This window comes from Coleofasciculus sp. C1-SOL-03 (genome assembly GCF_040220555.1).
GTDB lineage: Bacteria > Cyanobacteriota > Cyanobacteriia > Cyanobacteriales > Coleofasciculaceae > Coleofasciculus.
The window spans coordinates 1-46,633 of the sequence record NZ_JAVJUO010000254.1 but is presented as its reverse complement, the minus strand read 5'-3'; the positions used below and the strand labels follow the sequence as shown (position 1 = coordinate 46,633).

At 46.7% G+C, this 46,633-nt stretch carries 40 protein-coding genes and 2 pseudogenes; 19 read left to right on the top strand and 23 right to left on the bottom strand.

The features are described from left to right. From RIE73_RS37985 to RIE73_RS37970, 4 genes are all read left to right on the top strand, one after another. A partial coding sequence (locus tag RIE73_RS37985) for a hybrid sensor histidine kinase/response regulator (RefSeq protein ID WP_446406098.1) occupies positions 1–2,555 on the top strand: 2,555 nt, incomplete at its 5' end. Beyond that, positions 2,539–2,679 (top strand): hypothetical protein, encoded by a 141-nt coding sequence (locus RIE73_RS37980; RefSeq protein ID WP_446406097.1) that lies wholly within the window; start codon positions 2,539–2,541, stop codon positions 2,677–2,679. The genes RIE73_RS37985 and RIE73_RS37980, both read left to right, overlap by 17 nt. A 139-nt stretch (positions 2,680–2,818) precedes the next feature. Then, a complete protein-coding gene (locus tag RIE73_RS37975; protein WP_446406096.1) occupies positions 2,819–4,465 on the top strand; it encodes a SpoIID/LytB domain-containing protein in 1,647 nt (548 codons plus the stop codon). 74 nt (positions 4,466–4,539) lie between these two features. Then, a complete protein-coding gene (locus RIE73_RS37970) occupies positions 4,540–5,103 on the top strand; it encodes a Uma2 family endonuclease (RefSeq protein ID WP_446406095.1) in 564 nt (187 codons plus the stop codon). 66 nt (positions 5,104–5,169) lie between these two features. Here the strand turns inward: RIE73_RS37970 and RIE73_RS37965 are convergent, their stop codons facing one another. The 11 genes from RIE73_RS37965 to RIE73_RS37915 all read right to left on the bottom strand — a co-directional run bounded on the left by RIE73_RS37965 (position 5,170) and on the right by RIE73_RS37915 (position 13,274). Then, positions 5,170–5,391 carry a hypothetical protein gene (locus RIE73_RS37965; RefSeq protein WP_446406094.1) on the bottom strand — a complete coding sequence of 74 codons (222 nt, stop codon included), beginning with the start codon at positions 5,389–5,391 and terminating at the stop codon, positions 5,170–5,172. A gap of 72 nt (positions 5,392–5,463) precedes the next feature. Beyond that, positions 5,464–6,807, bottom strand: coding sequence for a DUF4255 domain-containing protein (locus tag RIE73_RS37960; RefSeq protein ID WP_446406093.1), 1,344 nt, complete (start codon positions 6,805–6,807; stop codon positions 5,464–5,466). Continuing rightward, positions 6,804–7,835, bottom strand: a complete 1,032-nt coding sequence (locus RIE73_RS37955) for a fused MFS/spermidine synthase (RefSeq protein ID WP_446406092.1) — start codon at positions 7,833–7,835, stop codon at positions 6,804–6,806. The genes RIE73_RS37960 and RIE73_RS37955 overlap by 4 nt, the downstream gene beginning before the upstream one ends. 180 nt (positions 7,836–8,015) lie before the next feature. Beyond that, complete coding sequence (locus RIE73_RS37950) at positions 8,016–8,150, bottom strand: DUF6760 family protein (protein WP_446398688.1); 135 nt, start codon at positions 8,148–8,150, stop codon at positions 8,016–8,018. Positions 8,151–8,158: 8 nt separating this feature from the next. After that, complete coding sequence (locus RIE73_RS37945) at positions 8,159–8,482, bottom strand: hypothetical protein (protein ID WP_446406091.1); 324 nt, start codon at positions 8,480–8,482, stop codon at positions 8,159–8,161. A 187-nt stretch (positions 8,483–8,669) separates the two neighbouring features. Further along, positions 8,670–9,023, bottom strand: a complete 354-nt coding sequence (locus tag RIE73_RS37940; protein WP_446406090.1) for a hypothetical protein — start codon at positions 9,021–9,023, stop codon at positions 8,670–8,672. Then, positions 9,020–9,514, bottom strand: a complete 495-nt coding sequence (locus RIE73_RS37935; protein WP_446406089.1) for a phage tail protein — start codon at positions 9,512–9,514, stop codon at positions 9,020–9,022. Before RIE73_RS37935 ends, RIE73_RS37940 begins: the two co-directional genes overlap by 4 nt. 122 nt (positions 9,515–9,636) lie before the next feature. Next, positions 9,637–10,125, bottom strand: coding sequence for a phage tail protein (locus tag RIE73_RS37930; RefSeq protein WP_446406088.1), 489 nt, complete (start codon positions 10,123–10,125; stop codon positions 9,637–9,639). A gap of 68 nt (positions 10,126–10,193) precedes the next feature. Further along, positions 10,194–10,682 carry a phage tail protein gene (locus RIE73_RS37925; RefSeq protein WP_446406087.1) on the bottom strand — a complete coding sequence of 163 codons (489 nt, stop codon included), beginning with the start codon at positions 10,680–10,682 and terminating at the stop codon, positions 10,194–10,196. 450 nt (positions 10,683–11,132) lie between these two features. Next, on the bottom strand, positions 11,133–12,854 hold the full coding sequence (locus tag RIE73_RS37920; protein ID WP_446406086.1) for a phage tail sheath family protein: 1,722 nt from the start codon (positions 12,852–12,854) through the stop codon (positions 11,133–11,135). A 219-nt stretch (positions 12,855–13,073) separates the two neighbouring features. Further along, positions 13,074–13,274 carry a hypothetical protein gene (locus RIE73_RS37915; RefSeq protein WP_446406085.1) on the bottom strand — a complete coding sequence of 67 codons (201 nt, stop codon included), beginning with the start codon at positions 13,272–13,274 and terminating at the stop codon, positions 13,074–13,076. Between the two features lie 472 nt (positions 13,275–13,746). Here RIE73_RS37915 and RIE73_RS37910 point away from each other — a divergent pair. Then, a pseudogene (locus RIE73_RS37910) lies at positions 13,747–14,262 on the top strand (CIS tube protein); the annotation flags it as partial. Positions 14,263–15,705: 1,443 nt separating this feature from the next. Here the strand turns inward: RIE73_RS37910 and RIE73_RS37905 are convergent. The 3 genes from RIE73_RS37905 to rimI all read right to left on the bottom strand — a co-directional run bounded on the left by RIE73_RS37905 (position 15,706) and on the right by rimI (position 19,604). Next, a complete protein-coding gene (locus tag RIE73_RS37905; RefSeq protein WP_446406084.1) occupies positions 15,706–16,104 on the bottom strand; it encodes an ExbD/TolR family protein in 399 nt (132 codons plus the stop codon). 106 nt (positions 16,105–16,210) lie between these two features. After that, a complete protein-coding gene (locus RIE73_RS37900; protein ID WP_446406083.1) occupies positions 16,211–18,685 on the bottom strand; it encodes an ATP-dependent Clp protease ATP-binding subunit in 2,475 nt (824 codons plus the stop codon). Between the two features lie 283 nt (positions 18,686–18,968). After that, on the bottom strand, positions 18,969–19,604 hold the full coding sequence (gene rimI, locus RIE73_RS37895; RefSeq protein WP_446406100.1) for a ribosomal protein S18-alanine N-acetyltransferase: 636 nt from the start codon (positions 19,602–19,604) through the stop codon (positions 18,969–18,971). Positions 19,605–19,682: 78 nt separating this feature from the next. On the opposite strand from rimI, the gene lysA reads away from it, so the two are divergent. The 3 genes from lysA (at position 19,683) to RIE73_RS37880 (ending at position 22,937) form a co-directional block, all read left to right on the top strand. Then, entirely contained in the window at positions 19,683–21,092 is a 1,410-nt protein-coding gene (lysA, locus tag RIE73_RS37890) for a diaminopimelate decarboxylase (RefSeq protein WP_446406099.1), read from the top strand. Positions 21,093–21,253: 161 nt separating this feature from the next. Continuing rightward, positions 21,254–22,177 (top strand): diadenylate cyclase CdaA, encoded by a 924-nt coding sequence (gene cdaA, locus RIE73_RS37885; protein WP_446406082.1) that lies wholly within the window; start codon positions 21,254–21,256, stop codon positions 22,175–22,177. 19 nt (positions 22,178–22,196) lie between these two features. Then, a complete protein-coding gene (locus tag RIE73_RS37880; RefSeq protein ID WP_446406081.1) occupies positions 22,197–22,937 on the top strand; it encodes an isoprenyl transferase in 741 nt (246 codons plus the stop codon). Positions 22,938–23,037: 100 nt separating this feature from the next. Here RIE73_RS37880 and RIE73_RS37875 read toward each other — a convergent pair whose 3' ends face one another. Then, positions 23,038–23,310: a DUF3143 domain-containing protein gene (locus RIE73_RS37875; RefSeq protein ID WP_446406080.1), complete on the bottom strand. Its 273-nt coding sequence runs from the start codon at positions 23,308–23,310 to the stop codon at positions 23,038–23,040. A 51-nt stretch (positions 23,311–23,361) separates the two neighbouring features. Continuing rightward, on the bottom strand, positions 23,362–23,943 hold the full coding sequence (locus tag RIE73_RS37870) for a J domain-containing protein (RefSeq protein WP_446406079.1): 582 nt from the start codon (positions 23,941–23,943) through the stop codon (positions 23,362–23,364). Positions 23,944–24,315: 372 nt separating this feature from the next. Here RIE73_RS37870 and RIE73_RS37865 point away from each other — a divergent pair, with 372 nt between their 5' ends. The 3 genes from RIE73_RS37865 (at position 24,316) to RIE73_RS37855 (ending at position 27,728) form a co-directional block, all read left to right on the top strand. Then, positions 24,316–24,597: an HU family DNA-binding protein gene (locus tag RIE73_RS37865; protein WP_044207165.1), complete on the top strand. Its 282-nt coding sequence runs from the start codon at positions 24,316–24,318 to the stop codon at positions 24,595–24,597. 100 nt (positions 24,598–24,697) lie between these two features. Beyond that, positions 24,698–25,900: a threonine-phosphate decarboxylase CobD gene (gene cobD, locus RIE73_RS37860; protein WP_446406078.1), complete on the top strand. Its 1,203-nt coding sequence runs from the start codon at positions 24,698–24,700 to the stop codon at positions 25,898–25,900. Between the two features lie 145 nt (positions 25,901–26,045). After that, the gene (locus RIE73_RS37855) at positions 26,046–27,728 is read left to right on the top strand and encodes a dihydrolipoyl dehydrogenase family protein (protein ID WP_446406077.1); all 1,683 of its coding nucleotides are present in this window, start codon (positions 26,046–26,048) and stop codon (positions 27,726–27,728) included. Between the two features lie 315 nt (positions 27,729–28,043). Here the strand turns inward: RIE73_RS37855 and RIE73_RS37850 are convergent, their stop codons facing one another. Then, on the bottom strand, positions 28,044–30,461 hold the full coding sequence (locus tag RIE73_RS37850) for a tetratricopeptide repeat protein (protein WP_446406076.1): 2,418 nt from the start codon (positions 30,459–30,461) through the stop codon (positions 28,044–28,046). Positions 30,462–30,681: 220 nt separating this feature from the next. On the opposite strand from RIE73_RS37850, the gene RIE73_RS37845 reads away from it, so the two are divergent. From RIE73_RS37845 to RIE73_RS37835, 3 genes are all read left to right on the top strand, one after another. After that, positions 30,682–30,999, top strand: a complete 318-nt coding sequence (locus RIE73_RS37845; RefSeq protein ID WP_446406075.1) for a hypothetical protein — start codon at positions 30,682–30,684, stop codon at positions 30,997–30,999. 66 nt (positions 31,000–31,065) lie between these two features. Continuing rightward, the gene (locus tag RIE73_RS37840) at positions 31,066–31,737 is read left to right on the top strand and encodes a response regulator transcription factor (RefSeq protein ID WP_446406074.1); all 672 of its coding nucleotides are present in this window, start codon (positions 31,066–31,068) and stop codon (positions 31,735–31,737) included. Positions 31,738–31,956: 219 nt separating this feature from the next. Continuing rightward, positions 31,957–33,228: a sensor histidine kinase gene (locus RIE73_RS37835; RefSeq protein ID WP_446406073.1), complete on the top strand. Its 1,272-nt coding sequence runs from the start codon at positions 31,957–31,959 to the stop codon at positions 33,226–33,228. Positions 33,229–33,596: 368 nt separating this feature from the next. On the opposite strand, the gene thyX is transcribed toward RIE73_RS37835, so the two are convergent. The 4 genes and pseudogenes from thyX to RIE73_RS37815 form a co-directional block, all read right to left on the bottom strand. Continuing rightward, positions 33,597–34,952, bottom strand: coding sequence for an FAD-dependent thymidylate synthase (thyX, locus tag RIE73_RS37830; protein WP_446406072.1), 1,356 nt, complete (start codon positions 34,950–34,952; stop codon positions 33,597–33,599). Between the two features lie 230 nt (positions 34,953–35,182). Continuing rightward, positions 35,183–35,764, bottom strand: coding sequence for a dCTP deaminase (dcd, locus tag RIE73_RS37825; RefSeq protein WP_446406071.1), 582 nt, complete (start codon positions 35,762–35,764; stop codon positions 35,183–35,185). Between the two features lie 58 nt (positions 35,765–35,822). After that, positions 35,823–36,719 carry a hypothetical protein gene (locus tag RIE73_RS37820; protein ID WP_446406070.1) on the bottom strand — a complete coding sequence of 299 codons (897 nt, stop codon included), beginning with the start codon at positions 36,717–36,719 and terminating at the stop codon, positions 35,823–35,825. A gap of 100 nt (positions 36,720–36,819) precedes the next feature. Next, positions 36,820–37,047 (bottom strand): annotated as a pseudogene (locus RIE73_RS37815) (P-loop NTPase family protein); the annotation flags it as partial. Between the two features lie 287 nt (positions 37,048–37,334). Here RIE73_RS37815 and RIE73_RS37810 point away from each other — a divergent pair. Both RIE73_RS37810 and rbsK read left to right on the top strand, forming a co-directional pair. Next, positions 37,335–37,562: a hypothetical protein gene (locus RIE73_RS37810; RefSeq protein WP_446406069.1), complete on the top strand. Its 228-nt coding sequence runs from the start codon at positions 37,335–37,337 to the stop codon at positions 37,560–37,562. 131 nt (positions 37,563–37,693) lie between these two features. Next, on the top strand, positions 37,694–38,659 hold the full coding sequence (gene rbsK, locus RIE73_RS37805) for a ribokinase (protein WP_446406068.1): 966 nt from the start codon (positions 37,694–37,696) through the stop codon (positions 38,657–38,659). A gap of 6 nt (positions 38,660–38,665) precedes the next feature. On the opposite strand, the gene RIE73_RS37800 is transcribed toward rbsK, so the two are convergent. Further along, positions 38,666–38,941 carry a MoaD/ThiS family protein gene (locus RIE73_RS37800; protein ID WP_044207393.1) on the bottom strand — a complete coding sequence of 92 codons (276 nt, stop codon included), beginning with the start codon at positions 38,939–38,941 and terminating at the stop codon, positions 38,666–38,668. A 230-nt stretch (positions 38,942–39,171) separates the two neighbouring features. Further along, positions 39,172–40,476 (bottom strand): threonine synthase, encoded by a 1,305-nt coding sequence (thrC, locus tag RIE73_RS37795; protein WP_446406067.1) that lies wholly within the window; start codon positions 40,474–40,476, stop codon positions 39,172–39,174. A 275-nt stretch (positions 40,477–40,751) separates the two neighbouring features. On the opposite strand from thrC, the gene RIE73_RS37790 reads away from it, so the two are divergent. The 3 genes from RIE73_RS37790 (at position 40,752) to RIE73_RS37780 (ending at position 46,457) form a co-directional block, all read left to right on the top strand. After that, a complete protein-coding gene (locus RIE73_RS37790) occupies positions 40,752–44,528 on the top strand; it encodes a WD40 domain-containing protein (protein ID WP_446406066.1) in 3,777 nt (1,258 codons plus the stop codon). A gap of 226 nt (positions 44,529–44,754) precedes the next feature. After that, complete coding sequence (locus RIE73_RS37785) at positions 44,755–45,264, top strand: diguanylate cyclase (RefSeq protein ID WP_446406065.1); 510 nt, start codon at positions 44,755–44,757, stop codon at positions 45,262–45,264. 170 nt (positions 45,265–45,434) lie between these two features. After that, a complete protein-coding gene (locus RIE73_RS37780; protein ID WP_446406064.1) occupies positions 45,435–46,457 on the top strand; it encodes an ATP-binding cassette domain-containing protein in 1,023 nt (340 codons plus the stop codon). Positions 46,458–46,633: the final 176 nt, after the last annotated feature.

Below are 46,633 nucleotides of genomic sequence, written 5' to 3'. Positions count from 1 at the left end.
CATCGGACAGCGCCGCCGATCTGTTTGGGGATTGGGACATCCCAGAAACCCCATCGGACGAAGACCTAAACGAACTTTTTAGTCTAGAAGAAGCGACGGTTGACGATGATTTTTCATCAGCAACTCTGGCAGAAACCGAATGGGATTTGGATGCACCCCGACAAAGCGGGGATGAGTTTGCTGATTTAGAAGCCATGCTGGATGGGGAAACCTCAGCCGCATTACCCAGTGCAAGCAGCGATGAGTTTGCTGATTTAGAAGCCATGCTGGATGGGGAAACCTCAGCCGCATTACCCAGTGAAAGCAGCGATGAGTTTGCTGATTTAGACGCAATGCTGGCTGATACTCCCTCACAAACCGAGTCGTTGGAGGATTTAGAATCCCTCTTAGGCGACCAGGAAGCAACTCAAGAGGTAGCTCAAACTCCCCAATCTCACACTAAAGATGACCTAGATCAAGAGTTGGAAGCCCTCCTCCAGGACGCTGATAAATCCATAGGAGGTCCAACCACAACCAATACAGGTTCACGACAAACCGCCCCTTTACCCAGTCGGCGACCGCCTCGGATATTTGAGCAGACGATGCGAGTTCCGGTTAAGCACCTGGATAGTCTCAATAACTTGGTGGGAGAACTGGTCGTCAGCCGTAATAGCTTAGAACAAGATCAAGAGCGTCTGCGGCAATTCTTGGATAATTTACAGCATCAAGTCTCAGCGTTGAGCGATGTCGGGGCGCGGATGCGGGATTTGTATGAGCGATCGCTGCTGGAAAGTTCTCTGTTAGCCAGTAGTCAAAGTCAACAGCGCTCTCGTTCTTTATTTGGGTCAGAGAATACTGCACCTGCACCAACAAATTCGGATTCGGATTCGGATTCTGAATCGCCTGAAGACTATCATCCCTTGGAAATGGATCGCTTTACTGGCTTCCATTTACTCTCCCAAGAGATGATTGAGTTAATCGTGCAAGTACGGGAGTCGGCGTCTGATGTGGAATTCTTGGTCGATGAAACCGATCAGGTGGCTCGCAACTTGCGACAAGTGACCACGCAACTCCAAGAAGGACTGACGCGATCGCGCATGGTACCGTTTGCGAATGCGGCTGACCGTTTAACTCGTCCGGTGCGGGAAATTTCGATCAAGTTAAACAAGGAAGCCCAACTGCAAGTGGACGGTCGAGAAACCTTGCTCGACAAAATGATCCTGGAACACCTGTATGATCCCTTAACTCACTTGGTCAATAATGCCATGACCCATGGCATTGAATCCCCAGACGAACGGCAAGCGATCGGTAAACCGGCTGTGGGTCAAATTAGCCTGCGAGCGTTCCACCAAGGAAACCAAACGGTGATTGCCATTACTGACGACGGCGCGGGTATTGACCCAGAACGGATTAAACGTAAGGCAATTGAGAAGAAACTACTCACCCCAGCCGAGGCGAAAAACCTAACCAATACAGAGTTATATGACTTTCTCTTCCACCCCGGTTTTAGTACCAAAGACGAAGCCAGTGAATTCGCCGGACGGGGTGTGGGGATGGATGTGGTTCGCACCAGTTTGAGCGAAATTCGGGGTGCCATCTACATTGATTCGCAGTTAGGAAAAGGCACAACCTTTACCATTCGTCTCCCCTTAACCCTGAGTATTTGTAAAGCCCTATGTTGTCTGAGCGATCGCGCTCGCATTGCCTTCCCCATGGATGGGGTAGAAGATATGTTTGATGTGCCTCAGGATCGCTTACAAAAAGATGCTAACGGTCAAGTCGGGGTCTCCTGGCGGGACACGTTACTCTCGGTGCAACCCCTGAGTGAGTTGCTCTCCTACAACCGTTCAATTAGTCGGGGTAATGTTTATGGGGGTAAGCGAGAAGACGACCTCGTCTCAATTGTAGTGCTACGCAGTTCTGGGACATTCATTGCCATCGAAGTGGATCAGGTCTTAGGTGAACAGGAAATCGTGATTAAACAACTCGAAGGTCCTCCGCCTAAACCCATTGGCATTGCTGGGGCGACTGTCTTAGGAGATGGTCGGATCATGCCCATTGCTGATGTGTTAGAACTGATTGACCTCGCCAGTGGACGCCTGCGGAAAGACAGCGTGACGATTTGGTCGAGAGGGGACAGCGAAGGTGCAGGAATTGAGGAAGCCCCAGAAACGCCCCATGAGCCACTGGTTCTGATTGTGGATGACTCGATTACCGTTCGGGAACTCCTGTCAATGACCTTCTCCAAAGCGGGTTATCGGGTGGAACAATCCCGCGATGGTCAAGAAGCCTGGGATAAACTGCGGTCAGGTTTACCCTGTGATATCATATTCTGCGATATCGAAATGCCGAGAATGGATGGATTGGAACTCCTCTCTCGACTCCAGAAAGACGAGAATCTCAGCCAGTTACCCATTGCCATGCTCACCTCGCGTGGGGCAAAACGACATCGGCAAATGGCGGCACAACTTGGCGCGAGTGGTTACTTTACCAAACCCTATCTGGAAGATGTGCTACTCGATGCCGCCCAACGGATGATTCAGGGTGAAGTTTTGTTTAGTGGTAGTGAGGCGTGAGTGTGTAGGGGCGGGTTTTATAGCAGAAGGCAGAAGGCAGAAGGCAGAAGGCAGAAGGCAGAAGGCAGAAGGCAGAAGGTTGATTATTGATACTTCGCCGTTTCAGCCGTTCACTATGTCCTAACCTTAATCGCAACCGCTATACTACTATCGTTCACGAAAGTATCCGGATGTAACTAAACCCGCCCTGACTGCTGTATCCAGACTGAAACAATCAGTTGGGTTCTGTTCCTCAACCCAACCAACCCAAGTAAATTGGTATCATGCAGACCAGAAATTCTTCCTCCATCACCCATCTCCAATCATCAATCCCCACTGTCCTGAAAGCCTGGGCGATCGCCTTCTGTTTTTGGGGATTCTCTGGAAGTATGCCAGCTCAAGCTGAGGATATCGATCTGAAAGTGGGTGTAGTGCAGCGGTTTGGCTCAGAACCCACTGACGAACTCACCCTGAAAGCCACACCTGGGGATAGCCTAAGTTTGCGGTTTTTGGCAGGAGATATGCAACCCCAAACCTTGGAAACCGATCAGGTGACGCTGGAAGTGGCGACGCAACCCTTATCCCAACCCCTTTTAGCTGAACATTTAGTTCTCAGCGATCACGCCACCTTTGAAACCGCCGAAGATGCGGCAAATCAATGGCGTTCACGGGGGATTCAGGTGGAAGTGGCACAGCCGGAACGATGGCAAGTTTGGGCGAAACGGGATGTCTATCAGACGCCCCTGCTGCGACGCCTGTTACTACAAAGTTTGCAAGCTCAAGGATTTAACACGGTTCGACTGGAAAGTCAAGTCCTACCCCAAGTGCCGCGAGTCTCGTTTGTGGTCGATGGCTATCGCTATAATCGCCAATGGATCGAAATTGACTCGGAGAATGATTTAATCCAGGTCACTCGTGGTGAAAATAGGCGCAACCCGCGTCTGTATGGGGGGAGTCTGAAAATCCAACCCAATGCTTACGGGACGTATACCCTGGTCAATGACGTTCCCTTGGAAACCTATTTGCGCGGTGTTGTCCCCCATGAAATTGGACCTGGCGCCCCCTATGCTGCTGTAGAAGCCCAAACCATTATTGCTCGCACCTACGCCCTTCGCAATCTGCGTCGATTTACCGCTGATGATTACCAACTCTGTGCCAATACCCATTGTCAAGTCTATCGGGGACTCACAGGAACCGTTCCTACGGCTGACCGTGCGATCGCCAAAACTCAGGGGTTAGTCTTAACCTATAAGAATGAGCTAGTAGACGCCTTATATTCCTCCACCTCTGGCGGTGTCACCGCACCCTTTAGTGATTCCTGGAATGGGTCAGAACGTCCGTATTTAAAAGCCGTGATTGACTCACCCCAGCCGATTTGGGATTTATCGGAGAAGCCTTTAGGGAATGAACAACACTTTCGCGAATTCATTACCTTGAAAAAAGGGTTCAATGAAAGTGGTCGATCCCCGTTCCGGTGGCGGGTAGAAAACTCCCTGGAACAGATTCAGAGCGATTTGCGGCGCTACCTGGAACGAATCAAACATCCCCTAGCCGAGTTTACCACCATCCAACAGATGCAAGTCGTCAAGCGATCGCCCGCCGGACGCATTCTCCAGCTAAATGTGCAAACGGATAAGGGTGTGGTTGAACTCCAGAAAAATGAAATCCGTAGTGCCTTTTATCCACCACGCAGTACGCTGTTTTACCTAGAACCCCTTTACAGTGGTGATCAAGAGGATAAAATTCTTAAGGGCTATGCTTATGTCGGTGGCGGCTTTGGACATGGCGTGGGTTTGAGCCAATATGGTTCCTATAATTTAGCGAATCTCGGTTGGTCAGGGGAGGATATTCTCAAGTTTTATTATCCAGGAACTCAAGTTCAACCCTTAAGTGATTCCATTGTTTTTTGGCAAGAACCGGGGAATAAGTAGGTGGGGGAAATTAAAGTTAACGGTGGGGATCGTCTAAGACTATCAACTTACAATGTAACTCTAGGTCACTGAAAATGTTACAGACACCCAATAAACCCTTGACTCTGGCAGAGTTTCTCAAGCTACCCGAAACCAAGCCAGCCAGGGAGTACATTGACGGTCAAATCATCCAAAAACCGATGCCACAGGGAGAACATAGTACCATTCAAGGCGAACTGATTATTTCAATTAATGCTACCGTTAAGCCTAAAAAAATTGCCCGCGCTTTCCCCGAACTGCGATGTACATTTGGCGGGAAGTCAATTGTGCCAGATGTAGCCGTATTTACCTGGGAAAGAATTCCTCGCCAGGAAAATGGTCGTATCGCCAATGTATTTGAAATCGCACCAGATTGGCTCATTGAAATCCTATCACCTGATCAAAGCGCCACGAAAGTCATTAAAAAGATTCTGCGGAGTCTTCAGTATGAAACCCAAATGGGTTGGCTGATTGATCCAGATGAACAGACGGTATTTGTCTATTTGCCACAGCAACAACCCCAAGTGTTTGATCAACCCCACGAGTTGCTTCCGGTTCCGGCTTTTGCCCGTGAATTTCAACTCACGTTAGGCGATCTATTTGCCTGGTTATTAGAATAGGAATATAGGAGAGTTTGTCGTCAAAATGTGCCTCGCTTATGGCACTAAAGTGCCTACTACAAACCTTCATGTCACGTCCTGAATTAACTTTTCCAAATAACCTTGAGCTTCATCAGGCGACATCAGTAACGCCTCACCCTGACGCAGAATTTCATATTTACCCCTATGATAACCATGACCTGCAATTAGCCCCAACTGAACCGCTTGATTCCCCAATTGGGTCAACTTGTTAATACTAATTGAATCCAACTCTTGATTAAGTTTTTGTCTGATAAAATCTTCGTTCATCGTCTTCTCCGCGATAAAGGATAACCAACTCGCACAAATTTAGAATGTCTAAACCAATCAACAATCACCCCTTTAAATCGATATTCTCGGACCCACATACTGATTAAACGTCGGACTATCGGGTTCAGTATCCACAATCAGCGGACTTTCTGCACCATCAACCAACAAGCGAACTAAATAGCGTCCTGCTTTCATCCGTTCCACCGGGAAAGACACCCAAATTACATCCGTTTGGCGAGGAGACGCTTCAAACAAATAAGCCGCCGGTTGATTCGTGTCAATCTCATTCAGGGCTAACAGGACACGCTGCTTTTTGCCTACGGTTAAATTGGAACGTACCCGTACTTCCGCATACCGTAGATCTTCATCATCGACCTCTTTTTTAGACACCGTGGTTTTGGTAATCGTGGGACGAATCACTAACGGGGATACATTCGACTGAATACTAGAAACAAAGCTTTGCGGCTGACTAACCGTTTGCATCTGACCCCCATTCCCACTTGTCTGACTCGCCCCATTACCATTACTCGAGGTGGGTGGCATCACTTTTGCCAGACGATGCACCACTTGCAGACTATGCATTCCCGCCTGTAACGAATCAGTAGGGATAGAGGACAGGGGTAATACAATTTGGGTATCGGTAATTTCACTGGGGGTGACTTCCATTTCCCCAATCCAAACTTGGGTGATATCGCTTTTTAAATGGTTTCCTTGAATTAACACCGTACTGTCAGCTAATATGGGTTCCAATCGTCCAGCTTGAGAAATGATCCGATCTATTTTAGGCTGATTGGTAAAGGGAACAATCCCATCTAAGGAACGAGCGCGTACTGGCAAAGGTCTCTTGCCAGCTTCTTGCCCTTCCAGCATAATTACCCTAGCCCGATACGCCACCGATAACAAGTAAGTGGTTTGGAAAAAAGCTGACCAGGCTTTGGATAAATCTTCTAGGGACAAATCGAGGGGCCACAGGGAGATTTCTTGGATCTGATCCGGTAAGTCAGACTCTAATAAATAGTGATAGGTAGAATCATGGAGAGTCCGCTCAATCCTCTCTTTTTTCAGAGTACGCCAGTCGTTAAGACCACCCATCACACTACCCATCAACCGTTGCGGTTGTAAGTCGTTGTCATTGCCGTAGAAACTGATCATGTAATGTAAGTCTAGGGCAGTTTGCGATCGCTTAGCACCTGGGTTTCTCCGACTGCGGGCTTGTACTTCAGCCTGTTGACGCCACGCATGGTTAATCTGAACCTGGTAGAGAAAGACATTCACACCCACTTGGGGAGTCGCTGTTCCCACTTCATTCGGTCGTAGTGTGGTCACCGTCGCCCCACTAAGATCATCCTGAATCGACGTCTGTACGATTCGTTGTAGAGTGGCGGTTACGGTAGCAATGGCTAGAGAATTACTCATGATGATGACTCAGAGGTTTCCACGGTTGACGATTGACAGTTAGAATTTAATCTGCCATGACACGCTTGAAATAACTGACCTGATCCACAGGGACAGGGGCGAGTGCTAACACCTTGAGCAAATAAGGGATTAAAGGAAGGCAGATCATCAAAATAACCAACTGGTGGCTCAGTATCCACAAGCACTTGAGCTTGGTCTAACTCAGGGATAGACTCAATCAACTGTGACCCTATTTTTACCTGAACAGCGGTTTCTGACAAGAGGAAGGCAAATTGATGGTCATTTTGCAACACTTGGATTCGTTCCAGGATTTCCGGCAACTGAAGCGGCGGACTATTTGTCGCCAGTACAACGGTATTCCCCACCTCTAAGGGACAAAGATAAACCTGGGCAAATACGGCTTGAATGGTTTTTACTTTGTCAGCATAAAACCGTTCTCGTTGAAACAGATTAACCGCCAAAATCCCATTCTCGGACAAGTGATTTTGGCAGAGTTGATAAAATTCTTGAGTGGCTAACCGATAAGGCGTGTAACCGTTGCCGATAATGGTATCGGTGAAAATAATATCGTAACGAACATCAGGGTTTTGGTTGGCGAGATAGTCTCGTCCATCTTGGAGGATAACCTTGAGGCGTTGATCAAAAGGGACACCAAAAAAGTCTTTGGCAATCTCAATTAAAAGGGGTTCAATTTCGGTACATTCAATCTGAACCTGGGGAAAGTAGTGATGCAAAACTACCGGAATTCGACCCCCAGCAAATCCAGCGCAATAGACTCGTTTAGGTTGAGGTTGCCAAACTAAGCTGAGTAGCATGGCTTGGCTGTAAGGGGAGATTAAGTTCAGCGGATTCTTAAAATCAAGCTGAGATTGGACAAAATCTGAGGTTAAATAATCCCGGTCAATCAAGGCAACTCGGATGATAGATTGGCTTTTTTCCACCATGACAAAGTGAACCCCGGATGGCTTAAACAGTAGACATCCGTCGGGTTGCGCCTGTAGCCAATCTAGTCGTTTGTCATTAGTCATTAGTCATTAGTCATTCGTCATTCGTCGTTCGTCATACCAAATCCGGGTTAGCTACCCCCTTTATAACCCAGTCCGCGCAGGCGGACTTGGTTTGTGTAGCAGCGATTTCAATCGCCGTGGCAAAAGGGGGTAATAAAGGCTTTCCCATGAACAATCAACGATGAACCGTGAACAAATCTGCTATCCTTTTTTGGTGAATCTGTGGATTTCTGTAACCCAGCGCAGTCGTTCTTCATGTTCTAAGTTTAAGATATCGTCTAATGACCAGTGAAAGTGAAAAGCAATTAAGGCTACCTCTTGATATAAACGATCCAAGGGGTAGCCTAATATTCCCCCGATCGCGCTAATCCTCCCTGATGCTGATTGATATGATTGAAAAAGTTCTGTAAGTAAATCAAGTCTACTAAAAAAAGTTGTTCTAATAGCTTTGGTGTAACCGGAGAAAGGTTGCCGAGACGGGTGATAGCTCTAGACAAAATAACCAAAATGCGGTAGTAAGATTCTTGCTGCACCCGGCTATCTTTGTGAACTACAATCTCATCTTTTCCGGTGACTAGACGCATTATCCCATAGCGATGAATACCGCCGTTGGTATCAACAAAACCTTTGGGTAGAGTAAATTCAAAATAGGTATAGTTATTTGTCATTTGTCATTTGTCATTTGTCATTTGCCCTTCGTTCTTCGTCTTTTTAGTTTTCCTGTAGGGGCGACCCGCTGCATCAATCAACAACTTTATCCATTTAATTGGATCGGGTCGCCCTTTACTTAACCACCTGTATCAAAACCTGCTTTTTTAAATTTATCTTTGAAAAAAAATAAATTTTATCTCACTTCTAGTCAGATGATATTGATTCAGATTGTGCCGACAAACTAGAACTTTGTTCGACTTGATTATCAGATTCTAATTCGTTAATTTGACGATAAAATTGTTGCAAATAATTGAGATCACAGGCAAATAAATTTTCAATTACCGTGGGAGTGACTTCATCCAACGCCCCCAAACGCAAAATAACTCGCGATAAAATAATCACGGTGGCATAAGCCGGATTAGACTTCACACGCGGATCACGCATGGGAACGATTTCATCAATTGCCCGCGCTAACCGCATTACCCCTTTGCGGTGTAAGTTTCCCTCCCCATCCAGATACCCTTTGGGAAGATCAAATTCAAACTCGGTTTGAATCATGTCCCTGGCTTAATCCGTCTTAACTGTTCAACAGCAACCTCGACTTCTTCAACCTGATACTCATCTCCTCTGACATTTAAATCAGAAATTTGGTAGCTAATGGGCCACGCGCCTTTAAATTCAAATCGAAACTGCTCTGTGGATGAGGTATCATAGATGACTAATGCACCATTACGCCGTTGATCTTCCCAATCCGCTCCTTCCTGCACGGAATTTAGCCAATTCCACAAGGTCATGGAAATATTTAAGCCTCGTTTCAAGGTGAGATTGGTGTAGGTCATATTACCCGGAACCTTAGTGCGAACCACTCGCCCTCTAGCGTTCCCACTTTTTCCCCACTTCTGCGGCGTTACCTCGCAGACTTCAACAACGTCCTGGGTGGCTTTAAAGCCCTTACATTCCTCAAACAGACCATCTACAGAGTCATTACTCCCATCTAAGATTAACTCTAAATAAAAGCGCGATCGCGTCAGAATTTCAACTTCTGCCACTGTTCACCTCCTTTGCCACTCCTATTTTCTTGAAATGGACAAAACACTGCCCGGTGTTTTCCAAAGAAACACCCAGGCAGTTGATCAAAGAAACTGGATTACGAATTGAGGCAATCCTCACATTACACGTCTGCCCGTACCATTTTCGTGAATCGAACCTCCATCGTATCTTTAGCCATTTCTCCAGCCTTACTCACATCTAATTGACTGGTTTGGTTAAGGTTGCTGGGGAAGCAATCAATGAAATCGTACTGCGCCCCAATATTGCCATTCATATCGTAAATGAATAACGAAGCCGTTTTGCGGTTTTTCCTCGACTCCGATGCTCCACCTGAGAATGAGGTGGGATGGCATTTCTTATACCAATCGGTTACTTTTTGTTGATCCGCTTCATTACCGGCTACGTATTCGATTTTAAGACCAGACCCATACTCGACTGTACCCGGAGTAGCTTGGGTTTGGGTTTTCCCATCTCTGCCGCAACCAATGGCGCCGCTTCCTGCTGCCACTTTCATTTCAATCGGAGGAATTGTACATTTTTCGACGACTAACTCCATGCCATCGCAATCCCAGAAAAAAGAAGCGTTAGTGTTATATTCAATATCCGGCATGATTCAACTCCCTTCTTAATTCGTTACAGTAGATTTTTGCTGTTGGTTGTTCAAATAACCCGGACAGTTTATACCACACGAGTGCAATTTTCGCACACGAGCGTCCAGGTTTCTTTCAGATAATCTTTGCCATTGACATCCAATTCAGCAATGCTCATTTTCTGGGGCCACGCTTCTTTGAAGTCCCACTGGGCGACCATATTGTCATCATTATCGTAGGCAAAAATACTGCCGGTTTTTTTACTATCAGCCCATTTCCCATTACCGCCATCAGAGGGAGGTAGACAATCTTTGAACCATTTCCACATGACCACACTAGCACTGGTGGGGCTAGGGCTAGAGATGCAGACTGCCTCAAAGGTAACGACTTCCTCAAAACCAGCCGAGTTAACTTGCCGCTCTGATTTTCCGTCTTTTCCGGAACCGATTACAGAGGCTTCACCCGCTACTTTCGGCTTGTATTCAGGAACTTTAACGCTGTTGAACGCCAGTTCACCCAAGCCATCAACATCTAAGAAAAAACTACTCGGGGCAAGGGGTTTTAATAGCTCAGCCATATCTTTATCTCCTTATTGCCATGTCAAGAGTTAACCGTGACTTGTTTGAATGTGTTGCCGATACAGAACTTAACACATTGACAAAACTATCCAGATCTAATCAGACGCTTGAACATTATAGAGACTTCTGTTATAGCATAAATTTTTGCTCATAACGATTACAAAATGTCAAGGTCTGTGAGTTGCTGTTAAGCGTTCGATGAAATCCGAATTCCCTTCCCTTTTTATTGTATGTTTCTCAACCCTTTTCCGTTACAACTGTTTACTTTGCCTGAATTCAGGGCGACCCGATGTAGGAGCGGGTTTTACTACTATCTTTTCGGTTGCACCTCAATGTGACTAAACCCGCCCTGTTTCTAGAGTTGTCCATTAATCCAAGCGGGTCGCCCCTAAATGGCGTTTTAATCCCTACCGAAGGCGATTGCTTGGGTAGGGAGTTCAGGTTGTCACCTATTGATTCGGTGCCCACTGACTAATCCGGAAGATCACAAATTCAGCCGGACGTACTGGACAAACACCAACTTCTACATAGAGACGACCCAGCATAATCGTCTCATGGGTGTTGATGTCCGCATCGCACTTAACGTAGAACGATTCCCCCGGCGAAGACCCAAATAATGCACCCTCACGCCATAACCGTTCTAAGAAATTGCTAACCGTGCGGCGTACCCGCGCCCAGAGAATTTGGTCATTTGGCTCGAACACCACCCACTGAGTACCAATTTCAATGGATTTCTCAATGTAGCTGAGTAAGCGGCGGACACTGATATAACGCCATTGCACGTTATCCGGTTCTACCAACGTGCGAGCGCCCCAAACTTTAAAGCCTCGGTTGTAATTGGCGAAATTGCGGATACAGTTAATCCCCATCGGGTTCAACAGTTCCTGTTCCCGCATATTGGTGTCATAGGCTAAACCTGTTACACCGCGCGGTGTTTCGTTCGCGGGTGCTTTGAACACGCCGCGTGTTTCATCCGTGCGACACCAAATCCCCATCATGTGACCACAGGGGGGGACATACATCGGGCGTCCACCATTGCGAGGATTCGCCACTTTAATCCAAGGATAGTAGAGAGCGCCAAACATGGAACGGCGGTTAAACAGTTTTAACCAAGCGGCGATATCTTGCGGCTTCTGCTGGTCAGCCGAAACCGGGTTATCTCCTTTCGTCGGCTTGACCGGCGGTGCATCAAGAACCGCCATCCGGTAGGCGGGACCAGGGAAGGAATTCTCGCACATACTCAGCATCATTTCCATGACACCGTGAACTTGCTCTAAGTTCATCAATCCTTCTTGATACACTTTCATCAAGTCAGGACAAGCAATCATGGCGACTTCATCAATTTCAAAAATCCCCTGTGTCCCGGTGCGGTCATCCCGTTGTCCTTGTAAATCACGGGCAAAGTGTTCTCGGTCAGAAATGTAGGGGGGCGGTGTAATCTCATACGCTCCCTGCATGGGTCGCCGTGACAAGGGTTGTCCGCTTTGGGATATGTCAACCGCCTGGATAAATTCCGAATCTTCAACGGCGGTAACGACATAATCAGCCACCTGGGTTTCCGCTTCCGGATTCATCGTCAGGTGTTCATACCGTTCCAATTCCTCTTCGCCCCGTGCCACAATCAGGTCAAAGAATTCACCCGTGTTGTAGGGGGGTTCAGCATCATCTGGCGCGTCTTCCGGTAAGGGTTTCGGTGTACTTTCTTGAATCACCACCCGCAGCCGGGGTTCATCGCCACCCGGTAGCGCTAAGGCTCCCCCTTCTTCAGATTCAGATTCAGCCGGCTTAATCATGAATTGTAAAGAGGGGCGATTTCCGGCGGTGAGAATCTTAGTCCCCGTTTGCTCGATTGGCGGCGGTTCAGCACCCGGTAGTTTTGTACCAATACTGGTTACCCAACAGCGACCCCCACCATTGAGGAACCACCCTTGAACCGCAAAGGGTAAATAGGCGTCGAAGTCCGTGAACCCATCAGACCCTTCTTTGGCAAAGGACTGCAAATACTGATCCCAAGTGGTAATCAGCATGGGTTTGAATAATTCGGCATCACCGCGTACATCCTCGGTAAACCCAATGAACCCGGCGACACTCATACTAATGCCCTCAATCGGGCGACTGCCTCGGTCTACCTCTTCAACGTAGACTCCTGGTGCAAAATAATCTAATGGCATGAGTCATATTCCTCCATTTAGTTAGGATTTAAATCAGCCCACAGAAAAAAACCTGAGAGTGTCAAATTCTATAAGGGGTTGACAGAGGGGGTTTTCTGTGCAGATTGCAGGGAACAAGCGTCCACACCGACAAAACTGGACGTGGCGGAATCCCTAATCCATTCCGTAATGCTGCTGGCTGTAGCCAATCTCTGAATAATATCTTTCAGTCATAGCATGTCAAGAACCTGTTCGTACAGGAGTCATTCCCTTTTGTCGCAACCAGCGATGACCCTCTAGCCCCGTTAAGTTCTCATCGAACAACCGTTGCTTATCTAAAGCAGTATAGATCCATTGGGTTACAAGAAATAGCGTTCTGCAAATCCGGGAATTTCCCTCAGATAAGATATTTGCCAAGGTTGGGGCAACAGCCGTGATCATAGAAGTCCGTGATTAAGCTATACGGATAAGCGTAATGAGAGAGGCTAACTTTTGCTATTTTATTAGACTAGGGTCGAAATTTTGCCATAAATATCTTTACAAATTATAAATTAAATCTTAAAAAATCTTTAGGTTGGCTGTTGCCGATTTGAGGAGTTTGCCCGATTGTGGGCTATGATTGTGGTTTAGCATTTTTTAGCTTAATTCAGCTTAAATCGTAAAGAAAAGTAAAAAATCTGAATGTTGGAGACTGAGTGAACTATTGATAGAGCCGTGTAGGGATTTAACTCAAAGACAACCCAAAACCGGGGAATGGATTCTAGTTGTTCATTGAAAGGAGTGGGTTGCCCCCATACATCCCCCTAGGTATTTGTTCAGTGTATAACGGATACCATTCGCCTCTGTGGAGAGTTGTGAAAGTTGGGGATAAATAATGGAGGATTGCATAAAACGCTGTTAGAGGACTCCGGTCATGTCACAACTGGTCAAAGCGCAACTGATTTCAACCGACGGTGGCGGAACTATTGAATTTATGTTTAATCCCAATCAGTTGGCGTTCAATCAGCAAATTAATCTTACCAAAAGTAGTGGAGCGAGGACAGGCAGGGGATTGCCTAAAGTTAACTTTGCCTATCCTGAACCCGTTATCCTCACCATCAATGACCTGATTTTTGATACCTACGAGCAAGGGGAAAGTGTCCTAAAACACATCAAATCATTTCAAAAAGCGGTTGATTTTGCCGAGTCAGGAGCAGGTCGAGAGAAACGCCCACCAACCTATGTGTTTACCTGGGGGTCTCAAAAGTATATTCGCTGCTTTGTTACCAAGCTGGATTACAATCTGACGATGTTTCTGCCAGATGGGACACCAGTACGCGCCAAGATTAACTTGACGTTAGAAGAGATTGATGAGTCTACATCTCAACCGGGTATGTCTGCACCTACATCCAGTGCCAGTCAACGCCAACAAGATAGCTTGTCCAGTCGTAAGGCTCGGCTTAAATCAGGCTCTGGCGCGAGTTCTCCAACGTTAAGTCCTTCGCCTCCAGCAGCACCATCGGCAAGTTCACCGACTACGGGAGCTTTAGGAGGTGCAGCTAATGCAGCGTCCCAAGCGACTTCCCAAGCCTCTGATGCGGCGTCTCAAGCGGCTTCCCAAGTGTCTGATGCAGCGTCCCAGGCGGCTGATACCGCATCCCAAGCTGCTTCTCAAGCCTCCGATGCGGCGTCTCAGGCTGCTTCCCAAGTTTCGGATACGGCGTCTCAAGCTGCTGATACCGCATCCCAAGCAGCTTCCCAAGCCTCTGATGCGGCGTCTCAAGCGGCTTCTCAAGTGTCTGATACGGCGTCTCAAGCGGCTTCTCAAGTTTCGGATACGGCGTCTCAGGCGGCTGATACCGCATCCCAAGCGGCTTCTCAAGCTTCTGATGCAGCATCCCAGGCGGCTGATACCGCATCCCAAGCTGCTTCTCAAGCTTCTGATGCGGCGTCTCAAGCGGCTTCTCAAGTTTCTGATGCTGCTTCTCAGGCGGCTGATACCGCATCCCAAGCGGCTTCCCAAGCCTCTGATGCTGCTTCTCAAGCCTCTGATGCGGCATCCCAAGCTGCTTCTCAAGCCTCTGATGCGGCGTCTCAAGCGGCTTCCCAAGCCTCTGATGCAGCATCCCAGGCGGCTGATACCGCATCCCAAGCTGCTTCTCAAGCCTCTGATGCGGCGTCTCAAGCGGCTTCTCAAGTTTCGGATACGGCGTCTCAGGCGGCTGATACCGCATCCCAAGCGGCTTCTCAAGCTTCTGATGCAGCATCCCAAGCGGCTTCTCAAGCCTCTGATGCTGCTTCTCAACTGGAAGAATGAACATCATGAAACAAATAAGCTGTCATGTATTTAAATTGAATGTCAAGCTTCTTACAGCATTTTCAGACTCGATGTGATACACAGTTTCTAAGAGTAGAGAAGCACTGTCTCATCGTTACTGTACTACTGGTTTGACACGGCTAAAATTGTGGAATAGATTTGACCATTGAATCGGGCGCAAGTCTTTGCGCCCCTACAGTTTCCGGGCGTAATTCTAATTGATTAAATAAGGTGTGCCACGCCACTACACCGTGTTAGAAAGTGCTGTAAGGTTGGTGGGCAATGCCCACCCTACGGTATATCAAGGTTTTGGCGCTCCCAAAATGTAAATTTTCAGTACCATTCTATTTAAATTGGGTATTCAGTAGGTGGACACAATTAAAGTTAGCGGTGGAGATTAGGGAAAAGGGAACAGGGAACAGGGAACAGTAAGGGTTTGAGGCTTGTTTACATAACTTAATCTAGTTAAGTTTATTTCCACCAACCTACTTAGTAGCGAGCAAGATGCTCGCACTACAAGGATTTTGTCATTATAGATATTAAGGTTTAAATGCTGAACTGCTTATCTGATTGCCTCTACTGCGTCGCGATCGCTAAACGAATGCCTTCGACTAAGCGTAAGCGATCCATCGCGCTAACGACTCGACCATGAGGGACATTTTCATCAGCATTAAGAATCACCAAGAATGGAGAATCCGCCGTCACTAATGACTCTATCCCGGCTTCGAGTTGTGATAATTCAATCGGTTCCTGGTTAACAAAAATCGCTCCATTTGCCTGAATCGTGACCGTAATTATTCGGTCTTGTACCTGACTCTCGGCGGTGATCGCTGTGGGTAAATTAACTGGTAATCCTTCAGATCGGGTTAAATAAAGGGTTGAAATGATAAAAAATGCCAAGATTGCGAATATTGCATCAATCATTGGCACAATATTAATCTGGAATGGTGTTTCTGAATCATCAGGTAGACGCATAACTCAACCTTCTGCCTTCTGCCTTCTGCCTTCTGCCTTCTGCGACAAAAACGGTAGAAAAGGCTAACCTTCTCTACCGTTCAATGGGAATTATGAATCAATTGGATTATTCAGCACCTTGAGGCAAAAGTTCCCGTTGTTCCCCAGGTTCTCCAGGAATAACTTTCACTTTGCCCTCTTCATCCACATCGACGATCGCACTGTCTCCTTCTTGCAGGCGAGTCGCCAGGATTTCTTCTGCTAATACGTCTTCTAACAAGCGCATGATTGCCCGACGTAGGGGTCTTGCGCCGTAAGCTGGACTGTACCCTTCTTCCACCAACCGTTCTTTGAAGCGATCGGTGACTTCCAAGGCAATTCCTTGTTCTGTGAGACGCTTGAAGACTTCCCGCAGTAGGATGTCGCAGATTTCCTTGATCTCGTCTTTGGTAAGCTGACGGAAGACAATAATCTCATCCAAACGGTTGAGGAATTCCGGACGGAAGTACTGCTTGAGTTCCTCGTTGACCAAAGAACGGATGCGGTTGTACTGGGATTCGGCTTCGTTGTCGCTTAACTCGAAGCCTAAACCACCGCCACCTTTTTCAATCACCTTCGACCCAATATTAGAGGTCATGATTAATAGGGTGTTCTTAAAGTCCACTGTCCGTCCTTTCGCATCCGTAAGACGCCCGTCTTCCAGGATTTGCAGCAGCATGTTAAACACATCGGGATGGGCTTTTTCGATTTCGTCGAATAGCACCACCGTGTAAGGACGACGGCGTACTGCTTCAGTTAGCTGACCCCCTTCGTTATAACCGACGTACCCGGGAGGCGAACCAATCAACTTACTGACGGTATGGCGTTCCATGTACTCGGACATATCCAAGCGAATCATCGCCTCTTCTGACCCGAAAAAATAAGCCGCCAAGGATTTGGCTAACTCCGTTTTACCCACCCCGGTAGGACCAGAGAAGACAAAACTAGCAATGGGACGGTTGGGGTTCTTCAAACCAACCCTTGCCCGTCGAATCGCCCGTGATACCGCTTTCACCGCATCTTCCTGACCGATGAGGCGCTGATGCAGCGTATCTTCCATGTGCAGCAGCTTCTCGGATTCGGATTCAGTCAGCTTGCTAACCGGGACACCCGTCCAAGAGGCGACAATATGGGCGATATCTTCCTCATTCACAACGGGGGAATCATCCGTTCCGGCTTCCGCCTTTTTATTTTGAGCGATCGCCCGAATTTCGCCCTTAATTTCCATTTCCCGATCGCGCAGTTCCCCCGCCCGGTCAAAGTCTTGCGATCGCACGGCGTCGTCTTTTTCCTTAAGGACTTGGCGCAGTTCCTTATCTAATTCCTTCGCCGCTGGGGGAAGTTGGGAGTTGATTAAACGCACCCGGCTACCGGCTTCATCAATCAAGTCAATCGCCTTATCGGGTAAATAGCGATCCGAGATATAGCGATCGGACAGTTTCGCCGCTGCATCCAGGGCTTCATCTAAAATTTTCAGCTTGTGATGCTGTTCATACCGTTCGCGCAACCCGTACAAGATCTCAATCGTCTCTTCAACAGAGGGTTCACCTACCATTACGGGTTGGAAGCGTCGTTCTAATGCCGCATCCCGTTCAATATGTTTCCGATACTCATCCAGAGTAGTCGCCCCAATACATTGAAGTTCGCCCCTAGCTAAAGCGGGTTTCAGGATATTGGCGGCATCAATAGCCCCTTCCGCCGCACCTGCACCAATCAACGTATGAACCTCATCAATCACCAAAATGACATTGGCAGCTTGACGAATTTCATCCATGATTTTCTTGAGGCGTTCTTCAAACTCACCCCGATACTTCGTTCCCGCCACCAGTAGCCCGATGTCCAGGGTAACGACGCGCTTTTCTTCTAAAATATCTGGGATATCGCCATTGGCAATTCGCTGCGCCAATCCTTCAGCGATCGCCGTTTTTCCCACCCCTGGTTCCCCGATTAATACCGGGTTATTTTTGGTGCGGCGTCCCAATATTTGGATAACGCGCTCAATTTCTTTAGCGCGTCCCACTACCGGATCAAGTTTCCCTTCACCTGCCAATTGGGTTAAATTGCTACCAAATTCGTCCAGAGTTGGTGTTTTCGTGCGACCCGAAGATGCGCCACTGGTGACTTCTGCCGTCTCGCCCAGCATCCGGATGACTTGAGTTCTCACCTTGGTTAGGTCTACACCCAGATTTTCCAAAACTCGTGCCGCCACTCCTTCGCCTTCCCGGATCAAACCTAGCAGTAAATGCTCAGTTCCGATATAGTTATGACCCAGTTGGCGGGCTTCTTCGAGCGATAATTCTAAGACTCGTTTTGCCCTGGGAGTAAAGGGTATTTCCACAGCGACAAAGCCGGAACCTCTCCCAATGATTTTTTCAACTTCAATCCGGGCATCTTTAAGATTGACACCCATCGACTTGAGAACTTTGGCGGCGACGCCAGTTCCCTCCCCGATTAAACCCAGAAGGATTTGCTCCGTGCCGACAAAATTATGCCCTAAGCGACGTGCCTCTTCCTGGGCTAGCATGATCACCTTAATGGCTTTTTCTGTAAAGCGTTCAAACATGGCGTATTTCCATCACCTGTTGCGTGCCCGTGTACGCTGATTCTAGCATAGGAGACTTGTCAGGCTGTCTCTTATACGACAACCTGTCTATTTTTTTGGGGAAGCTGGGGGAGCTGGGGGAGCTGGGGAAGCTGGGGGAGCTGGGGGAGCTGGGGAAGCTGGGGGAGCTGGGGAAGCTGGGGGAGATGGGGGAGATGGGGGAGCTAGGAGACAAAATTTCTATTGCCTATTGCCTATTGCCTATTGCCTATTGCCTATTGCCTATTACCTGTTATTTGACCAATCACAGATAACTAAATAGTTGCCAACCCTGACGGGTTAAGCGGGAGACGATTTGTTCATAGCGTTCTTGCAGGATTTGCTCAAATTCCGGTTGTTGTAACCCTTTGCGCCACAGAATTAGGGCATCTTCACCCGTATCTTGGTAATATCCTCGACGTCGTCCGGCTGGAATAAAATCAAACTTTTGATAGAGAGACAGGGCGGCGTGATTCGAGGGTTTGACTTCTAAGGTTGCCCACTCCAACTGACGCTGTTTCGCGTCCTTGAGTAAGGCATACAGTAAAAATTGCCCCAGTCCCTGATGTTGGTAGTTGGGATGCACCGCCAAAATCGTAATATGCGCTTCCTCCAGAATTGACCAGTAACAACCTAAACCCACTAAGCCATTCGGTAAAGGGGGGGACGTGGGTAAATTTTCCCCCGGTGGATTTTTTGGCATAACCCCATCTGAATGGCAACCCCATGGTCGCTTATCCCAACCGTTGTGGGCTTCTAAAACCAGTAATTGACTATTCGGGCTATTTAACTCACGTTCGTAGCCCGATCGCGTCCACAGCCCGCCAAAACATACTTGATCCAGATCCACCGCCGCATTCAGTTGTGCTGTGGTTAGCGGCTTGATCTCTAAGACAGTCACAGCACTCAATTGTACACTAAACTAACGGACGCTTTTGGTGTACCTGCCCATATTCATCGCAAAGATAATCACGACATTATGCTATTGACTGACTCCACTCAGGTGCAAAACTCTGGACAGCGATATCTTGCCGCGAATGCTAATCCCGATAGTCGCTCCCCGAATCAAGAACTGTTGCCGCTTACAGCGACGGTTAACAGCCAGGATTGTCTGGAAATTGGGGGGTGTGATGTTAAAGATTTAATCGAGGAATTTGGTTCTCCCCTCTATATCTTAGATGAAGTCACAGTAAGAACGGCTTGCCGCCAGTATCGGGATGCTTTTGCTCGTTATTATCCCGGTGATACCCTAGTGCTGTATGCCTCAAAAGCCTGGAATTGTTTAGCCGTTTGTGCGATCGCGGCATCGGAAGGTTTGGGTATCGATGTTGTCTCCGGAGGCGAACTCTACACGGCATTAGAAGCCGGAGTCCCAGCCGATAAGTTATATTTCCACGGCAATAACAAATCTATCGCTGAACTCCAGCTTGCGATTGAAAACCAATGCACGATTGTAGTGGATAATCAGTTGGAGTTAGAAACTCTGGCAGATTTGGCACAAAAAACCTCTCCGGATACCCAGGTGCGGATCATGATTCGGATTACCCCGGGGATCGAGTGTCACACCCATGACTACATTCGCACAGGACACCTAGATAGCAAGTTTGGTTTTGATCCCCACACGCTAGATAACGTTTTTACCTTCATTAGCCAAAACCCTATTCTCGACTGTATTGGGTTACACGCTCACATTGGCTCACAGATTTTTGAGCGTCAACCCCACAAAGACCTCGGGGCTGTCTTGGTCGATTATCTCCAGAAAGCCGCTCAGTTCAATCTATCCATTCAAGAACTGAATGTCGGCGGCGGTTTAGGAATTCGCTATACCGAAGACGATGATCCCCCCACGATAGAGGCTTGGGTTAAGGGCGTTTGTGAAGCCGTGGTTAATGCCTGTAACCAGCAGCAGTTACCCTTACCCCGGTTATTATCCGAACCCGGGCGATCGATTATTGGACCGGCTTGTGTAACGGCGTATACCATCGGCAGTCGCAAGGTGATCCCCCAAACGCGAACCTATCTGGCGGTTGATGGGGGGATGTCCGATAATCCCCGTCCGATTACCTATCAATCGGTTTATCGTCCGGTGGTAGCTAACCGTATGTCAGCACCGATAACCGAAACCGTCACGATTGCGGGTAAACATTGCGAATCCGGGGATATTTTACTCAAAGATGCCCAATTACCCGAAACCCAGCCAGGGGATCTGCTGGTGATTATGGGAACCGGGGCATACAACTACAGCATGGCGTCTAACTATAATCGTGTACCTCGACCCGCAGCGGTGTTAGTGAAGGATGGAACGGCTGAATTAATTGTGCAGCGAGAAACCTATCAAGACTTAATCCGCTTCGATCATTTACCGAAACGACTGGTATCTCAGGATTAGGGATTAGGGAGCCATGTAGAGACGTAGCATGCTACGTCTGGAAGATGGGGGAGCCCAGGACGAATAACGAATGACAAATGACAAATGACAACTCCCTACTTAATCTCGTTACAATCAAGCCAGAGTCACCCTCTCAGTTGCTAAACGTTTAATTAAGTTCAATGCCTGCGTCGTCGTCGGGTTCTTTTCCTGACTCTGGCTGGGTTCAATCCTTATTGCTGCACAGCATTGATGTCGGATTGGTTCTAGCCCTCACCTATATGGTTCTCCTCATTATCGGAGAGCGTCGTACCTTATGGATGGTTCGAGGGCTAATCGTCTTGATGCTAGCGGCAGCGGTCAGTAATCGACTAGGATTGACCCTGTTGAGTTTCGTGTTAGAAAAATTGGTGGTTGGTTCGGCTGTGGCGATGGCTGTCATCTTTCAGTCAGAATTTCGCCGCTTTCTCGAACAAGTCGGGCGGGGGGAAATTATGCAGTTATTTCAATCCCAACGCCGCCCTATCCCTAAAGCAGATAGCGTTATAGATGAAATTGTCGATGCGGTTAAAGAATTATCCCAAAATCGGATTGGCGCATTGATGATTATGGAGACCAATGGCACCATTGACGAGCGAGATTTTTCTGTGCCGGGGGTACAGTTGAATGCTGAACTGTCGAAAGAACTGCTGCAAACCATCTTCCAGACGACCACCTTACTCCATGATGGGGCTATATTAATTCGGGGGTCTCGCGTAGCTGCAGCAGGCGTGATTTTACCTCTGTCAGAGCGAACTGCCTCACGACAGCTTGGCACGCGCCATCGAGCCGCGATGGGCATTACGGAGCGAGTCGAAAATTGCCTTTGTATCGTTGTATCAGAGGAAACGGGTTCTATCTCATTAGCAGAACGCGGTGGACTCAATCGACCCTTAACCAGTAGTAAACTCAAAGAACTGTTAGAGGCTCGATTTTCAACGGTGGTTGACCGTGAGGCAGTTGCTCCCGGTTTACGCAGTTTAGGTCGCCAAGTGAAGTCTCAAGGACGGCTACTCATTTCACGTTTACTTCGTCTGCCGTCATCCACGTCCCGCAAAAAGAAATGACTATTATTATCCAACTATTATGCAAACGATACTAAAAGAATTACCAAGCGATCTCGACCAGGAACGTCTACCCAAACATGTGGCGGTGATTATGGATGGTAATGGTCGTTGGGCAAAACGTCGAGGCATTCCTCGGATTATGGGTCATCGCCGAGGCGTAGATACATTAAAACGGTTATTGCGCTGTTGTGATGATTGGGGTATCCAAGCCCTGACCGCTTATGCTTTTTCGACGGAAAACTGGGGGCGTCCTATCGAAGAAGTGGAGTTTTTGATGACGCTGTTTGAGCGGGTATTAATGCGAGAACTCCAAGAGATGATGGAGGAGAATGTTCGCATTCAGTTTGTGGGGAATTTAACGGCATTACCGCCATCCCTACAAAACCAAATTGAACGGGCGATGACTCAAACGCAAAAGAATACCGGGATTCAATTTACTGTTGCCACCAATTACGGGGGACGGGAAGAGATTTTGCAGGCTTGTCGGGCAATTGCGACTCAAGTTCAGCAGGGTGAGATTCAACCGGAGGAAATTGACGAAACGCTGTTTTCTCGCCATTTGTATACTGCCAATATTGGTGATCCGGATTTGCTGATTCGCACCAGTGGAGAGATGCGGTTGTCCAATTTTCTCCTCTGGCAAATGGCTTATGCGGAATTTTATATTACCGACGCTTTTTGGCCCGATTTTGATCGAGAGGCATTTCATCAAGCTTTGATTGCTTATCAGAAACGGGAACGGCGATTTGGGAAGGTTTGAGATTTAAGTGTTGAGTTTTATAAGCCAATCCGCCTTTTAAACCCCTTTGTCCCTTAGCGGTTTTTGCCTATTTTCTGTAGCCTGTAGCCTGTAGCCTTGTTTAAGGGCCAGAGAAAACCGCTGCTTCTACATCTTCGCGACTGAGGGAATACTTGAAAGAACGCATAATGTCACGTTGTCCTTCTGCGGCATTAATGTAGCGCACGGCTAATTCCTCAACGTCCAGGCAAAGTTCGGCTTGCCAATTTGGTCGTTCTACACGCCAGCAATTGAGTTCATTGCTATCTTGCTGACATCCTTGAGAACGGAGCCAATTTTCGATTTCTGGAAGAGGATGGTTATAGAGGGGAGTATCAGATGAAGGCAGTACCATAGACATTTTTACAGGTTGAGGGATGAAACAGAAACAGGGGGTAACGGTGGATTAGATGGAGGGAAAAAAGGGGTTCGGAGGTCGATATCGTGGGATTGGCTGTAGTTGAGTTATCGGTGGAGTGGTGACTCGACGGGATAGAGATGCCCCAGAAACTTGCAAAGCATTGTCTCCTCGGGTTAAGCCAATCACAATTGCCAGGAGTAAGCATCCCACGAAGGTTATCCCCAAAATAAATAGGGCAAATAACTCGCCAGCGGAGAGCGGACGATCCGTGGGGTCAAGGTAAGCCGAGGATGAATGCTCAATTCGCGATCGCCCGACAGGATGGTTCAATCCAGGTGGAGGTTGAATAACACTGACGCGAGAATAGCGAATAGTTTGATCATACAGGATGCGCCGTTCCGGATTACTCAGAGTCGCATACGCTTCATTAAGCTGTTGGAACTTCGTCTTAGCGGTTTCCTTTGGCAAGTCCGTGGTATCGGGATGGTAGCGTTTACTCAGTTCCCGATAGGCACGACGGATATCGAGAACAGATGCACTGGGATGTACCCCCAGAATCCCATAATAGGTTATGGGTTGTAGCTGTTTGCTCGTCCTAGTCTTCTGTTTTACCCAGTCTTGAGCCATCCTAGCTGGTCTAAAAAGCGGTTTTTAACATTTTACGTGATCGCTCTCAGTTGGTGAGCCGATGGCAGAGATTAGGATTGGCAATGCCATCCGGTAGACTAACGGTTAGCTGTCTGGGATCTAATGGACGTTTATGAAACAGTATGATGAGTATTTATACTTAAAAATCCCGAAATCTACATAATTTAAAGGTTTCCACGTTCCATATCTGGCAATCAGCCATTAGAATAATGCAGTGAAACTTCGAGCCGGTGGGTGTTTCAGGCATTTTTCCCTGATGCCTCCGGTTCTTGGGGTCAAATACTGAACTCTAAACCAATAGGTTAGAGTAAGCGTTGACCTACGATTCACGCAGAAATAAGGAGATTTATGATGAACAAGGGCGAATTAGTGGATAAAGTGGCGGAAAAAGCTGCTGTGACCAAAAAACAAGCGGATGCGGTGTTAACGGCGGCATTGGAGTCGATTATGGAAGCTGTCTCTGAGGGCGATAAAGTCACCTTAGTGGGCTTCGGTTCCTTTGAATCGCGGGAACGTAAAGCCCGTGAGGGACGCAACCCCAAAACTGGCGATAAGATGGAAATCCCAGCGACGAAGGTTCCGGCGTTTTCGGCGGGGAAGTTGTTTAAGGAACAAGTTGCCCCTCCCAAGTAAGGGTGTCGTCAAAACCTGTTGGTGAAGATAAGAGACAAGGGAGAGACGTAGTTAGTATGCTACGTCTCTACCAACGGCTGATTTTAAGGAGAACCGATCCTTGAAACGACCCATTCACGGGGGAAATCTAGCCTGGGCAGCGGCGCGGGCAGGTTGTTCCCCTTCCCTGATTCTGGATTTTTCGGCGAGTATCAATCCTTTGGGACCGCCAAAATCGGCGATCGCGGCGATTGCGTCCCATCTGGATAACTTAGTTGCCTACCCTGCACCGGATTACTACCCGTTACGGGTGGCTCTGAGTCAACTCCATCCCCCGGTGAACCCTGACTGGATTCTACCGGGAAATGGCTCGGCTGAGTTATTAACCTGGGCAGCCAGGGAACTCTCAGAACGAGAAGAAACGATTATCCTAACTCCAGCCTTTAGCGACTACCAACGGGCGCTGAGGGCGTTTAATGCCAGAATCAGGGAATGTCTTTTATTTGGGGCAGATGGGGAGACGGGGAACAATGTAGAAACGTGCCATGGCGCGTCTGGGAAATGGGTAGATGAGGGAGTTCTCTCAACACCCACTCAGGGCGGGTGTTGTCCAACCGTGATCATCAATAGCCCAAAGAAAATTCCTCAACCCGCCCCGACATTGCCGCTGGTTCCTGGCAAAAATCAGGGTTTGCTGCTGAATAATCCCCATAATCCCACGGGTCAATTATTTGACAAAGCTAGCCTGCTGCCTTATTTGCAGCAATTTGCCCTAGTGGTTGTGGATGAAGCCTTTATGGACTTTTTGCCACCGGATCAGCAGCACAGCCTGATTCCTTTGGTGCAGGATTATCCAAATCTGGTCATTTTGCGATCGCTCACCAAATTCTACAGCCTCCCTGGACTCCGCCTCGGTTACGGTATCGCCCATCCTGAACGCCTAAAACGCTGGCAACAGTGGCGTGACCCCTGGTCTGTCAACGTCTTGGCTGTCGCGGCGGCTATCGCTGTGGTGCAGGATCAAGACTTTCAACACCAAACTTGGGACTGGCTACCCACCGCGCGATCGCACCTGTTTCAAGGGTTATCATCGTTACCAGGGTTACATCCCTATCCCAGCGCGGCTAACTTTTTGCTGGTCAAGTCAGACTACTCCTGTTCCCAACTTCAGGAACACCTACTCAAGCACCACCGTATTTTAATTCGGGATTGTTTGAGCTTTCCGGAATTAGGCGATGGTTATTTTCGAGTCGCGATTCGCACCCAAGCCGATAACCAACGTTTATTAGAGGCTCTACAATCCGTTATAAATTATAAATTATGAATTCCCTATTCCCTATTCCCTATTCCCTATTCCCCATTGCCTATTGCCCATTGCCTATTCCCCATTGCCCATTGCCTATTGCCCATTGCCCATTGCCCATTGCCCATTGCCCATTCCCCATTCCCTATTCCCTATTAAATGACAAATGACGAATGACTATGACCTTATTGTAATTGGTAATAGCAAGGCTGGCGCTTATGCTGCCCTGGTTGCGACTCAATTGAAGGCTCGTGTTGCCCTGATTGAGCCGGAAAACCTCCCGATCAACTGGTTAGGTCGAAAAGCGCTTTACAATCAGGCATTGATACAGGTGGGTCGGGTTCTTCAGCAAGTACGGGATGCACCTAATTTTGGAATTTATCCAGCTATAACTCCCTCAATTTTTGATACTCCTGAATTAAAAAAGCAGTTACTCAAAAAATCAGAAGACGCTGGGGAAAAAGGTAGAGACGCGCCATGGCACGTCTTGGAGTCAACCCCCTATCTTCCTACTGTACAACTTACTGAAGCAATGGAATGGGCAGACATGGTGGTTTCTACCTGTTCTGAAGCCACGTCTCCAGCAATTTTGGCATCCTTCGGTGTAGATGTAATTTCTGGCAATGGAGAATTTTGCCGTCTACCTCACTTGGGTTTTGTTGTCAATAACCGCCGTTTACGAGCCAGAGCCTATTTGATTGCAACGGGTTCTTGTCCAGACATTCCTAATATTGATGGGTTAGATAAAATGAGTTATTGTACCCCAAGAGATGTCTGGCAGCATATAGCAACCTATCAGGGTAGATTGAAAGGCAAAGTTATCGAGGCGGATTGGACTGATACCGTTCCTCAAGCAACCGATAAGGTAACGAAACCTACCCCTCAAGGAAAACCGGAGAACCCAGAACAAACCCATCCATTTCAGTTACAGAAAAAGTGGCTAATTGTTGGTAGCACTCCCAATGCTGTCGAACTAGCGCAAACATTAGCACGGCTAGATTGTCAGGTGACATTGGCGGTAAGTGAAGCTGAGATTTTTCCCCAAGAAGACTCAGAGGCGTCGCGTCTGGTGCAAGCCCAATTAGAAGCCGAAGGAATTCGGGTTTTGACTCAAAGTCCGGTGACTCAGGTCAGGTGGATTGAAGGGAAAAAATGGGTGCAGGCGGGAAATCGGGCAATTGAAACCGATGAAATTTTGTTGGCGACGGGTCAAACCCCTAATATTGAATCGTTAAATTTAGCAGGAGTTGGGGTTAAGTTTTCCCAAAAGGGGTTGAAACTCAACCCAAAATTGCAAACCACGAATCCCCACATCTATGCTTGTGGTGATGTGATTGGCGGTTATCAATTTGATCATATTGCTGAATATGAAGCCAGTATTGCGATAAAAAATGGTTTATTTTTTCCCTTATGGACAGTAGATTATCAGGGGATTCCGTGGGCAATATTGACTGATCCAATTTTAGCACGGGTGGGCTTAACCGAAGCGCAAGCCAGACGCCGTTATCGGAAAGAGGTTTGGGTGGTGCGACAGTATTTCAAAACCTTGGATAAGGCACAAATTTTAGGGGAAACAACTGGGTTTTGTAAGCTGGTAGTGCGTCGGAATGGGATGATTTTAGGCGGATTAATTGTGGGTGCAAATGCCGATGAATTGATTGGTGCGATCGCGCTGATGATTCGCCATAAAATTAAGCTGGGGTCACTGGCTAAAATGCCGCCAGCTTCGCCTACATTGTCAGAGATTCTTTATAAAACAGCACAGGAATGGCAACATCAACGGTTAGATCGGAATCAGATGGTACAAAATCTGCTGGAATGCTTTTTTAACTGGCGGCGGAAATGGTAAAAACACAGATTACACAGAGGGGATGACAGTTTCGAGAACACTGAATAGTGGGGACACTGATTACACAGAGAACTTAATAATCTCTTTCAAAATTGAATCATCTTTTCGCCATTGATACCAAATCCGCCTTTATTACCCCCTTTCGAGGTGGCGATTGAAATCGCTGCTACACAAACAAAGTCCGCCTACGCGGACTAGATTATAATGGGGGTAGCTAACCCGGATTTGGTATAAGAACTATAGCAGTAGACACATCGATTAGGACAAACGAACTATTGTAGAGACGCGCCATGGCGCGTCTCTACCAAATGATGCTTATACAACTTTTTTGTAGAACGATTCTAAAGCGGTTAAACCTGTGCGGTCATTATAAAGTCGATGATGGTTTTGATAAATCTTATTTACAATATCCTGTCGCCAGTCGCTGTCTAAACCTAGTCCCACGGCGATCTCAATATAATCAGCTTCATTATCGGCAATTGTTTCCGTAATTCCCATCATTTTTAATATACCAGAGGCATGACGACCACGCATAAATTCACCCGGACAGGTTACCACAGGTAAACCGCAAGCAATTGCTTCTAAGGTGGTATTTCCCCCCGACCAACTCAAGGTATCTAGAAAAATATGGGAGACTAAATTAAGATTGATATAACTCACCCAGTTCTGTTTGGGCAAAATTCTACAGTAATCTTCATGATTGAGACCAACCTGAGCAAATGCTCGTTGCAGACGGGCTTGGAATTGGGCAGTAATCCGGGAACTGGGAGAGGCAATAAAGACAAATTGGGCGTGGGGAACTCGTTGTGCAATGTGGGCGAAAATAAAGTCAAACTGGGGCAGATATTTAAATAAGGATTGGCACGATAGATAAATAATGGCATCTTCTCGAAGCTGAAAGTCAGATCGGGTTTTGGTTGGGGTTGGTATTGATGGCTTTTCGTAATAAATACCGATATTGGGCAGCCGAATCAGTTGTTCGCTATAGTGATGTTGAGCCTTTTCTGGTTCCATTAATTCACTGGATAAAAAGTAATCAATGGTGGGTAAACCTGACGTTACTGGATGCCCCCAGGTTACGCATTGCACTGGGGCTAGCCTTAAGCCAGCGATGAGACTGGTTAAGCCATCCATGCTGATATCGGTAAATACCAGGATATGGGGTTGATCAGCGCGGATTTGTTGGCAGACGGCATCTAAGTCGCCATAATGGTGATAAAATTTATCACTATAGGTTTTGAATTTTTCTGTCATCACGTCGGTTTTATGACCGATGTGGTAGGTATAAATTTCAAAGTTTTCTTTGTCGCTATGTTTGATCCAGCCTAAGGTTAATTTACCCACGGTATGTCCGCGAAAATAAGCCGAAATATAACCAACCCGGATCTTATCGGTGGGACGAAGTGGGGGTAAGGATAGAGGTGTTGTCCATTGGGGATAATGGGAAGCCATTACTTGATCAACTAAGGTTCCATATTTCCGTTGTACGCCTCGGTCATTTAATCCCTGATACCCTAGGTAGAAACTAAAGGCATGTTTGGCTAATGCTTTTACGGTCTGTTTTCTCTGAACAGGGGTATAGGAGGCGAGTTGTTGCTGCAAGGAATTGAGTCCCTGGCAAAAGTGTTGACGCCAGAGGGCAATCTGTTTCTGATTGTCGTAGAGAATAGGTAAGACGAGTTGACTCTGCCATTGCGCTTCCATTAAGTCTGGTTTAAATTGAAAGGCTTTTTGGAAGTAGGGAATTGCTTCATCGACTTGGTTTTGACGGGCTAAGGCAAGTCCCAGGTTGTGGTTGGCTTCGGGATGATTGGCATTCAGACGCAAGGCTTGTCGTAAATAATGTGTGGCTGACTCGAACTGATTCTGGGGTAATAATGTGCAACCGATGCCCACATAAGCCTTGAGAAATTGCGGATCTAGGGTTAAGGTTTTTTGATAATGGCTGAGGGCGTCCTTGAATTGAGCGTGTTCGAGGAAGGCATTGGCTAAGTTATAGTGGGCTTCTGGGGTGTTAACGTGGAAGAAAATTGCCTGCTGGTAATAGAAAATCGCTTCTTTAAGTTGACCCAAGAGGTGCAGGGATTCGGCGAGTTTGAGATAAGCTTCCCCATAGTTGGGCGCTAGGGTAACTGCCCAACGAAAGGATTGTATAGCGGCGTTGAGTTGCTTGTACTGAATTAAGGCATTGCCCAGGTTATAGTACACGCCAGGATTATTGGGTTTGTTGGCAAGGGACTGTTGGTAATGGGCGATCGCACGTTCACTATCTCCCTGTTCTAACAGAGCATTGGCTAAGTTACAGTGTACCTCTGGATCATTGGGATTGAGTTCCAGTGCCTTTTGATACTGTTCAATCGCCGCCGCTAGATTACCCTGCTGTTTGAAGGCATTGCCTAAGTCGTAATAGGTTGAACTGTGATTGGGCTGAAGCGCGATCGCTCTTTGGTAGTAGGGAATGGCTTGAGTTAACTTCCCAGAAGCGTGTAGCGCCGCCGCTAGGCTGTAGTAAATTTCGGCATAGTCGGGGATGAGAGCAATCAATTGTCGATAATAGGCGATCGCTTCATCAAGTCGCCCCCGTTGGTGAGCAATTGTACCTAGGATATGCAGCGCTTCCGTGGAATCCGGTTGCTCTTGCAGAATTTGGCGACAAAGCCATTCAGATCGATGGAAGTCACCCGTCTGGTATGACTCGAAGGCGGTAATCAGGGTATCGGAGATCGGACTCATACAGAATGCCTACTGGAGTGGCGATAGGTTTGAGGGTAAGGCAGAAACTATTTTGCGATTTTATCGAGTTTTTTACTTTTTGAGTTTAACTTGGCAGATGAACCCGAAAATAAAGGGCTGTTTGAGGGTGTAAGGGCGATTAACGCCCAGAACTAGATAAACAACCCGATTACTCCGGTAAGACGGTTGGACAATTCGGAAAATCTGAAGAGGAAATGTTATGAAGCTGAAGATTGTCGTTTTTTCACTGCTATTGGGTTTGGCATCATTGTTGGGTGCTTGTCAAACTGAGACGCCGACAGAGACTATAGACGAGTCAGCTCCCGCCGGGGAGACTGAGACTATGCCTGGGGAAGAAGAGGTAGAAACCGAGGCAATACCTGGAGAAGAAGAAGAGATAGAAACCGAGGCAATGCCTGGAGAAGAAGAGGTAGAAACCGAGGCAATGCCTGGAGAAGAAGCTGAGGAAGAAATTGAAGGAGAAGTTGAAGAAGAAGTTGAAGAAGAAGTCGAAGAAGAAGCTGAGACTACGCCATAACCCTAAATGATCAGGGTGTGAACAGCTTACCTTGGGAGTAACAGGTCATAGAAACAGGTGTCAGCGATGAGACTTTTACTCGTGGAAGACGATGAGCGGATTACCGATGCTCTAGAAGAAGATCTCACCGATCAACATTATGCGATCGATGTGGCGCACGATGGAGAGGAAGGGTTAAATCTCGCTGATTCTGTCTCCTATGACTTAATTTTGCTCGACATTATGTTACCTAAAATCGATGGGATTACACTTTGTCGGCGACTACGCTCCCAAGGCTGTAGCACTCCGATTCTGATGCTAACGGCTAAGGATACAATTACGGATAAGGTGGTGGGATTGGATGCCGGAGCTGATGACTATTTGGTTAAACCCTTTGACTTAGAAGAGTTATCTGCTCGCATTCGCGCCTTACTACGTCGGGGTGTTTCCACCGCCCCCCCGGTATTGGAGTGGGGTAAGCTACGATTAGATCCAAGTACCTGTGAAGTGTTTTATGAGGATAACCTTCTATCGCTTTCACCTAAAGAATATTCGTTGTTAGAATTTTTTTTACGTCATGGTCGCCGTGTGTTTAGCCGCGCTCAAATTTTAGAACATCTTTGGCCCTTTGAGCGACTCCCGGAAGAAGCGACGGTTAAAGCCCATATCCGCAGTTTACGACAGAAACTGGAAGCTGGCGGCGCTCCCAGTGATTTGATTGAAACGGTTTATGGTTTGGGTTATCGTTTGAAACAGTGATTGGGAATTGGGAAAGATTTATAATTCAAACATCATACAGGGCGGGTTGAGTTCAGTTAGAGGTTTTCTCCTCAACGTTATCGGTACAACCCGCCCCTACAATCGGTCAGGGCGGGTTTTGAATAAATGTTATCATCCATAGTGAAACGAAAGCACATAAACCCGCCCCTACACAGTCAAAACTCAGACGTAGGATGCTATGTCTATACAGTTCTTAGAATGTTTCAAGGTTTACGCTGGCGTCTATTGTTGTCTTACCTAACGGTAATGGCAGCAATTTTAAGTCTTTTTGGCACGGGAGTTTATGTCTTTGTTAGCCGCAATCTTTATTACCAACTGGATAAAAAACTATTAACTCTGGCTCAAGCCGCCGCCGCCTCGTTTACGCCTGTGAAAATGAAGGGACCTCAATATCTCAATCAAGTGGATGCGGTTCCCTGGCGCGATATTTTTAATCGGGATCAGCAAAGCTTAGAATGGTTTGATGCCAAGGGTCAACTGTTGGCAAGTCGAGGTGCTTTAGAGTTAGAATCTCGACTCCGAGTCGGTTCTCAAACCCAAGAGGAGAAGCAAAAGCCCAGACAGGTTCGCACCTACACCATTTCGGTGTTTAAAGATGGCTCAACCCCCAATCAGCCTTCTCTAGAAGGGTATATTCGCGCCTCGCAATCGATGGAGGATATTCAAATCGTCCAACGCCAACTGCTGTGGGGATTGGGAATGGGCGGTGTGATGGGGTTAGGTTTAGTGGGTTTGGGCGGATTGTGGTTGACCCAGAAAGCTGTGGAGCCAATTGAGCAAAGTTTTCAGCAACTTAAACAGTTTACCGCCGATGCGTCTCATGAGTTACGCAGTCCTTTAATGGCGATTAAAGCCTCGGTTGATGTGATGCGAAATCATCCGGAACGAATTCATCCCAAGGATGCGAAAAAGTTAGCGGCGATCGCCAGTGCGACGGATCAGATGAGTCACTTATCAGAAGACTTACTTTTTTTAGCGCGAAATGATAGTAAAGTGTCAACGCCTAGCCGTGACAAAAGTATAATCTCTCTGAATCAGATTTTACAGAATTTGCTGGAGTTATTAGAACCGTTTGCCCAAGAGAAAGAGGTGACACTCCAGTCTCAATGGTTAGCAACGGTTTCTGTGCTTGGGAATGAATCACAACTGAGTCGTTTATTTTGTAACTTGCTGGAAAATGCGATTCAATACACGCCGACGAAAGGGACAGTAGACCTGATTTTGGCGAAAACGAATCGCTTTGCTATTGTGAGTATAAAAGATACCGGAATTGGGATTGAGCGAGAACAGTTACCCTTTGTGTTTGATCGCTTCTGGCGGGCGGACAAAGCCCGTTCTCGGCGCGAGGGGGGGACAGGGTTGGGTTTAGCTATTGCGGCTGCGATCGCCCAGCGTCATGGTGGGAAAATCACGGTGACGAGTGAAATTGGAGTAGGAAGCTGTTTTCAGGTGCGTTTACCCGCCGTTTAATACTAAATCCGCCTTTGTTACCTCCTTTTTGCCACGGCGATTAAAATCGCTGCTATACAAACAAAGTCCGCCTACGCGGACTAAATTATAGCGGAGGTGGGAAACCCGGATTTAGTATAACTGACAATCTTATCCAGAGTTTTTCCGAATGTAGGGGCGGGTTTCACTATTATCATTTTTTTTCCGCCCTGATGTGACTAAACCCGCCCTAACCAAAGAATAAAATAAAAAGCAGATAAGCTGTCATGCATTTAAATTGGGTATTAGTAGCAAGCAAGATGCTCGCACTATAAGAATTTCGCCCTTATTGATATTAAGTTTTAAATGCCGAATAGCTTACTATAAATTCTGCTATCTACCTTATTGTACTAGGGCGATAATTTAGCTTTTTTGGCACGGTTTTCTTTATACCACTGAGCGACAGCCGGAGACCATTGTTCAAAATGTACATAGAGAAGCTCACAGAACTTCTGCGCCTCTAGTTGAGCATCTTTTTTCCATCGTAAGTCTAAAAGATGCATCAGCGATCGCATATTACAACTGAGGACAAAATTCTGTCTGGCGTCGAAGGGAATCAAGCCTCTAGCATGTTCTTCAGATAAGCCTTCTTCAATTCGTTGCTGATACCGTTGACAAGCTGCTAAACACCACTTGAGATCTTCATTCCGTTGGGCTTCAGAATAGAAATAACGCTTTCCCTGACGGTTTGTATAGTTTCCCACAGGGCGCAGGTAAAATACCTCTTCTATGTCTTGTTTTCCTTGAGCAACATTAATAATTCTCTGTCCAGTATAGCGAAAGGAATTATGAACCACCATTCCATTAGCGACAAAGTTATGCCATTGACCGTCTACCTCTAAGTCATAGGTCTTATGCTCACCCAGATACTCAACATTAATAACTTTTACAGGATGCGCCTGAATTTTAGTACCAGTAGACTGTAACTGAGATTGCCACTGTAATGGTTCTCTGTTACTAGCCACGGCTATACCATTACACATCACAGAGCAAGACTTTGTTAGTTTGATAACACAGCCATCCGCCGCTGTGACTAAGCCAACGGCATCACCCATTGTCTGCCAACCTGCTGCTGTAAACAAGCGATGATTTACCGTGCAATCAAGGGTTTTACCATCGGCTAAAGTGACTCGGTAAATCGGCTGAATTCCACTATATATTACATCTTTAATAGTCCCCGTTTCAAATAATCCATTGTCTTCATTGAGAACGCGCAAATTCATTTTGCGGATGCGGCTTTTGCCTTTACGTTTATAGTCTTCATCCGGTTCTCTCTTAATTTCTGAGATAGATGTTTGAGGGATAGTTTTTTCACCGTTCGTCCACAGTTCGTACAACTCTCCAATCGTTGTTCTGACTTCTTTGGATGTTTCCCCCTTATCGTTAACAAATGTTACCTCAGTATTAGCCGCCAAACATTGAACATCAAAGCTCACGCCAACTCTATGAGTGCGAACTTGCTGCATCATTGAGTGAGGAAAATAACCAACATTAAACGTAATTTGGGGATGTTCTAAGCATCCATAATGTCCGCGATCACCCGCCAACAAATGCTTAACAATCAGTTCGCCTGACCGTTGCTCGGGGGGCCAGCGATCGCGGCTATCCCAAACATAATCTTCTGAATAATCTTGATGCATTGCCGCCCAAACCACTTGTTGCGGATTGGGGGTAGCATTAATTACATCGATACAGAATCGTTCCACTTTGCTATTCCCTCAATATCAATCCAAATCTTACCAAATTTAAATACATCAAAATTCAAAAGCATTACACATTTAAAATAACGGAATGGATTTTGCCGTTAAATTGGGCGCAAGCCTTGCGCCCCTACATTTTTTGGACATAAGCGTTATCTATATTAATTAGATGTATTCTGTCAAGATATGCGAGGTTATATCGTGATTATACCGACTCACACTGGTCAAACTAATGATCAAACTTTGGAAAAAACCACCTTTTCCGGCTGATCTTGATATTTCCCTTTACGTTGCTCATAAGTCACCGAACATAGCTCGGATTCAAAAAAGAGCAATTGGACGATCCCCTCATTGGCATAAATCCGACAATCAGCGGGAGAACTATTGCTAACTTCCAAGGTTAAATGACCCCGCCAACCTGCTTCTGCTGGAGTTAGATTGGCAATGATACCGGCTCTGGCATAGGTACTTTTCCCAATACACAACACGGTGACATTTTCTGGCACTTCAATGCGTTCCAATGCTACGCCAAGACCATAACTATGTCCAGGAAGAATAAAATAGTCTCCCTGTTGATCATGATGTAATTGAGTCGGTTCTAAGTTTTCCGGATTAAAGTTCTTTGGATCAACGACTGTACCCGGAATATGCCGAAAAATACGAAACTCCACGGGTGAAAGCCGGATGTCGTAGCCAAAGCTGCTCAAACCATAGGAGATAACATGTAGCGCGTCAACACGGCGAACTAACTTTGGCTCAAAAGGTATAATCATACCCTTGTCAGCCATTTGAGTTATCCAGGTATCGTTTTTAATCATCGCAAGTCATTATAGCCAGTTTAATAGGATAACCTAAATAGCCGCCAATTGACTGATTTTATTTGGAAGTTGCCAAATATTCACATAACAACGGTACAACATTATCAAACCATCGCAGTTGCGCTCCACTCCAGGCATTGGTTTTAGAGGTGGCGAGCATGGCTCGCCCGTATGCTTTTCCTTTCTCAGTGAGTCGTCGCTCTCTGGAACCAGGTTTTGTCCATTCCTGAATGCCTAATTCATGGAGTGCGGCGTTGACTTGAGCCGCTTTCACTTTCCGTCCTAATTGCTCTGACACCTTCTCAGCCACTTGGGAGGCGATCATCCCAGATGGTTCCTCAACCGAATGAGTGACTAAAAGCTGCTGTGCTTCGTTGGCTGCACTGGCTAAAGCCGGAAAACGCTGGGTGAGTACATTCAATTTCCACGACGCGATCGCCCGTTGATCCAATCCCGCTTCTTCTAACCACTTGGCGATTAACCGTAACCCCTGATCCAATTGCTGGAGGTCATTATCGAGGGGAAATTCATCGGTTTGGGGTAATTGTGCGATCGCACCTTCGATGTCTTTGGGATAGGGAGTCTCAACTGACTCGATATCACTGGCTGTTTTAATTTGGAGAGTCTCTAAGGATGTGGAATTTGCCGCTTCCACCAAAGCCTTTGCCGTCTCATTCCCCGCATCCGCTTGATATTGCCAAAATGCTACGGCTGCATCCCAGGATGATAACGCGATCGGTCTGGGTTTGTCCGGAACCACTGTCCTAACCGTTTCTGGCAAGTTGTTTTCGTTTGATTTACAAAACTTTTGCGCTGTCCCCTTGCTTTTACCCACGACTTCGGCGATTTGCCTGTGGGTGAACAATAGACGCTGATCCTGATCAGAGGTTAGCTGATAACCAGAAACCTCAATGTTTCCAAGCTGGAAACGAACCGCTCTCGCTGCCCCTGCCATGTCACTGTACCTTGCGACAAAACACGGTAAACATTGTACAGTCTTCCGGGAGAACCCGAAGTAGGGGCTTGGTTACCAAGCCCCTACTAAGGCTGATGACTAAATACTGTCCTAACCGAATCGGATGCTGGTGTCCTTGACCAATACCCCCTTTGAGAAACTGAACCACCAACACTGGTGTCCCCTGTCCTGCTATTCTCAAGCCTTGGGCAATCACATTGGTAAAAAAGCTGCGCTGGGGACTGGTAAAGACTTGTACCAACCCTTCTAGCGTGTAGGTCAAGGGATGGGTTGAATTAAGGGTAGGAGTTTCTAACTGGGAAACCATAGTCAACTATTAAAGAGCAATGAATCTAATGGACACTGCTCAAGCCTTCCTCGATCAGTGTCTATTGGTCGCTTTAGACAGCTTTTTGGCAGAATTCGCTTTTAACCATGTTGGAGCGATCGCCCAAAGCTGCTATTCCACCGAATCCTTTTGGGCTGGGGATTCTAGCCGTTTACAACTTAACTCAAATCCAACATGTCCTCCCTTTTGCCCGATTCCTACCTACATTGTCACTGTATCACAAAACCCACAAGTACCTCAAGGAACCGTAACGAGAAATTCAATCGATGCAGCGAACAAGATATAGCGTATTTTTTTCAGTGGCATCCCTAATCAAACACCATATCTACAAGTCCGTCAATGACCAATTGGTGCAGGATTTAGCCAAGGATTTGGGAGAGGTGCGTCCGATTGAGTTGCAGATTGTTGGCTATCAACTGGAAACGGAGAAGATTACCACGCGAGAGGACTATCGAAAATATGAGTCTAAGGAGGAATTGGTTGAGGCAGAGTAAATTTTGGTTCGATGCGATACCTTGGTAAGGGCGCAAGCCTTGCGCCCCTACATTTACCTGAGATCCTCCAACAGCCGTGATCAAAGACAGTGCGATCGCGCTACTCTGAAGTGGCGTTCTTATGTTTTACCATGAACTCTATCCTGGTTTTCGGTAGCATCAATATTGATTTAGTTACCAAAACTCCTCGTTTACCCGTCGCGGGTGAAACGGTGAATGGATCTGAATTTTTTACCGCCCCTGGGGGGAAAGGGGCGAATCAAGCTGTCGCCGCCGCACGACTGGGAATGATGACTCACTTGGTTGGGCGCTTGGGAGATGATGCATTTGCCCATCAATTGCTGGCAAGTTTACAAGCCGCAGGTGTGCAAACCGATAAAATTTTGCGCGATACTTCAACAAGTTCCGGTGTAGCTGTGATTTTGGTTGATGAAACGGGCGAAAATCAGATTGTGATTACATCGGGTGCAAATGAACAACTTAATCAAACCGATGTGGAACGCCTCAAACCTCTCTTACCCGAAGCCACCGCGCTACTGATGCAGTTAGAAATTCCCCTACTCGCCGTCATTGAAGCGGCTAGAACTGCCCATGATGCAGGGGTTCCGGTGATTCTTGATCCAGCACCTGCCCAGGATATTCCACCTGAACTGTATACCCTGGTTGATATTATCACTCCCAATCAGATAGAAGCGAGTCAGTTGGTGGGTTTTGCTGTGGATAGTCTGGAAACAGCCAAACAAGCCGCCCCTATTCTCCAACAACGAGGCGTTAAGACTGTAATTCTGACATTGGGGAATCAAGGCGTTTACTGTAGCACCCCATCCGAAAGCTTTTTTGTACCAGCATTTCCGGTTCAAGTTGTTGATACCACGGCGGCGGGTGATGCGTTTAATGGCGCATTAGCGGTGGCGTTGGCACAGGGATTACCGATACAGGAAGCCGTTGTTTGGGGTGCAGCAGCGGGGGCAATTTCGGTTACTCAAGCTGGGGCGCAGCCTTCGCTACCAAATCGCGAAACATTGGCACAGTTTCTAACGGATGTAGAGACGCGCCATGGCGCGTCTCTACACAAACATTCGTCGCGTTTTTTCTAGTTCAAATTAACCACCCGCGACAGCAGGTACAATGCTGACTTCATCGCCATCGCTGAGTTGGGTATTTGTACCATCGAGAAAGCGAATATCTTCGCTATTGACGTAGAAGTTTAAAAAGCGGCGCGGCTTCCCTTGATCATCACACAAGCGCCCTTTAATTCCAGGACAATTAATTTCGAGGGAGTCCAAAAGTTCAGCGACATTGCCAGCGCTGCATTCAATCATTGCTTTATTGTCAGTGAATTTCTGGAGAGTGGTAGGAATTAGAACTTTTACAGCCATAGATTAGGAATCAACAATTAATGGATAGATGTTTGAAACGTGTCCAAGTAGAGAGATAACATAATACCTCTCAAAAGTAGGTTTCCTTTAGTCAAAACTTGGTCAGGGCGGGTTTAGTCACATCTGGGTGCAACAGAAACGATAATAGTGAAACCCGCCCCTACAGAAACGCCATGGTATGGAGACACCTGATGATATTCCAGACGTAGCATGCTACGTCTGGAACATGATTAAACCAAGACTTGTTGCCATTCCAAACGGTCAAGGGTATGCGCCCGTTCTAATGCTCGCTCAAAACTGTCTAATTTGGGTTCAATGGTGAGGGGTTCACCAATATATCCTTGTACCGCTTCTTGGGTTTTGAGTCCATTCCCGGTGATATAGGCAACAGTGGTTTCATCCGGGTTAATTTTTCCAGCTTCCACCAATTTTTTGAGAACGGCAATTGTTGTACCGCCAGCCGTTTCGGTAAAGATACCTTCAGTTTCAGCCAGCAGTTTCATCCCTTCGATAATTTCAGCGTCGGTGACGGATTCAATATTACCGTTGGTTTTCTGGGCGATCTCTAGGGCGTAAATGCCATCAGCAGGATTCCCGATCGCGATCGATTTTGCAATTGTACTCGGTTTTACCGGAGTGACGAAATCCCGTCCTTCCCGGAAGGCTTGGGCAATGGGAGAACAGCCTTCGGCTTGGGCGCCACTGAAACGAACCGCTTTATCCGCCACTAAACCAGTTTTGACGAACTCTTGGAAGCCTTTATAAATTTTTGTGAACAGAGAACCGGAAGCCAAGGGCGACACAATATGATCCGGTAGCTGCCAACCCAGTTGTTCGGCGACTTCAAAGCCCAGAGTTTTTGAGCCTTCTGAATAATAAGGACGCAAATTAATATTGACAAATCCCCAACCATGGGTATTAGCAACCTCACAACAGAGGCGATTGACCTGATCATAGTTGCCTTCTACTGCCATTACGGTGGGGTTGTAGATTAATGTACCTAAGACTTTCCCCGCTTCTAAGTCAGCCGGAATAAATACACAACAATCTAAGCCAGCGTGTGCCGCGATCGCAGCGGTAGAATTAGCTAAGTTTCCGGTACTGGCACAGGATACGGTTGAAAATCCTAATTCTCTAGCTCGGGTTAGGGCTACAGAGACCACCCGATCCTTGAAACTCAAGGTGGGCATGTTTACCGCATCATTTTTAATATAAAGATTTTTTAGACCCAGGCGGCGGGCGAGGCGATGGGATTTGACTAGAGGTGTCATCCCTGTCCCCACATCAATAGGATTATCGGTAGCTACAGGTAGGAAGGAACGATAGCGCCAAATTGAATTCGGACCTGACTGAATTTTCTCCCGGCTAACGTGTTGGCGCAGGGCGTCGTAGTTGTATGTGACTTCCAACGGACCGAAGCAGAACTCGCAAACGTGGATGGGTTGGAGTTCATATTCAGCACCACACTCTTTACAGGTGAGGTTTTTGAATGTGGCAGAGGTGCTGGAGATATGGGGGATAGTTGCCTGGGTCATGATGTGGTTTCTCTCTATTCGTCAACATCTCGCTGATAGTATCACAGCCCAAAACCACCGTCAAATATACCCGACTTTTTTTGTCGGGATTGATTCTGCCGAGGGGGAGATGGGTAAGATGAGGGAGATGGGGGACACCTCGGCTCCGCTCGGTGTGTCAGATGGGGAAGATGAGAGAACTTTCCTTGTCTGTGTAATCAGTGTCAATAAGCTCTCACCTCCCTACCCCTATCTCTCCAATAAATCCGTGAAATCAGTGTTTTGACCAATGACAAATGACAAACACTTCCCTTTATCAAGTCGGTGGGAGTCTGCACAAAGATGCTCCCACGTATGTTCAACGACAAGCCGATCGCGAACTGTATCAAGCGCTCAAACAGGGTGAGTTTTGCTATGTTCTCAACTGTCGGCAAATGGGGAAATCTTCGTTGTTAGTTCAAACCCACCATCGCTTGCAAGCAGAAGGATTCCAATGTGCCACGATTGATATGACCATGATTGGTTCGGAAACGATTACGCCTGATCAGTGGTATAAGGGATTGGTTCTGGATTTAACTCGCAAACTCAAACTATTTAAAAGCGTTAACTTAAAAAAATGGTGGCAAGAGCAAGCGGATATTTCGTTACCGCAGCGATTCAATAAATTTATCGGCGAAATACTGTTAACTCAAGCTCCCGAAAAAAACATCATTATCTTTATCGATGAAATTGATAGCATTTTAAGCTTAAAATTTCCCATTGATGACTTTTTTGCTTTAATTCGCTTTTGTTATAATCAACGCACTCTAGACCCCGACTACAATCGCCTCACCTTTGCCATCTTCGGTGTAGCTACACCCAGCGATTTAATTGCCGACAAAAAGCGCACCCCATTTAATATTGGCAAAGCCATCGAATTGCATGGCTTTCAACTGGACGAAGCCCAACCCTTAACCCAAGGATTCAGCCAACAATTTGCTAAACCTGAAGCCATTATTAAAGAAATATTAGCCTGGACAGGAGGACAACCTTTTTTAACCCAAAAGCTATGTCAACTGGTGCTAGACGTGGCGCAAAATACAGTGAGAGATGATCTAAAAATTCCACCGGGTACTGAAGCCTTTTGGGTAGAATCGGTGGTACGCGATCGCATCATTCAGCATTGGGAGTCTCAGGATGAGCCAGAACACCTGCGTACCGTCCGCGATCGCCTGTTTAGAAACGAGCAACGGGCGAGTCGATTACTGGGGATTTATCAACAAATTTTACAGGGTACTGATATCGCTACTGATGATAGTCGTGAGCAAACAGAATTATTATTATCGGGTTTAGTGGTCAAAGAAGCGGGTGTATTAAAAGTAAAAAATAAAATTTATCCAGCCGTTTTTAACTCAGATTGGGTTGAGAAACAATTAACCAATCTGCGCCCTTACTCTCAAGCCTTAGCCGCTTGGGTAGCATCCAAATTTCAAGATTCATCACGACTCTTGCGGGGACAGGCTTTAAAAGATGCCCAACAATGGTCTCAGGGCAAAAGTTTAAGTGACTTAGATTATCAATTTTTAGCCGCCAGCCAAACCTGCGATCGCAATGAGGTACAACAGCAGATAGAAGCCGAACGCATCAAGGAAGTTGAAGCCCGACTCGTCGCTGAACGTCAGATGGCGAAAAAGCAACGATTACTATTAGCAACCTTTGCCGCAATGTTAGTTATCGTCAGTGGATTAGCCGGGGCAATTCTGGTGCAAAACCGCAAGTTAGCGATTAGTGAAATTGAGGCAATTACTACGTCTTCAGAATCACTATTTGCTCTGGATCAACGATTAGATGCATTAATCGCCGCCCTACGAGCCAAACAAAAAGTACAGGCATTAGGTCGAGTAGACACCCAGACCAAAAAATCGGTTGAAAACGTGCTACGAAAGACAGTGTATGGTGTCAGAGAACATAATCGCCTCTCTGCCCATCGTCAGCAAGTCCATGATGTAAAATTTAGTCCTGACGGTTCAATGATTGCTTCAGCGGGTGAAGATAAAACGATTAAGCTTTGGCAACCTAATGGAACGTTATTAAGGACAATTAAAGGACACAGCGATACTGTCAAAAGCGTAGCGTTTAGCCCCGACAATCAATTAATTGCTTCGGCAAGTAAGGATAAAACTGTGAAACTATGGCGGCGTGATGGCACATTAGTTGCCACACTGAATGGGCATACTAATCAAGTCAATCGTGTCACTTTTAGTCCCAATGGTCAGATGTTAGTCTCTGGTAGTGATGATCAGACAATAAGACTTTGGAAAATTGATCGGACTTGTATGAATTTAGCAGACAAGGTAGATGAGGGAGATAGGGAAGATGAGGGCGGGTTTAGTAACATTAGGGTGACAACAAATGATCAGCGTGAAACCCGCCCCTACACAAAATTTAAAATCATGCCATCGAGGGTTGCAAAGGGTCAAAACCATTCCCTCGAACGAATTGAAGGGTCTCCCAATCCCCAAGAATGCTTTGTTTCTAAAATTATTAAAGGGCATCGCGCAGAAGTTCGCAGTGTAGCCTTTAGTCCTGAGGGTCAATACTTTGCCTCTGCTAGTTGGGATGACACTATCAAACTTTGGACGCCTAATGGGACTTTACTGAAAACTCTCAAAGGTCATCAGGGTGGGGTCAATGATGTACAATTTAGTCCCAATAGTCAAGTTTTGGCTTCAAGTTCGATAGATGGAACCGTCAAACTCTGGCAACCTGATGGACTATTACTGAGAACATTAACCGGACATACGGATGGGGTTTTTGGTTTAGCATTTAGTTCCGATAGTCAAACCCTTGCCTCTGCGAGTTGGGATCAAACTGTTAGATTGTGGCAAACCAATGGAACCGAACTCAGTGTTTTGAAAGGGCATCAAAATGGACTCTGGGCGGTGGCGTTTAGCCCCGATGGTCAAATCTTGGCGTCTGCGAGTTTGGATAGCACCATTAAACTTTGGACACCAGAAAAAACGTTGTTAACCTTTCTCCAAGGACATCAGGATGCGGTTTGGGGTGTTGATTTTAGTCCGGATAGTCAAACTCTAGTTTCTGGAAGTTGGGATGGTGTGATAAAACTCTGGCAACGTGATGGTCAGTTGTTGGAATCTTTTTATGGGCATGATGAAGCCGTGTTTGATGTTGCTGTTGCTCCCCAAGGGAATGCTAATTTTTCCTCTAAAAATGGCATGTTGAACAAGAAAGAAAATACTCAAGGTAATAGCGAAATCATTGAATCCCTGCCAACCAATGAGCTAGTGATTGCCTCAGCCAGTGGAGATCAAACTATAAAAATTTGGCAGGGGAATGGGACTTTATTGAAAACCTTACAGGGACATAGCAACGCTGTTTACGAGGTAGCATTTAGTCCCGATGGTCAGTTACTTGCCTCTGCTAGTAGCGATAAAACCGTCAAACTTTGGACACGAGATGGTAAATTGTGGAAAACTTTAACTGGACATAATGGTGTTGTTGACAGTGTAGCCTTTAGCCCAGATGGTCAGTTGATTGCCTCTGGAAGTCAAGATAAAACGATTAAACTTTGGACAAGGGAGGGCATCTTGTTGAACACCTTAACCGGACATGGTGATAGTATTCTTGGTTTAGCCTTTAGTCCCGATAGTCAGCACCTTGCTTCCGCGAGTTGGGACAATACGATTAAACTCTGGACAAGGGATGGTACATTACTAGCCACTCTAGACGGGCATCGCGATCGCGTCAACGATATTGCATTTAGTCCCGATGGACAACTTCTGGCGTCTGCGAGTTTGGATAAGACGGTTAAGCTGTGGCGCAATGATGGTAAGCTTTTAGTCACCCTAGAAGCCCATGGCGATCGCGTCTATGATGTGACCTTTAGTCCCGATGGTCGCACCCTTGCCTCTGCTAGTGTAGACAAAACGGTCATTTTGTGGGATTTAGAGCGAGTGGTTCAGCTTGATCAGGTTTGGGCGTTTGGTTGCGATTGGGTGGAGGACTATCTGCGGACGAATGTTAACGTGAAGGAACAGGACAAAAAAGTTTGTGACAACGTTCGCTATCCTTAACACCAAAGCTATATTGATTGCAGTAGAGGCGTTCCGGTGGAACGACTGCAACAACTCCATATCCGTAATACACCTGATCCCTTTTGCTATACCATGGTTTTAGGGACTTAATTCAATGCTTTTATAGCTTGTCTTTCAGGTTTTAGCTTGACTGGCTGGATATTTTTTTATCAATACAGTGTGGTTATTCAGAACAACAAATTGATATTTTTATCACTTCGACAATATGGATACTTTGACCAAGTTGGCTAATCGCCATTATTTTGACCAACAACTCGAACAAGAGTGGCATCATTTACATATAGAACAGTCTCCTCTATCTTTAATTTTGTGTGACATTGATTGTTTCAAAACCTACAACAAAATCTATGGCATAGCAGCGGGCGATGAGTGTCTACGACGCATTGCCGATTGCCTACGTCGCTGTGTTAAGCGGACAACAGATATTGTGGCGCGTTATGGGGGAGAAGAATTTGCCATTCTTTTACCTCATACTAATGCCATGGGAGCGTTTCAAGTCGCTGAAAAGATGCGAGAAACAGTCAAATCTCTCGCCATTGAATTTAAACCGCCTAACAGTTTCAACTTACCTGCCTCTGTTGTCACCGTTAGTTTTGGGGTTGCCTGTCTAGTTGAACCCAATAGCGATATTGATACTTTGATTATGGCGGCAAATCAAGCCCTTTATCTGTCTAAAAAACAAGGACGCGATCGCGTTACCCTGAGTTCAGTATGAATCTGACGGTTTATGCACGATCAGCCTAAATATTATATCTAGAGCGGGTTGACAATTAAGTATAAGTGTGCATTGCCTTCAATGCCTCCCCCACTGCCAACAAACCCCTTAAAATGAAAAGACAGCTAATTGTTTAGTTTTGTATAGTAAACTCAGGTATAGAACGATATATGGCTGCTGCCGTTTTAATCGAGAACCTAAAAAAATACTACGGGGATGTCGAAGCCGTGAAGGACATCTCCCTGAACGTCGAACCCGGTGAGATTTTTGGCTTACTCGGTCCGAATGGGGCGGGGAAAACCACGACGATTCGCTGTCTGTGTACCTTAAGTAAACCCGACGCGGGTAAGATTGAGGTATCGGGAATTTCTGCGATCGCCAATCCTAGAGCCGTCCGTCGCCGCATCGGTTATGTCGCCCAGGAAGTGGCATTAGACAAAGTGTTGACAGGGCGCGAGTTACTGCAACTGCAAGCGGATTTATATCACCTACCCAGCAGCGTTGGCAAAGAGCGGGTCAATACCATGATAGAGGTGTTGGGCTTGCAGGACTATGCCGATAAAAAGACGGGAACCTACTCCGGCGGAATCCGTAAGCGTCTGGATTTAGCCTCCGGCTTACTCCATAAACCCGATGTGTTAGTTCTGGATGAACCCACCGTGGGACTGGATATCGAGAGTCGAGTCGTGGTGTGGGAGTTCCTGCGTCAACTGCAAAAGGCAGGTACGACAATATTTATTACCAGCCACTATTTGGAAGAAATTGATATCTTAGCCGATCGCGTGGCAATTATCGACAAAGGCGTAGTCATAGCCGAAGGTACGCCCTCTCAGTTAAAGGATAACGTAGGAGGCGATCGCATAACCCTCCGCATCCGGGAATTCTCTCCCCCAGAAGAAGCCCAAAATGCCAAGGAAAAGCTGGAGGTGTTACCCTTTGTCCAAGAAGTGATTATTAATACGGCGCAAGGAAATTCCCTGAACTTGGTCGTCAAACCCCAAAGTGACGCATTGACCAACATTCAGCAATCCTTAAAAGATGCTGGATTACCCATCTTTGGCATTGCCCAATCCCGACCCAGTTTAGATGATGTCTACTTAGCCGCCACAGGTCAAACCTTAATGGATGCTGAACTCGCGGCGGCGGGAACACGAGATGCGAAGGCGGAGAAAAAGCAACGGATGAAGGAATGATGAGATGATGGGGAGATGAGGAAGATGAGGAAGATGGGGGAGATGGGGGAGATAAAATCAGTGTTACGATGTCAACTGCTCAAATAACGACAAGCCATGACAAACATTGTGAATAGAGAACTAACCCATCAGTGAAATCAGTGTAACTAACCTTTCATGTCCCTACCCCCATCGGT

Coding starts and splice junctions, on each gene's coding strand:
- RIE73_RS37835 (WP_446406073.1), top strand. CDS start 31,957: ATGTTTCAAGGTTTACGCTGGCGTCTATTGTTGTCTTACCTAACGGTA.
- RIE73_RS37875 (WP_446406080.1), bottom strand. CDS start 23,310: ATGGTACTGCCTTCATCTGATACTCCCCTCTATAACCATCCTCTTCCA.
- RIE73_RS37820 (WP_446406070.1), bottom strand. CDS start 36,719: ATGGCAGGGGCAGCGAGAGCGGTTCGTTTCCAGCTTGGAAACATTGAG.
- RIE73_RS37810 (WP_446406069.1), top strand. CDS start 37,335: ATGCAGCGAACAAGATATAGCGTATTTTTTTCAGTGGCATCCCTAATC.
- RIE73_RS37865 (WP_044207165.1), top strand. CDS start 24,316: ATGAACAAGGGCGAATTAGTGGATAAAGTGGCGGAAAAAGCTGCTGTG.
- RIE73_RS37915 (WP_446406085.1), bottom strand. CDS start 13,274: ATGATCACGGCTGTTGCCCCAACCTTGGCAAATATCTTATCTGAGGGA.
- RIE73_RS37930 (WP_446406088.1), bottom strand. CDS start 10,125: ATGCCGGATATTGAATATAACACTAACGCTTCTTTTTTCTGGGATTGC.
- thrC (WP_446406067.1), bottom strand. CDS start 40,476: ATGACCCAGGCAACTATCCCCCATATCTCCAGCACCTCTGCCACATTC.
- RIE73_RS37800 (WP_044207393.1), bottom strand. CDS start 38,941: ATGGCTGTAAAAGTTCTAATTCCTACCACTCTCCAGAAATTCACTGAC.
- RIE73_RS37920 (WP_446406086.1), bottom strand. CDS start 12,854: ATGCCATTAGATTATTTTGCACCAGGAGTCTACGTTGAAGAGGTAGAC.
- RIE73_RS37955 (WP_446406092.1), bottom strand. CDS start 7,835: ATGACTAATGACAAACGACTAGATTGGCTACAGGCGCAACCCGACGGA.
- RIE73_RS37975 (WP_446406096.1), top strand. CDS start 2,819: ATGCAGACCAGAAATTCTTCCTCCATCACCCATCTCCAATCATCAATC.
- rbsK (WP_446406068.1), top strand. CDS start 37,694: ATGAACTCTATCCTGGTTTTCGGTAGCATCAATATTGATTTAGTTACC.
- RIE73_RS37790 (WP_446406066.1), top strand. CDS start 40,752: ATGACAAACACTTCCCTTTATCAAGTCGGTGGGAGTCTGCACAAAGAT.
- RIE73_RS37880 (WP_446406081.1), top strand. CDS start 22,197: ATGCAAACGATACTAAAAGAATTACCAAGCGATCTCGACCAGGAACGT.
- RIE73_RS37945 (WP_446406091.1), bottom strand. CDS start 8,482: ATGACAAATAACTATACCTATTTTGAATTTACTCTACCCAAAGGTTTT.
- RIE73_RS37905 (WP_446406084.1), bottom strand. CDS start 16,104: ATGCGTCTACCTGATGATTCAGAAACACCATTCCAGATTAATATTGTG.
- RIE73_RS37970 (WP_446406095.1), top strand. CDS start 4,540: ATGTTACAGACACCCAATAAACCCTTGACTCTGGCAGAGTTTCTCAAG.
- RIE73_RS37845 (WP_446406075.1), top strand. CDS start 30,682: ATGAAGCTGAAGATTGTCGTTTTTTCACTGCTATTGGGTTTGGCATCA.
- RIE73_RS37780 (WP_446406064.1), top strand. CDS start 45,435: ATGGCTGCTGCCGTTTTAATCGAGAACCTAAAAAAATACTACGGGGAT.
- lysA (WP_446406099.1), top strand. CDS start 19,683: ATGCTATTGACTGACTCCACTCAGGTGCAAAACTCTGGACAGCGATAT.
- RIE73_RS37855 (WP_446406077.1), top strand. CDS start 26,046: ATGACGAATGACTATGACCTTATTGTAATTGGTAATAGCAAGGCTGGC.
- RIE73_RS37965 (WP_446406094.1), bottom strand. CDS start 5,391: ATGAACGAAGATTTTATCAGACAAAAACTTAATCAAGAGTTGGATTCA.
- RIE73_RS37840 (WP_446406074.1), top strand. CDS start 31,066: ATGAGACTTTTACTCGTGGAAGACGATGAGCGGATTACCGATGCTCTA.
- RIE73_RS37925 (WP_446406087.1), bottom strand. CDS start 10,682: ATGGCTGAGCTATTAAAACCCCTTGCCCCGAGTAGTTTTTTCTTAGAT.
- dcd (WP_446406071.1), bottom strand. CDS start 35,764: ATGATTAAAAACGATACCTGGATAACTCAAATGGCTGACAAGGGTATG.
- RIE73_RS37900 (WP_446406083.1), bottom strand. CDS start 18,685: ATGTTTGAACGCTTTACAGAAAAAGCCATTAAGGTGATCATGCTAGCC.
- RIE73_RS37960 (WP_446406093.1), bottom strand. CDS start 6,807: ATGAGTAATTCTCTAGCCATTGCTACCGTAACCGCCACTCTACAACGA.
- RIE73_RS37785 (WP_446406065.1), top strand. CDS start 44,755: ATGGATACTTTGACCAAGTTGGCTAATCGCCATTATTTTGACCAACAA.
- cdaA (WP_446406082.1), top strand. CDS start 21,254: ATGCCTGCGTCGTCGTCGGGTTCTTTTCCTGACTCTGGCTGGGTTCAA.
- RIE73_RS37940 (WP_446406090.1), bottom strand. CDS start 9,023: ATGATTCAAACCGAGTTTGAATTTGATCTTCCCAAAGGGTATCTGGAT.
- RIE73_RS37870 (WP_446406079.1), bottom strand. CDS start 23,943: ATGGCTCAAGACTGGGTAAAACAGAAGACTAGGACGAGCAAACAGCTA.
- RIE73_RS37850 (WP_446406076.1), bottom strand. CDS start 30,461: ATGAGTCCGATCTCCGATACCCTGATTACCGCCTTCGAGTCATACCAG.